40 protein-coding genes are annotated in these 57,671 nt (G+C 63.9%); 23 read left to right on the forward strand and 17 right to left on the reverse strand.

Annotation, left to right across the window (positions count from 1 at the left end; all coding sequences use genetic code 11):
* Positions 1 to 28: 28 nt before the first annotated feature.
* Positions 29 to 3,529: a winged helix-turn-helix domain-containing protein gene (locus tag KTAU_RS22265; protein ID WP_170293288.1), complete on the reverse strand. Its 3,501-nt coding sequence runs from the start codon at positions 3,527 to 3,529 to the stop codon at positions 29 to 31.
* Positions 3,530 to 3,947: 418 nt separating this feature from the next.
* Between KTAU_RS22265 and KTAU_RS13710 the strand changes: the two genes are divergently transcribed.
* From KTAU_RS13710 to KTAU_RS13720, 3 genes are all read left to right on the forward strand, one after another.
* Positions 3,948 to 4,169: a hypothetical protein gene (locus KTAU_RS13710; protein WP_151728915.1), complete on the forward strand. Its 222-nt coding sequence runs from the start codon at positions 3,948 to 3,950 to the stop codon at positions 4,167 to 4,169.
* Positions 4,170 to 4,435: 266 nt separating this feature from the next.
* Entirely contained in the window at positions 4,436 to 6,217 is a 1,782-nt protein-coding gene (locus KTAU_RS13715; RefSeq protein ID WP_151728916.1) for an amino acid adenylation domain-containing protein, read from the forward strand.
* A complete protein-coding gene (locus KTAU_RS13720) occupies positions 6,214 to 6,720 on the forward strand; it encodes a hypothetical protein (RefSeq protein WP_151728917.1) in 507 nt (168 codons plus the stop codon). Before KTAU_RS13715 ends, KTAU_RS13720 begins: the two co-directional genes overlap by 4 nt.
* 159 nt (positions 6,721 to 6,879) lie before the next feature.
* On the opposite strand, the gene KTAU_RS13725 is transcribed toward KTAU_RS13720, so the two are convergent.
* The 3 genes from KTAU_RS13725 to KTAU_RS22400 form a co-directional block, all read right to left on the reverse strand.
* On the reverse strand, positions 6,880 to 7,086 hold the full coding sequence (locus KTAU_RS13725; protein WP_223258411.1) for a helix-turn-helix domain-containing protein: 207 nt from the start codon (positions 7,084 to 7,086) through the stop codon (positions 6,880 to 6,882).
* An 89-nt stretch (positions 7,087 to 7,175) separates the two neighbouring features.
* On the reverse strand, positions 7,176 to 7,475 hold the full coding sequence (locus KTAU_RS22395) for a helix-turn-helix domain-containing protein (protein ID WP_151728918.1): 300 nt from the start codon (positions 7,473 to 7,475) through the stop codon (positions 7,176 to 7,178).
* A 411-nt stretch (positions 7,476 to 7,886) separates the two neighbouring features.
* Positions 7,887 to 8,105, reverse strand: a complete 219-nt coding sequence (locus KTAU_RS22400) for a helix-turn-helix domain-containing protein (protein WP_151728919.1) — start codon at positions 8,103 to 8,105, stop codon at positions 7,887 to 7,889.
* 297 nt (positions 8,106 to 8,402) lie between these two features.
* Between KTAU_RS22400 and KTAU_RS13740 the strand changes: the two genes are divergently transcribed.
* The 6 genes from KTAU_RS13740 to KTAU_RS13765 all read left to right on the forward strand — a co-directional run bounded on the left by KTAU_RS13740 (position 8,403) and on the right by KTAU_RS13765 (position 16,799).
* Positions 8,403 to 8,648 carry a hypothetical protein gene (locus KTAU_RS13740; protein ID WP_151728920.1) on the forward strand — a complete coding sequence of 82 codons (246 nt, stop codon included), beginning with the start codon at positions 8,403 to 8,405 and terminating at the stop codon, positions 8,646 to 8,648.
* 77 nt (positions 8,649 to 8,725) lie between these two features.
* Positions 8,726 to 9,055 carry a hypothetical protein gene (locus tag KTAU_RS13745; protein WP_151728921.1) on the forward strand — a complete coding sequence of 110 codons (330 nt, stop codon included), beginning with the start codon at positions 8,726 to 8,728 and terminating at the stop codon, positions 9,053 to 9,055.
* A 750-nt stretch (positions 9,056 to 9,805) separates the two neighbouring features.
* A complete protein-coding gene (locus tag KTAU_RS13750; protein ID WP_151728922.1) occupies positions 9,806 to 10,168 on the forward strand; it encodes a hypothetical protein in 363 nt (120 codons plus the stop codon).
* 568 nt (positions 10,169 to 10,736) lie between these two features.
* On the forward strand, positions 10,737 to 12,005 hold the full coding sequence (locus KTAU_RS13755) for a GTP-binding protein (RefSeq protein ID WP_170293289.1): 1,269 nt from the start codon (positions 10,737 to 10,739) through the stop codon (positions 12,003 to 12,005).
* 229 nt (positions 12,006 to 12,234) lie between these two features.
* Positions 12,235 to 15,246 (forward strand): GH116 family glycosyl hydrolase, encoded by a 3,012-nt coding sequence (locus KTAU_RS13760; protein WP_151728924.1) that lies wholly within the window; start codon positions 12,235 to 12,237, stop codon positions 15,244 to 15,246.
* A 95-nt stretch (positions 15,247 to 15,341) separates the two neighbouring features.
* Positions 15,342 to 16,799, forward strand: coding sequence for an alpha-L-fucosidase (locus KTAU_RS13765; protein WP_151728925.1), 1,458 nt, complete (start codon positions 15,342 to 15,344; stop codon positions 16,797 to 16,799).
* A gap of 1 nt (position 16,800) precedes the next feature.
* Here KTAU_RS13765 and KTAU_RS13770 read toward each other — a convergent pair whose 3' ends face one another.
* Together KTAU_RS13770 and KTAU_RS13775 are read right to left on the reverse strand one after the other, a co-directional pair.
* A complete protein-coding gene (locus KTAU_RS13770; RefSeq protein WP_151728926.1) occupies positions 16,801 to 18,822 on the reverse strand; it encodes a beta-galactosidase in 2,022 nt (673 codons plus the stop codon).
* Between the two features lie 38 nt (positions 18,823 to 18,860).
* Complete coding sequence (locus KTAU_RS13775; RefSeq protein WP_151728927.1) at positions 18,861 to 21,290, reverse strand: TIM-barrel domain-containing protein; 2,430 nt, start codon at positions 21,288 to 21,290, stop codon at positions 18,861 to 18,863.
* Between the two features lie 282 nt (positions 21,291 to 21,572).
* Here KTAU_RS13775 and KTAU_RS13780 point away from each other — a divergent pair, with 282 nt between their 5' ends.
* The 11 genes from KTAU_RS13780 (at position 21,573) to KTAU_RS13830 (ending at position 37,498) form a co-directional block, all read left to right on the forward strand.
* Complete coding sequence (locus KTAU_RS13780) at positions 21,573 to 22,664, forward strand: LacI family DNA-binding transcriptional regulator (RefSeq protein ID WP_151728928.1); 1,092 nt, start codon at positions 21,573 to 21,575, stop codon at positions 22,662 to 22,664.
* Positions 22,665 to 23,010: 346 nt separating this feature from the next.
* On the forward strand, positions 23,011 to 24,117 hold the full coding sequence (locus KTAU_RS13785) for an ABC transporter ATP-binding protein (protein WP_151728929.1): 1,107 nt from the start codon (positions 23,011 to 23,013) through the stop codon (positions 24,115 to 24,117).
* A gap of 150 nt (positions 24,118 to 24,267) precedes the next feature.
* On the forward strand, positions 24,268 to 25,536 hold the full coding sequence (locus KTAU_RS13790; RefSeq protein ID WP_151728930.1) for an ABC transporter ATP-binding protein: 1,269 nt from the start codon (positions 24,268 to 24,270) through the stop codon (positions 25,534 to 25,536).
* The gene (locus tag KTAU_RS13795; protein WP_151728931.1) at positions 25,533 to 26,675 is read left to right on the forward strand and encodes an ABC transporter ATP-binding protein; all 1,143 of its coding nucleotides are present in this window, start codon (positions 25,533 to 25,535) and stop codon (positions 26,673 to 26,675) included. The genes KTAU_RS13790 and KTAU_RS13795 overlap by 4 nt, the downstream gene beginning before the upstream one ends.
* A gap of 340 nt (positions 26,676 to 27,015) precedes the next feature.
* Positions 27,016 to 28,710, forward strand: a complete 1,695-nt coding sequence (locus KTAU_RS13800) for an ABC transporter substrate-binding protein (protein WP_170293290.1) — start codon at positions 27,016 to 27,018, stop codon at positions 28,708 to 28,710.
* A 394-nt stretch (positions 28,711 to 29,104) separates the two neighbouring features.
* Positions 29,105 to 30,046, forward strand: a complete 942-nt coding sequence (locus KTAU_RS13805; RefSeq protein ID WP_170293291.1) for a carbohydrate ABC transporter permease — start codon at positions 29,105 to 29,107, stop codon at positions 30,044 to 30,046.
* Between the two features lie 56 nt (positions 30,047 to 30,102).
* A complete protein-coding gene (locus KTAU_RS13810; protein WP_228026481.1) occupies positions 30,103 to 31,137 on the forward strand; it encodes a carbohydrate ABC transporter permease in 1,035 nt (344 codons plus the stop codon).
* A gap of 229 nt (positions 31,138 to 31,366) precedes the next feature.
* Positions 31,367 to 32,086, forward strand: coding sequence for a hypothetical protein (locus tag KTAU_RS13815; protein ID WP_151728935.1), 720 nt, complete (start codon positions 31,367 to 31,369; stop codon positions 32,084 to 32,086).
* Positions 32,083 to 33,768, forward strand: a complete 1,686-nt coding sequence (locus KTAU_RS13820; protein ID WP_151728936.1) for a TCP-1/cpn60 chaperonin family protein — start codon at positions 32,083 to 32,085, stop codon at positions 33,766 to 33,768. The genes KTAU_RS13815 and KTAU_RS13820 overlap by 4 nt, the downstream gene beginning before the upstream one ends.
* A gap of 190 nt (positions 33,769 to 33,958) precedes the next feature.
* Positions 33,959 to 35,770 carry a YCF48-related protein gene (locus KTAU_RS13825; RefSeq protein ID WP_228026482.1) on the forward strand — a complete coding sequence of 604 codons (1,812 nt, stop codon included), beginning with the start codon at positions 33,959 to 33,961 and terminating at the stop codon, positions 35,768 to 35,770.
* An 18-nt stretch (positions 35,771 to 35,788) separates the two neighbouring features.
* Positions 35,789 to 37,498 (forward strand): NAD(P)/FAD-dependent oxidoreductase, encoded by a 1,710-nt coding sequence (locus KTAU_RS13830; protein WP_151728938.1) that lies wholly within the window; start codon positions 35,789 to 35,791, stop codon positions 37,496 to 37,498.
* 94 nt (positions 37,499 to 37,592) lie between these two features.
* Here the strand turns inward: KTAU_RS13830 and druD are convergent, their stop codons facing one another.
* The 8 genes from druD to KTAU_RS13865 all read right to left on the reverse strand — a co-directional run bounded on the left by druD (position 37,593) and on the right by KTAU_RS13865 (position 48,437).
* On the reverse strand, positions 37,593 to 38,702 hold the full coding sequence (gene druD, locus KTAU_RS13835; RefSeq protein ID WP_151728939.1) for a Druantia-type antiviral defence protein DruD: 1,110 nt from the start codon (positions 38,700 to 38,702) through the stop codon (positions 37,593 to 37,595).
* A gap of 4 nt (positions 38,703 to 38,706) precedes the next feature.
* Positions 38,707 to 40,911, reverse strand: a complete 2,205-nt coding sequence (locus tag KTAU_RS13840; RefSeq protein ID WP_151728940.1) for a hypothetical protein — start codon at positions 40,909 to 40,911, stop codon at positions 38,707 to 38,709.
* Between the two features lie 162 nt (positions 40,912 to 41,073).
* Positions 41,074 to 43,002: a hypothetical protein gene (locus KTAU_RS13845; RefSeq protein WP_151728941.1), complete on the reverse strand. Its 1,929-nt coding sequence runs from the start codon at positions 43,000 to 43,002 to the stop codon at positions 41,074 to 41,076.
* 544 nt (positions 43,003 to 43,546) lie between these two features.
* On the reverse strand, positions 43,547 to 43,888 hold the full coding sequence (gene cutA / locus KTAU_RS13850) for a divalent-cation tolerance protein CutA (RefSeq protein WP_228026464.1): 342 nt from the start codon (positions 43,886 to 43,888) through the stop codon (positions 43,547 to 43,549).
* Between the two features lie 19 nt (positions 43,889 to 43,907).
* Entirely contained in the window at positions 43,908 to 44,048 is a 141-nt protein-coding gene (locus KTAU_RS21610) for a hypothetical protein (protein ID WP_170293292.1), read from the reverse strand.
* Between the two features lie 782 nt (positions 44,049 to 44,830).
* Positions 44,831 to 45,826 (reverse strand): DNA adenine methylase, encoded by a 996-nt coding sequence (locus KTAU_RS13855; protein WP_228026465.1) that lies wholly within the window; start codon positions 45,824 to 45,826, stop codon positions 44,831 to 44,833.
* On the reverse strand, positions 45,827 to 46,729 hold the full coding sequence (locus KTAU_RS13860; protein WP_151728943.1) for a NotI family restriction endonuclease: 903 nt from the start codon (positions 46,727 to 46,729) through the stop codon (positions 45,827 to 45,829).
* Positions 46,730 to 47,165: 436 nt separating this feature from the next.
* Entirely contained in the window at positions 47,166 to 48,437 is a 1,272-nt protein-coding gene (locus tag KTAU_RS13865; protein WP_151728944.1) for a glycoside hydrolase 5 family protein, read from the reverse strand.
* Between the two features lie 239 nt (positions 48,438 to 48,676).
* On the opposite strand from KTAU_RS13865, the gene KTAU_RS13870 reads away from it, so the two are divergent.
* The 3 genes from KTAU_RS13870 to KTAU_RS13880 all read left to right on the forward strand — a co-directional run bounded on the left by KTAU_RS13870 (position 48,677) and on the right by KTAU_RS13880 (position 54,979).
* A complete protein-coding gene (locus tag KTAU_RS13870; RefSeq protein WP_151728945.1) occupies positions 48,677 to 49,789 on the forward strand; it encodes a LacI family DNA-binding transcriptional regulator in 1,113 nt (370 codons plus the stop codon).
* A 211-nt stretch (positions 49,790 to 50,000) separates the two neighbouring features.
* The gene (locus tag KTAU_RS13875) at positions 50,001 to 53,090 is read left to right on the forward strand and encodes a beta-galactosidase (protein ID WP_151728946.1); all 3,090 of its coding nucleotides are present in this window, start codon (positions 50,001 to 50,003) and stop codon (positions 53,088 to 53,090) included.
* 515 nt (positions 53,091 to 53,605) lie between these two features.
* Complete coding sequence (locus KTAU_RS13880; RefSeq protein WP_151728947.1) at positions 53,606 to 54,979, forward strand: MFS transporter; 1,374 nt, start codon at positions 53,606 to 53,608, stop codon at positions 54,977 to 54,979.
* Positions 54,980 to 55,087: 108 nt separating this feature from the next.
* Here the strand turns inward: KTAU_RS13880 and KTAU_RS13885 are convergent, their stop codons facing one another.
* The 3 genes from KTAU_RS13885 to KTAU_RS13895 all read right to left on the reverse strand — a co-directional run bounded on the left by KTAU_RS13885 (position 55,088) and on the right by KTAU_RS13895 (position 57,648).
* The gene (locus KTAU_RS13885; RefSeq protein ID WP_151728948.1) at positions 55,088 to 55,438 is read right to left on the reverse strand and encodes a lycopene cyclase domain-containing protein; all 351 of its coding nucleotides are present in this window, start codon (positions 55,436 to 55,438) and stop codon (positions 55,088 to 55,090) included.
* Between the two features lie 6 nt (positions 55,439 to 55,444).
* On the reverse strand, positions 55,445 to 55,882 hold the full coding sequence (locus KTAU_RS13890) for a lycopene cyclase domain-containing protein (protein WP_151728949.1): 438 nt from the start codon (positions 55,880 to 55,882) through the stop codon (positions 55,445 to 55,447).
* Positions 55,883 to 56,247: 365 nt separating this feature from the next.
* Positions 56,248 to 57,648, reverse strand: a complete 1,401-nt coding sequence (locus KTAU_RS13895; protein ID WP_151728950.1) for an aldehyde dehydrogenase family protein — start codon at positions 57,646 to 57,648, stop codon at positions 56,248 to 56,250.
* Between the last annotated feature and the right edge of the window lie 23 nt (positions 57,649 to 57,671).

Here is a 57,671-nt window from a genome sequence, read left to right on the forward strand (position 1 = left end):
CTGAGAGACGGATGGCACGGCGAGCCGCTTAGAGAAGACCGTAGCGGCGGGCGGTGGCGATGGCGCGATGGCGGTTGTGGACGTTGAGTTTCTGGTAGAGGTGCTGGATGTGGGTGCGCACGGTGTTAACCGAGACGATGAGTTCCTCGGCGATCTCGGCGTTGCTGTAGCCGGCGGCCAGCAGACGCAGGATACGCAGCTCCTGGGCCGAGAGTGGCTCAGGGAGAAGGGTCTCGGCGGGGGTGATGATGGGCGGCTGCTGGCTAGACGCGACGGCGAAGTCCTGCAGGAGGCTCTCGGCATAGGCGCGCAGGGTTTGCCCACGCACGCGCGGGAGCAGCTCGCGCAGCAGGGCGGCCAGCGGCTCGCCTTCGTCCAGGAAGATGCGTCGATGCCCTTCGATCTGCCCCTGTTCGAGGGCGCTGCCGAGGAAGGTGCCGGCAAGTACCGGGTCGTGCTCCTGGGCGTAGGCCCGGGCGAGCAGGAGGCGCGCCTGCAGCAGGCCACGCCCGCGCCCGCTTTGCCACGCCTGCTCATGGATATTCTCCAGGAGGGGGATGGCCTGACGAGCCTGACCGTTGGCCAGCAGCAGACGGGCCACGAGCAGCCGGTATTGTTCTTGCACTAGGCCGTTGGGAGCCTGGTCGCCGGCGACGAGGTGGGCGCCCTGGCTCTCGATGGGGGTTGAGGCGGCGGGGGTCGCTGCGGCTAACGAGGTCGTCCCCGTGCTCCCCTCGACGGCGAGGTCCGGTCTGACCGGCATCGTCAGCAAAGGCTGCGAGCCGTCCGGGCTGGCCGCCAGCTCGTAGTGATCTTTCAGGCCAAGCAACCGCCCCAGCTCGTCAGCGCTCTCGCGGGCAGCCTCCAGGTCGCCGCGTGCAAGGTCGAGACGCGCCAGCCGGGTAAGTAGCTCGGCGCGCGGGTAGTGATTGTAGCCTGGGTGAGGGAATGTGGCGCTGGTCTGCAGCAGCAGGAGGCGAAGGCTCTCACGGGCGGCGTCGAGCTGGCCGCGCGCCTGGCTGATGAGCGCGCGCAGTCGGCGGGCGTCCAGGCTGAGCAGGGAGAAGAGAAAAGCGTCGCGCTCGTCGCTGGCACCGGCTTGCAGGGTGCTCAGGCGCTCTTCCAAAAGATCTAGCTGCTCTTCGGCTCCGGCCAGGTCGTTCCTATCGTAGAGGATCTGGGCTTGCCCCATCAAGGCCATGAGAGCGGGGGGACGCTGCGGTGGGCTGGCGCTGGCCAGGTAGCGGTAATGGTAGGCCGCGGTTTGCAGCTTGCCGGCCAGGGTGGCTAGGGAGGCGCGCAGGCTGCTGAAGCCGCTAAACCATTCTTCGCTGGGGGGAGCGAGCTGCTCGATCGCGCCGATCTGCATGAGGCTTTCGATGTCGCGGCTGATCGTCTCCGCCTCTTTGAGGTTGCCGCTCTGCAGGTAGTAGCCAAAGAGGTAGCCCAGGCAGAGCAGGCGCCAGTCGCTTTCTTCGGGGGGCAGGTATTCCAGGGCGGCCCGCGCGTAGACAGCGCTCTGGTAGGCTCGCTGGCTGGGCTGCCTGGGCGAGGTCGGCAGGTACTCCAGCGTCAGCATGCGACAGGCATAGAGCTGCCCCAGGCCGGCCCGATCGTCGCTCTGGCGCCATAGCTCTTCGGCGCGCTGCAGCAGATCATTGATGCGCGCGATGTGGGCACGCGCTGGCTGGTGCTCCGGGTCGAAGCTGGCCCGCTGGTCGCGTAGGAAGGAGTGGATGACCAGGGCACTGACCAGGCAGAGCTGGGGCCGGCTCCAGACGAGTGGCTCGGGCACGGCCTCCAGCCAGCACCGCAGGCGCTGTAAGGCGTTGTGGTCGCCCCAACTCAGGAAGCGCAGGGGGATCGTGAAGCGCTCGATGAGTTCGGCGACCCACGGGTTGACGCCGGACTGCAGCGCCAGCTCAATGGCCTCTTCGAGCTGGCCGTGATTGGCGTACCAGCGGCTGGCCTGGTAGTGGATGAGGCGCACTTCTTCGCGCGGCAGCCGACGCCGTGCCTCGTGCTGCAAGGCTTCGGCAAAGAGCGGGTAATAGCGGTAGATCCTGTGCAGCGGGTCAAGCGGCTCGATAAAGAGGTTTCTGCGCTCTAGCTCCTCCAGCAAGGCGGCGCTTCCGTGAAGGTTGTGGGGGCTGACGGCGCAGCAGAGGTCGGGCTGCAGGCGCGGCAGCCAGCAGGTGCGCAGGAGGAAGTCTTGCAGGTGCGGCGGCAGACCCTGCAGGACTTCGCTGCTGAAGTAGTCGAAGAGTGGGCGCTGGCTGCCGCGGAAGTCGCTCAGGAGGCGCTCCAGGGCGGCGGGGGCCAATGCCCTGCCGTCGCGCTCGCCGGCCAGCCTGGCGCTCTCTAAGAGGAGGGAAAGCAGGCGCAGGCCAGCCGGCCAGCCGGCAATGAGCTGGTCGATCTGCTCTAGCTGCTCGGGGGCGAGGCCATAGGGACGCAGGAAGGCGGCGCTTTCGGCCTGGGAGAGGCGAAGCTCTGGGCCGCGTAGCTCTAGCAGGGCGCCGGAGGCGCGCAGGCTGGCCAGCGGCAATGGCGGCTCTTCGCGCGTGAGCAGGACGAGGCAGAGGCCGGCGGGCAGGTGGCCGACGAGGAAGGCCAGCGCCTGGTGGATGGCCTCGGCGTTGATGAGGTGGTAGTTCTCCAGGATGAGCAGGCCGCGGGCATCATGTTGGCTGAGGAAATTGAGCAGCAAGACGAGCTGGTCGGCCAGTATCTCGCTGACGGAGCTGGGGGCGACGCCGACGGAGGCCAGTCCGGCCAGGCCAGTGGCCAGGGAGCTGGCTGGCGTTGGGGCGAGGCGCTGGCTCTCGCCCGCAGAGAGCCAGGGCGCGCAGGCGGCGACGAGGTAGCGCCAGAAATGCAGTGGCTCGTTGTCGGCGGCGTCAAGGGTGAGCCAGGCCACGGGTGGGGCGCCTTCTCCTTCGGCGAGATGGGCCAGCCACTGGCGCACCAGGCTGCTTTTGCCGCTGCCCGCCGGGGCACAGAGCAGGATCAGCCGCCGCTCGCGCCCGCGGTCGAGGAGGGTTAGCAGGTGCTCGCGACGGATGAGATCGCCAGGCAGGGCCGGCGGCCTGAGCCTGGTCTGCAGCAGCGGCCCTCTGCTATCGCGCAGTCCATGTTCGTGACGGGCCCGCATGTAGTCGCGCAGGCGGCGACAGCCAAGCTCTAGCCTGGCGGCGACTTCCTCCAGGCGCTCTAGCGTGAGGGACTCGGTTTTGCCGGCGTACTGCTTGAAGGTGCGGTGCAGGCAGTGTCGAAAGGCGTACCAGTAGATGGGACGCCCCTTACGGGTCTCGCGACGCAGGGTCAGTCGACCCCGCTGCCCTCTGAAGGTGAAGGCGCTCTGGCTCTCTAGCCAGGCTCGCCACTCCTCCGGTTGACGCGGCAGAGGGGCAAGCGCGCCGTCCGACTTGATACGTAGGACGTACTCCTCTTGTTTTGGTAACCAGACAATCTCGATCGCGGTGTGAGTTGTTGACGGTGGTGGGGTTGCAGATTCGCCGCTGTGCAAGGTGTCCTCTCCTCCCCTGAACCTGGGACGGCGCGGGCTGCTCGTCAGGCCCGGTGCAGGTCCCGGCCCAGGATGCTCCCTATAACCACAATGGCAACAAGACGTGTTCCCCTCGGCTGGCGGCGGTCTTCCTCTCCTGCTCGCTATGGCGTTGGGGTAGGCCGGGGCTTCCCGCCTCACTCCAGTATACCAAAGTTCAGGCGCGCTCTTCCAGCCGCGCTTTGGGAGAGAAAAGCGGCACGATGGAGTGGAGCCGGTGGCTGGCCCGGCCTTGTCGCCCGCTGAGCTGGCTTGTATAATACATAGCAGATAGACGGCGATGGTGGGCCTCTCTTGACAGGCTGAGTCTCGCATCGCCTCGCGTGTGGGGCGCGAGCCAGCCAGAGAGGACCGCCCGAAAAGCGAGGGAGCGAAAAAGATGGCTGGTCGGCGTCGGCTGCTACCGGTGTTGCTCGGTCTGGGCCTGGCTCTGCTGGTGTTAGCCGTCTTCCTCTATGTGGGCAGCGGCCTGGCAGAGGTCGCGCTGCTGCAGGCATGGCAGGAGCCGTTTCCCTGGCGAACGGCCTGGAGCGGGCTGCTCGTGGGCCTGACGCTGGCGCTGCTCGTCAACCTCTGGCAGCGCACTCGCTCTGATGTGTGAGCGGGGCACCGGAGGCCTGATCTCGTAGGCGCTGATCTGTGCTTACGCTACTCGTCCACTCATACTTACTTATACTTACCAGTACGATACCAGTACGATAGAAGAGCGATGAAGCCCGCTTAATGCCTTTTCGGGGCTGATGGCTTCTACTCACTGTTCCCTGGCACAGCTGGCCAGGGCGGTGCGTAGAAGCCATTTTTTTGTGGGCCGTGAGGCAAGGGCCGGGCCTGACCAGCTCGTTGATCCGCTGGAGAGGAGGCTATTGGATGATGTCATGGCGCTCTCCCGATTCTGCTGATGAAAACGAGGCTACACTGATCCGGCAGTCACCGCCGGAGAGCGGCCCAGTGCTTACAGCGCGCCTGACGGCGGCACGCGCGGCCTGTCTGCGCTATCGCTGGCAGGAGGGCCGTCTCTGGGTGAGCGGGCTGACGGCGGCTCACCCAGGGCTGCCAGCGGATCTGGCCGTCTCTACTCCAGAGGAGGGCCTGGAACTGCGTCTGCTGGTGCTGCTGCCGCAGAGCGCTCCGCCCGAGACCTGGCTGCGCGTGCGCCTGGTGGCGGCCCTGCAGCTCGTGCCGGCTGACGAGCCAGATGACTGGCTCTGGCTGGGGGCGCTGGTCGACGTGGAGACGCAGGCGGCGGTCTCGCCGTCGGTGCTGGCCTGCCTGGCTGAGCCGACCTGGCGGCGCCAGGTTGAGGATTTTTTTGCGCGTGAGCGTGGACTCCTCGCTGAGGGGACGCGGCCTGCGCTGCGCTGGCTGACGGCAGAGGAGGCCGCGCAGGTGCTGCAGCGGCTGCGGGTTGCCGCGCGCCAGGCTCGCCGCGCCGGCCAGCCATCACAGCCGCGGGGGACGCTGCAGGCTCAGACTCTCCACGAGACCCCGCTGAGCTGGCAAACCGCTGCCAGCCTGGCTGAAGAACAACGTTCTCTGCGCGCCGGGGGCCTGCTCTTGCGAGCCGATGCCTCGCTGCCTTTCGCTGAACCGGCGCGCCTGCTGCGCTTTGTGGCGCCGCGCTTTCAGCCTGTGCTGCGCCAGCTGCTCGATGAGGATGAGCAGGTGCTGGCCTTTGTGGAGCGCCCGCCTCTGCGCCAGGCCGCTGGGCTGGGCCTGCTGCGCCGCCAGGGGCGGTACCTGCCCGAGGGGCTGCTGCTGGTGAGCGACCGCCAGGTGCTCTGGCTGCGTGCTTACTTTGCTCAGGGCCGCAGCTTTACGGAAGGGGGCTATGTGGCGCGGACGCTGCCAGTAGAGCGGCTGCGTTCCTGTACGATCGAGGGCGAGACGGCCACCGTTGCGGCACGGCGGAGCGGACGGGGCGCGGAGCAAGCGCTGCTCCAGCTGGTGCTGGGCGTGACAGCAGCTCAGGGGGAGGAGAGGCTGCGTGTTGAGTTTCCTGCCTGGCCGGAGGCCGGGGAGGCTCTGCGCCGGCTGCTGGCGATTGTGGAGGCTTTTCTGCCGCTGCCTCCGGGTCAGGAGGAGCGACGCCTGCGCGTCTGGCCTGCGCTCTCGCCCTGGCAGCCAGAGCCGCGTCGTGTGGAGGAACTGGCAGATCTGGGGGGACGACTGCCTGAGCGGCTGACCCGACGCTTTGAGGAGACGCTGGAAAGCTGGCTGACGGCGCAAGGAATGGGGCGCGAGGAGGTGCTGCTGACCCTTGGGCTGCCAGCCTTGACTGAATACGGTAGTCCGCCCCGCTGGCTGGCGCTGACCCGGCGCGCCCTGCTGGTGCTGGAGGCCACTGGGAGCCGGGCCGGGCGATGGCCGACGGGTACAGAGAAGGATGAGGAGCCGCTGCGTCTGCACTGCGTTGCTCCGTGGAATCTCTCATCGCTGGAGCTGCGCTATTCGTTGCTCGGCTCTGGGCTGACGCTGTATGAGCCGCGCGCCGCTGATCAGGTGGCGCGCTATGATCTCCCCTTCGCCGGGCCGGCCCTGGCCCTGGTCTTGCCGCTCTTCAGACGCTTGCGAACCTTGCTGCGCCTGGCGCCGGGGATGCAGGCCAGGCTGACAGAGGCGGCCTGCACTGAGAAAGGAGAGGGACGATGAGGAAGCTACCATTTGAGGAGCCGCACAAGGAAGAGGGAGAACAGGCCGCGCCGGCGCTCTCGCCAACCATACGCCTGGCCCTGACGACGGCCTTGCGTCGGATAGAGCTGGCGGCCTGGCGGGCGGAGGAACGCTTGCAGCGCCAGGAGGCCCCGCTGCTGGCCTTAACGCACATGGTTGATCCTTTTACGCCTGAGCAGCGCGCTAAGCTGCTGGCTCTGCTGGGTGAGCTGCGGAGCGAGGTGGCCCGGCTGGCCCGCGCCTATCGGCTGCCCGCGAGCGAGGAGAATCTGCGGGCGGTGATGCTGGCGGAGTTCGGCCTGCTCTGGTGCGATCTGGAGGAGCTGCACCCGGCTCGTTTGCGCGACTACGGCGAGCTGAGCGCGACTGCGGCGCGCCAGCTCTGGCCAGAGATTAAGCATGTGATCGATCTGGTGAGGACCTTGAATGAGTGGGCCGCTATGAACCAGTCCCCTCCTCCGCCAGGTCAGGGACAGCCTTGAGCAAAGCGATCAGGCCCCCCGGCTTGACAGTAACTGCGCTTTGCTTTATCCTATAGGCGGTTACCTCCGAGTTTTGCATATGGCGCGCCTGGTCAGCGGATGTGAGCCGCAGGCCAGGCGCGCTGCTGTTGTCCCGTCTATCCTTGCCGTTCAGAAGAACTAGCGATCAGGAATTTCTTCGAGAAGATCCCTCATAGGAACCTGTAAGGCGCGGGCGATTTTGGCAAGTGTCGAGGCGGGAGGCATATAAGCGGGATCTTTGATCATGCGGCTAATCGTTGTCTCTGGCACCGAGGCGAGCTGTGCCAGACGCTCGGGACTCATTCTTCTCTCCCTCAAGGCTTTGTGCAGTCGATTACGATACACTTCCTGTCTCTCCTCGCCTTGCGAGCCATGACGAAAACTGGCCAAAACTCCTGCTCATCCAGACAACCTGATTGCTCTAGCTGCGTACGTCAGTTGATGCACGACTCCTGGTTGGTTTGCCTTGTCTGATCTGGCTGCTGCTGGGAGGAGAGTGCAGGCTCTGAGAATCTGGGAGCAAATGGCGATGGGTCAGGGATCTCTTCGATCAGATCGTCAATGTGCACCTGCAGCGCTTTCGCTACCTGAGCCATCGTGGCTATTGAGGGGAGATACGAGGGATCTCGTACCAGTCGCCGTACCATTGTTTCTGTGAGCTTGGTGTGCCGTGCGAGCCACGTTTGTGTGACGCCCTTCTCTTGAAGGACCTCCTTGACTCGTAAACGGTACATTCTTTACTCCTTCCTGTTCATTGCCCTTCTTGTGTAATTATTGCCCCTGGAAATGGCCCCCTTTTGAAGGCAGACAATGACCCTCTGATCCTCGATGCAGGTGGCTGATTCAAGGGGATGCGGTCGAACGGTGTGAGCTAATCGCTCTGTTTGTGCCGCTCAGAAAAATTATAGGCGTACAATCCGATCAAAAAAAGCCGTGTGTTAAGACCAATTTGAGAAGATATATTTAAGCAAATATATATAAAGACACCTATTTAATCAGGTTGATGTGATCGAATGGGGAAGGGAAGCAGGTTCGCTTTGATCTGGCGCCTTACCGAGCTGTCCGGCTTCCCTTCTTAAGATCGAGAGCGATGGGGAATAAGCTTGAGTGGAAAGGGTGACAGAGGAATAGGGGGCGTCAGGTCCTTATGCCTCCTCATCTTCGTCGGGAATGTATTCGAAAAGGTCCTCTACGTGGCACTTGAGTACCCGGGCTACCTTCAGGAGAGTGGACGCCTGTGGCTCATAGTTGGGGTCTTTGACCATTCTTCTGACTACCGAATGAGACAAGCCCGCCTTCCTTGCAACCCATCCTATTGTCTTGCCCTGATCCTTAAGAACATCTTTCACTCTTAATCTAAACATATCCTCACTCAGAAATAAGCTTCATCGATGGGATTTGCTTAGGAGTATAGCGGAAGGATAGGTTCCGTGGGGAGTATCCAGATCGAGTGACGTGAATGAGTATGCTGATCAAGTCACTTAACTGAGTGACTCTTTTGGATAATCTATATAAGTCACTTAATTACATACTGGAAATATCTAAAGATCAATGTTAATCTTTTAGAGGAAAACAGGCTCTCATGTTTTGAACGAACCTGGAGGTGAGTGATGAACCTGCCGCCGGTTGGGAGGGGAGGGAGGAAGAGGGAGCCGTACCTGGTGATCTGTTATCGTGAAGAGGGCGGGGATCTCTTCCTGCTGCCAGCGGCCTGCGAGCGCTGTGTCGTGCAGATACTCAGGCAGCTCAGTGCGGAGCCGCTCTTTGATCCTTTCACCATTGTGGTTGAGCGTGAGGGGCAAGAGATCCTGCGGATGGGAGCGCGGCGCGTCCTGCGTCCGCTGGAGGGGAGTGCGGCAGAGACAGAACCTGGAGAGGATGGTCAGTGTCTCGATGAGTCGTTATAGTGACTAAAGATGCATGAAGAACACCGATTCATTGCTATTGGCCTGCGAGTACAATGAACTTAAGAGCACCGTGAATCATGGGATACGAACTAGAGATCGTCTATCCGAGACGGAAGGGCTTCAGCCAGTCAGCGGCGCTGGTGGGAGCATATCGCTGGCCTTACCAGTTACTCGCGCACTGCCGGCGGCTGAAGCGTTTCGTGATTGAACCAGTGGAGGTGCAGATTTGGTACCGGGAAGCAGGCAAGGGCGAGCGCGATCTCCTCTATCGCTTTCGCCTCATGCCGTCCTCGCTCTCGCCGGCGGCTGTCGCGGTGGTGCGCCAGGGAGTGACAAGCAGGCGGGACGTTGCGCCCACCCACCCGTCAGCGCGGGGGGGACGTTCCCGGTTCATTGCCTTTCCTTGAGATTCTTCCTTGCTCAACTGGATGCACCTGTAGCCGGCTTGCCCTTGTGGCGGCCCGCAGGGGTGGCCCCGTCGCTGCGTCCCGGTCCTGGCTGCAGTGAACCGAGCCCGGCCAGGCCGGGGCGGGCGAGTCAGCGGTCTGCCCCGAGGCCGTTCGTGTGGGTGCGAGCGGCGTAAGGCGTAGCCAGCGACAGGCCCGGAGGGATACCGGGCGGATCGTGGTCGCGTACCGACGCTCCTTTCCTGCGAGCCATCACCCCCGGCCCGCTCGCCTCTCGCGTTTCATGCGGGCGGGCCGCTGGGGCCGCGTGGCAGCCCTGTGAATGGCTGACTGGCTCGCTGTCCAGCGCCGGCCCTGATCCCTAGCCCTGGCACCGGTGCCACGGCAGCGGGCGCAGCACAGAGCGGAGCAGGGCAACTTGCGGCAGCTCCCCGCGTGCGGGAGGAGGTGGAGTCGGGCCGGCCCGGTCCGTTGCCCGCAGCATCAGGGAAGCAGGAGGAAGAGCAGGCGAAGAAGCAGGGAGGCAGGGCGGGGGCCGGCCCGGCCCGGCGGTCAGGCATCAGGGCGTAGGGCGCCGGTGTGGTGCTCCCTGTTTCTCGGGAGTTGGGGCACCACACCAGGGCGTCAGGCGCCAGATGCCAGCCAGGTCGGCGCCGTCCCCCCTGACCAGCCCGGCTCGCCCGCCTCGTTGGGAGGCTGGCTGTCAAGAGAGAGCGCGCAAGCAAACCAGCAAGAAGGAGCAAGCAGACGATGTCAGAGCAGAGTGAGAGCGCCATGCCCGTCGGCGCCAGCGGTCAGCCGCCTTCTCAGGATGCCGCGGCCTCCTCTCTCGATCCGCGCTTCTGCGCCCGCTGTATTTGTGGCCGCCTGACGGAGCACCGCTACGGCCTGCGCATGCCCGCCCGGCTGGCCCAGGAGCTGCACGACTACGTGGCCCGCGAGTATTGCTATTTGCCGGAAAAATGGCAGTTGCGCATCGCCAGCGATCTCTGTCTGCACAAGGTGCTCGAATATGCATCGATCGCCTTCGCCGCCTGCTGTGCTCCCTGCGCGGAGCGCATCCATCAGCGCGACTACCCGCAGCTCGACGGCGAGCCGTGGTGCATTCTCTGAGTGAGGCAACGAACGAGATTGGCGCAGTTGAGCGTGACGTGACCGGACGAGTCCGGGCGCCCCGGCTCATATCAGGCGAGGTCTGGTCATACCTCGCTGCGCCTCGTGCGCACAAGCTGTGAGCGGTTCTTTTACCAGATACCTCTCTCCTGTTTCGTGTTTTGCCCTTCTTTGTAGCGCCCTCTTCTGATCCGGGCGCGGCGACAGGTACCGGGTTGGCGTCGTAACCCCCTTCACGATGCCCTCCCGGGCCTGTCGCTGTGTCCTTTCTGGAAGGCCCGGTTCTTCCCCTGGCCCGTCAATCCCCTCTCTGGCTGGCTTCCGATTGGCTGTGGGGTGGGTGGTAGTATGTGGTAGTGTGGTAGCGACGCGTAAGGCCCCGCCAGGCTTGGGAGCGCTCTCGCTTGACAGGGCGAAGGTGCCTCTGTTACCCTTTCCTGTAGAGTGCGCGCGGTGGCAGGCGATGATCTGCCGGCCAGCCTTGAACGCGCGCCTGCGCGTGGACGGGGCGAGGCTCTCTGTCCAGCGCAAGGAGTAGCTGCCGCTTGACCAACGAAAGAGGAGCGTAGTGCTGCAAACCAGGCCCAAGCTGATCATTGCCGGTGGCTTTCTGGGAGCGGGCAAGACCACCCTGCTGCTCCAGGCTGCCGCCATCCTGCGTCAGCGCGGCCTGCGCGTCGCCCTGATCACTAACGACCAGGGGCGCGAACTCGTCGACACCGCCCTGGCCGCCGCCTGGTCGGGCGAGGCCGTCGCCGAGGTTACCGCGGGCTGTTTCTGCTGCCGTTTCAGCGACCTGTTAGAGGCCATTGCCGACCTGGAGCGGCGTCTTGATCCGCACGTTATTCTGGCCGAGCCAGTTGGGAGCTGCACCGACCTGCAGGCCACCGTCATCCTCCCCCTCTTACACCTCTACCGCGAGCGTTACCGTCCAGCCTGTCTGAGCATCGTCGTCGATGGTCCGCGTCTCTCCCGCCTGATCCGACGTGGCGACCTGAGCCTGCTCAACGACGATGTCGCCTATCTCTTCGCGCGCCAGATCGAAGAGGGGGACCTGCTTCTGATCAACAAAAGCGACCTGCTCAGCGGCGACGAGCAGCTCTTTTTGCGCAACTGGCTGCGGGCCTATTGTCCCGGGGTGCCGGTCCTCTCCATGACGGCCCGCCGGCGCGAGAGCGTGGCCCTCTGGCTTGATAATCTGCTGCAGGACGTCAACGCTGCCCGTATCAGCGAGGCCGAAGCCCATCGCCTGGACGACCTCGACTATGGGCGCTATGCGCGGGCCGAAGCGCGCCTGGGCTGGCTCAACGCCCGCGGTCGCCTGCAGTCCTCTCATCCGATCGGGACCAGCAATGGCGAGGCGGGCCAGGTTCTGGCCTGGGCTGCGGCCCTGCTCGCCCAGCTTCAGGAGCGGCTGGCCCGCGCCGGGCTGGCTATCGCTCATATCAAGCTGCTCGTGGCCCCGCAGGCTCTGGCGCGCCTCCTCAGCCTCAGCGAAGAGCCGGACGGGCGCCAGGTCCCCGATCCCGCGGCGGTCAGCGAGCAGGAGCAGCTTCAGGAGCGGCTGATCAAAGCCAGTCTCTGTGGTCCCGAGCCAGCGGCCATCAGTTGGGACGCGCGCAGTGCCCATCTGCCACCGGACGAGGCCATCTGGCTGCTCAACGCGCGCGTCGACTGCCCGCCCGCCGTTCTCGAAAAGCACGTGCGCGCCGTCCTGGCGGCGGCTCCCGGTGGACTGCGGGCCGAAATTGAGCAGCTGAGCGCCTTCCAGCCGGCGCCGCCCCAGCCGCACTACCGTTTTGGGCCGGGCGCCAGCCAGCAAGGAGCCGGACCCTGAGCTGCCGCCAGGGCCAGGCCCGGCAGACAGAGAGCTGACCAACCGAACCGGCGCCCAACGGCAGCCCAACGTAACCCAACCCAATCCAACCCAACGGGGCCGTGGTCAGGCGGCGCCCGCAGGCCGAATCTAGCTGGCCGGGCGCGCGCTCCAGCGGCCACTGGTCCCAGACGTGTCACAGTCAGCCTAGTCAGCCTCACAGGAGCAAGAGGAGCAAACGGACGCAGCCATGAAAGTAGCTCGCACGCGAAGCAGGCGGGGCGTGGCCCCGCTCTCCGGCATCCCCCTGGGAGGGCTGGGCACCGGCAGCATCGAGATCCGCGCTGATGGCGCCCTGCACGAATGGCAGATCTTCAATAATCCGCCCTGGAGCGGGCGCGGCGCCCCCTGGAGTCCGCCGATCACCTCGCCCGTGCGGCCCGGCGACACCCTCTTCGCCATCCGTGCCCGACGCAGGCGCTCCCCGGCTGAGGGCCAGGCGACAGAGCCAGCGATCGTGCGTATCCTGCGCGAGCGCAGCGAGAGCGAAGCGCGCTTCACCTACACCCTGTCGTACGTCGAAAGCGTCCAGGAGATCCACTTCAGCGGCGAATTCCCCTTTGCCTGGCTGGACTATCGCGATCCGGCCCTGCCGCTTGCCGTCAGCCTCGAAGCCTGGTCCAGCTTCATTCCGGGGGATATCAAGCATTCGGCCTTGCCGGCGGCCTTCTTCACCTTCCACCTCAGCAATCCCGGTCCCACAGCCGTCGAGGTCTCTCTGCTCGGCCTCCTCCCGCAGATTTTTAGCCTGGAGGCTCTCAGCGGCGGCCACGGCCAGCCCCAGACGCGCCGCGAGCAGGCGCCCGGGCTGAGCGCCCTCGTCTTCAGCGCCGCCGGGCTGCCCGCCGACCATCCGCTGGCGCGCGGCTCGCTCGTCTTCGCCCTGCTAGAGGACGGGGCCGACCTCGTGACCGAGCTGCGCGACGTCGGCGACCTCAATGCCTGGCAGAGCTGGGCCAGCGGCGGCCAGTTTGTCCCTGATCCGGTGGGCGGCGACCCCCTGCGCGCCCTGCTCGAACGCATCGTCCGCGAAGGACTCGACCCGGCCAGCGCCTACGGGCAGCTGCCCAGCCTGCTGCGCGGCATGGTCGACAGTGCCCTCGTCCCCGACCGGCGCGAGCTGCAGGAGCGCATCGCCGCCGACCCCATCCGCTATCAAGATACGCGCTGGCGTTGGGCCTTGCTGCTCGAACTCAACCTGACGCCCGCCGAGCGCGCCCAGTACGAGCACGAGCGCCAGGCGCGGCCCGAGCTGCAGCGCGATCCCGTCCAGGCCAGCACCCGCCTGAGCGAATTAGGCGCCCTGGCGCGCCTCCTCGGCGAGCAGGCCCCGAAGCTCTTCAACGCCCGCGCCAGTCGCCGCACCCACGGCGTCATCAGCAGCCCTGTTCTGGAGCTGGACCCCTGGAGCGAGCGCGACCTGACCTTTATCCTGACCTGGTACTTTCCCAACCACCGCGGCGAGAACGTCGGCGACGACCTCGGCCACCGCTACGAAACCTGGTTCAGCGATGCCCTCGACGTCGCCCGCTACGTCGCCGAGGCGCGGCCAGCCCTCTACAGCCGTAGCCGCACCTTCCACGACCTGCAGTATGGCGCCTCCGTCCCCGACTGGCTGGCCGACGCCATCAACGCCCAGCTCACCACCCTGGTCAAATCCTCCTGGCTGGTGCGCGACGGGCGCTTCGGCATCTGGGAGGGCCTGGGCTGCTGCGGCCTGCAGACCCTCGACGTCTCGTACTACGGCTCCCACGCCGTGGCCCTCCTCTTCCCCGAACTGGAGGAGCGCCAGCTCCAGATGACCGCCGACTTCCAGCTCACGCCCAACTCGCCGCGCTACGACGACTATTTCTTAGCCTTCGCCCCCAACCGTGAGCGCGTCTGGCGCCGTATCGAGCATGAACCGGAACTAGCCCGTGATCCCCAGCGCCGCCAGGCCCTCTATCGGGAAGTGGCCGCCGAAACCGGCCTCGACGCCAGCGGACGCATCCCGCACCTCTTCCCCGGCAGCTTCGCCGTCGTCGACGCCTACCACATGGTCGACCTGATGCCCAAGTTCGCCCTGCAGGTCTGGCGTGACTACCGCTGGACGGCCAACCGCGCCGCCCTGGAACGGCTCTGGCCGGCGGTCAAGGCGGCGATGGAGCACGCCCGCCGCATCGACGAACTCAAGGTCGGCCTGCCCTACCACTACGACCACGCCCCCTCGGAGACGGCCATCTCTTCCCAGACGTACGATACCTGGGACTTCATCGGCTACTCGGCTTACGTCTCGTCGATCTGGCTGGCAGCCCTCAAGGCCACCGCCCAGATGGCCCACCTGCTCGGCGACGAAGACTACGCCCACGATCTGGAGCGCCAGTTTGCCGAGAGCCAGGCCAGCATGGAGCGCCTGCTCTGGAACGGCGAGTATTACAACCTGTGGGTCGACCCCCGCAGCGGACGGCGCAACGAGTCCTGTATGGCCGACCAGCTCAGCGGCCAGCTCTACGCCACCCTGCTCGGCCTGGGCGACATCCTGCCGCGCGAGCACATCCTGTCGGCCCTGCGCGCCATCTATCGCTACAACTTTGTGCCCGGGCGCGGCCTCGTCAACGGCATGCTCCCGCCCGGCAAGCGCGCCGACCGGCCCGATCACTGGACCCTCGGCGACCCGCGCCATCAGGCCGAGACCGTCTGGTCGGGGACCGAATACACCGTCGCCGTCCAGATGCTGCTGGAGGGCCTCGTCAGCGAAGGATTGAGCGTGATCCACGAGGTTTACACGCGCTACGAGCGCGCCGGCCAGACCTGGGACCATCAGGAGTGCGGCGGCCACTACTATCGGGCGCTGAGCATCTGGCTGGCCTGGCTGGCTCTCGGTGGCCTCAGCTACGACGCCCCACACCAGACGCTGAGCCTGCAGCCGCGCCTGCGGCCCCCCGACGGCCACTGGCGCCAGCCGCTGGTCCTACCCGGCGCCTGGGGCAGCATCGAGTACCGCGCCGGCGAAGGGCGGGTCCTGCTCCACCTGCACGAGGGGCAGCTCAGCCTGCGCCAGCTGACCCTGCCCGTCGAGGCCGCCACGCCGCGCCAGGCCCCGGGCGAACAGGCCGTCTGGCTGGCCGCTGTCCCCATCCAGGGCCGCCGCGAAGGAGCAAGCTGGCACTTCGACGAGCCGCTCCTCATCGAAGCCGGCCAGACCCTGGAGGTGCGCCTCTAGCCGACCCAGGCCCGGCACACCGGCCTGCCCCCCGTCGCCGACAGCCAGCAGGCCCAAAAACAAAAAAAGCAACAACGGAAAGGAGGAGCCTCTCCGTGCAGCCGCAAGAGCGGTATGAGCAGCAGGAAGCGCTCAGCGAGATCGAGCGCCTGGCGAGATCTGGCCCCTTTGTCCCCGACTGGCAGGCCCTGCGCGCCTACCGTGTGCCGGCCTGGTACGCCGCCGCGCGCTTCGGCATCTTCATCCATTGGGGCGTCTACGCCGTCCCGGCCTACGACAACGAATGGTACCCGCGCAACATGTACCTGCCCGACACGCCGGCCCACCGTCACCATCTGGCCACCTACGGCCCGCCGGAGCACTTCGGCTACAAAGACTTCATCCCCCACTTCCGCGCCGAGCGCTTCGACCCCGCCGCCTGGGCCGCCCTCTGCAAAGAAGCTGGGGCCCGCTTCGTCGTCCCCGTCGCCGAGCATCATGACGGCTTCGCCATGTACCGCTGCTCCTTCTCGCGCTGGAACGCCGTCGAAATGGGGCCACGGCGCGACATCCTGGGCGAACTGGCCGCCGCCGTGCGGGCTGCCGGCCTCACCTTCGGCCTCTCCTCGCACCGCGCCGAGCACTGGTGGTTCTTCAACGGCGGCAGAACCATTCCCAGCGACGTCCAGGACCCCCAGTACGCCGACCTCTACGGACCCGCGCGGCCCGACGACGAGCCGCCCGACGCCGCCTTTCTCGACGACTGGCTGGCCCGGCTCTACGAGCTGGTCGAACGCTATCGGCCTTCCCTCATCTACTTCGACTGGTGGATCTCGCGGCCCGTCTTCCGCCCCTACCTGGCCCGCTTCGCCGCCTACTACTACAACCGCGCCGCCCACTGGGGACAGGAAGTCGTCATCACCTACAAAGAAGGCGCCTTTGAGGAAGGGAGCGCCGTCGAAGACATCGAACGCGGACGCCGGCCCACACTCAGCCCACGCATCTGGCAGGCCGACACCAGCGTCGCCCGCAACTCCTGGGGCTACACCCAGGCCCAGGACTACAAGCCCTTCGGGGCCATACTGGGCGACCTCATCGACACCGTCAGCAAGAACGGCGTCTTCCTGCTCAACATCGGCCCGCGCCCCGACGGCAGCATTCCCGAGCCAGAGATTGACCTGTTGCGTCGCCTGGGGCGCTGGCTGGCCATCAACGGCGAAGCCATCTACGACAGCCAGCCCTGGCACCTCTACGGCGAAGGCCCCACCGCCAGCGTCGCCGGCGCCTTCAGCGAAGGACAGCAGGCAGCCTTTACCGAGCGAGACCTGCGCTTCACCCGCCGCGGCCAGATTCTCTACGTCCTGCTGCCCGTCTGGCCGCAGGGGGGCAGAATCAGCATCCAGGCCCTGGCCGCCGCCAGCCCCTACTACCTGCAAGAGATCGGCGCCATCCATCTGCTCGGCGGCGACCCTTCCCTGCGCTGGCAACGCGACGACCAGGGCCTGCACGTTGACCTCCCCGCCGTCCCACCGGGCGAGCGCGGCGGCGTCCTCAAGATCCTGCCCGCCGGCTAGGCTAAGAAGCGAGCGGCTCCGCCAGAATGGCCACCTCCAGGCCGGGCAGCGTCAGCGAGCCGCTCAGCGACCGCCCCGTCAGCAGCTCCTCAAAAGTGCGCCCCGGCGGCAGGGAGACCGTCGCCGGGTCCCGCCCATGATTGAGCAGGAAGAGCAAACGCTCACGGGCCGTCTGGCGCAGCGTCGCCTCCACGCCCGGCGGCGTCTCCAGCACCGGCGCGATCCCCAGCTCTCCCAGCAGCTCCCCGTAGAAACTCTCCAGAAAAGCCGGCTCCGGCTCGCAAGCCAGATAGAACGCCTGGCCACGCCCCACGTGATGACGCGTCAGAGCCGGGCGCCCCGCATAGAAATCCTCACCGTAGCGCCCCAGCACCTCCGCCCCCTCGCTATGGATCAGCGCACACAGATGGCCGCAGGCAAAGCTGCGCCCATCGTTTAACACCAGGCGATTCGTCCGTCCCGGCGGCAGCGCATCGATCTCCTCGTTCCAGATTCCCAATAGATGGCGCAGCGGCCCCGGATAGCCATCCTCAAAAGCCAGATCGCACTCATCCACCATTCCGCACAGATAGGTCGTCACCAGCGTCCCCCCGTCCTGCACGAAGGCCGCCAGGCGCTCGGCCAGTCCCTCCTTGAGCAAATAGAGCAGCGGCGCCACTAGCAAGCGATAGCGCCCCAGAACCGAATCGCTAAAGACCAGATCGACTGGCACATTGCGCCGCCAGAACGGCGCATAATGAGCGCGCAACGTCTCCAGATAGCGCTTCTCGCGCGTTGGGCCGCTGCAATCCTCCAGTGCCCACCAGTTTTCCCAATCGAAGAGCAGCCCCACCTGAGCCGGCGTCACCCCGCCCAGCGTGCGCGCGCCCAGGCGCTCCAACTCCTGGCCCAGGGCCTGCACCTCCGCAAAGACGCGCGTATCGCTGCGCCCACTGTGCTCGATCACTGCCCCATGCAGCTTCTCGATCCCGCCGCGACTGCGCCGCCACTGAAAGAACATCACCGACTCCGCCCCGTGGGCCAGCGCCTGATAGCTCTGCAGGCGCAGCTCCCCGGGCCGCTTCAACGTATTGTACGGCTGCCAGTTCTGACTACTGGGCGACTGCTCCATCAGCAAGAACGGCTGCCCATCGCGCAGACTGCGCATCAAATCATGAGCCAGCGCAATATCGAGCGGCTCATCCTCAACGGAAGGATAGCAGTCCCAGGCCACCACATCCATCTCACGCGCCCAGAGGCGATAATCGAGGTCGCGATAGAAGCGCATCAGATTGGTCGTAATCGGCACATCGCGCGAGAACTGGCGGATCGCCTCGCGCTCCAGCGTAAAGCACTCCAGCAACATCTCATTCTGGAAGCGGCGGTAATCCAGCGTGAGCGCATGAATCGAACCCTCACCATTGGCATAAGGAGGCTCAATCTGCGACCAATCCGTATACGTATGGCTCCAGAAGCGGGTCCACCAGCGGCGATTGAGTTCATCGAGGCTGCCGTAGCGCCTGCGCAACCAATCGCGAAAGGTGGCCGCGCACTGCTCGCAGTAGCAGGCCGGCGCATACTCATTCGAGACATGCCAGGCCACCAGGGCCGGATGCGCATGATAGCGCTCGGCCAGCTTCGCCGCCATCTGGGCGGCCAGGCGGCGATAGAGCGGCGACGTAGGGCAATAATTCACGCGCCAGCCGTGATGGCGGCGGCGACCCGTCGGATCGGCCCGCAGCACCTCGGGATAGCGCTGCGACAACCAGGCCGGCTGCGCCGCGCTGGGCGTCGCCAGACAGACCCGGCAGCCCGCCGCCGCCAGCTTATCCAGCACCTGATCGAGCCAGCCGAAAGTAAAGCGCTCCTCCGCCGGCTGCAGCGCCGCCCAGCTAAAGACGCCCACCGTTGCCACGCGAAAGCGGCACTCCTGCATCAAACGCAGATCCTCATCCCAGACCGCTCGTGGCCACTGCTCAGGATTGTAGTCGCCACCGTACCAGATAAAAGGAGCACGCGGATTCAGCGGTGGAAAGGCCTCCATGCTTCTCCTCCTGGGTATGATGCCAGTCAGGACGAATCTCAGAGGACCATCGTCACCTGCGTCCCTCCATCGGGTAAGGGGAACCAGCCCGCAGTCCTGGCCTGAGCCAGCGCTGGGGCCGTCTCGCCCGTCCAGCGCTCGCACTGGCGGCCATTGAGCAGCACCGTCTCAACGGGCGGCTGCCCATCCAGCCCGCTCAAGGGCAGCAGATGCAGCCCCAGCCGGCGTTTCGCCCCCGTCACCTCGATGGCCAGCGTCGTCCCCAGCCGGCGGGCCGACACCGTCGTCTCCCCGTCCAGATCGCAGAGTGTAAACGACCCGGCCCCTTCCGGCAGCAGATAGGCCTCGAAAACCACCGTCTCAAACGGCTCCTCGCGCACAAACGGCGCCGGCTCCGTCGTCGGGATCAAGGCGTTGGCGCGCACATAGAGCGGAAGCTGCTCCAGAGGCGCCTGCACCTGCAGCGTCGTCGGCCCCTGCAGCACGGTCCGGCTCCAGAAATCGACCCACGTCCCGGCGGGCAGATAGACCGGGCGCTCCCCGCCGGCGCGATAGAGAGGAGCCACCAGCAGCTCCGCGCCAAACATATACTGCAGATCCAGCGTATAAGTCGCCGGATCATCGGGAAACTCCAGCACCATCGCCCGCAGCAGCGGCAGGCTCGTCCGGGCCGCGATGCAGGCGTAAGTATAGATATAGGGCAGCAAGCGATAGCGCAGGCGGGCATACGAGCGGAAGATCTCCAGGGCCTGCGGGCCGAAGTCCCAGGGGAGGCGCGAGCTATTGCCGTGAGCGCGCGTCAGAGGAGAGAAGAAACCGAACTGGGCCCAGCGGATATACAGCTCTGGAGAAGGCTGACCGGTAAAGCCGCCGATGTCGTGGCTCCAGAAAGCGTGGCCGCACATCCCAATACTCAGCCCGCCGCGCAAGGTCGAAGCCAGAGCCGTAAAGGTAGCATTGGGGTCGCCGCTCCACTGCGCCGCATGGCGCTGGCCGCCGGCGTAGCTGGAGCGTCCCCAGACCAGGCCCGCGCGGCCCGTCTCGCGCGCCGTCACCTCGGCCACCGCATCGTTATAGAGCAAAGCGTACAGGTTATGCAGACGCTCGCCGGTAATCCCGCTATAGGCCACCACATCCGTCGGAATGCCCTCCCCGAAGTCCGTCTTAAAGACATCAACACCCAGGCGCAACTGCTCGCGCAACAGCCCCTGAAACCAGGCCACCGCCTCCGGGTGCGTCACATCCAGCATGGCCACCGGCGGATGAAAGCCCCCCCACAGATCGGCCACATACGGCTCGCCGGCAGCATTTTTTAGAAAGTAGCCGCGCGCCGCCCCCTCGGCAAAGCGCTCGCTGGCCGTTCCCAGATAGGGATGAATCCACAAACAGACCTTAAAGCCCTGGGCCTTCAACTGCCCGATCAGGCCCGCCGGATCGGGAAAGCGCTCCTCATCCCACTGCACTTCTGACCAGCGTCCGAAGCGCTGCCAATAGCAATCGAGGTGCAGCACATCGCAAGGAATCTCATGCTCGCGGATCAAGCGAGCCCGCGCCAGCACCTCGCCCTGACTATCGCGCTGGAAGCCCGACGAAATCCAGGTCCCCAAGGCCCACTTCGGCGGCAGAATCGGAAAGCCCACCAGCGAAGCATAGCGCGTAATAATCGTCTTCAGGTCCGGCCCGGCGATCACATAATAATCCAGAGCGCTATCGCGGCTAATCAGCGTAAACGTCGCCGTATTGCTGGCCACCAGATCGAAATCGACCGCGCAGGGACTATCGACAAAGATCCCATACTTGCGTGTGCTCACCACGAAAGGCACATTCTTATAGGCCCGCTCACTGAAGGCCCCGCCACAATCGCAATTCCAGGTTGTGATGCGCTGCCCGCGTTTATCGAAATCCGTAAACTTCTCGCCCAGCCCAAAGAAATGCTCATCGGGTTCCGCCGTAAAGGTATCGTGGAAAGCCACGCGCTGGCCATTGACGCGGCTCAGCCCGAAAGGAAGAATCGTCAGCTTCATGCGCACATTGGTCAGCTCGCTATAGTTCTGGGCCAGCAGCGGACGGCCAGCGGCGTCCAGGAAGCGCAGGCCGAAGGGGCGCAGGGTGGCCTCCAGACGAAGCGAGGGGGAGAGCAGAGCCAGGCCCGTCGCCTGCTCCTCGACCAGCAGCGGAGCGCCAGCCGGGGGAGGGGGCAGCTCGCGCGCCAGGCGGACGCGTGTCGGATCAGGCTCCTCCTCCAGCACGACGCGCACGATGCCATCAGCCACCAGGCTCAGAGTGATCAGGACCGTCCCACCGCTGAGCGTGCGCCCCTGGAGCCGGGCAGCGCGCTCGCGGCACTCCAGCAGCGTCGCCTCCACCACATAATCGGGGCCATCCTTATCCTCTGGCCCCCGCACCGGCAAGCGCGGCGGCTCAGTCATGTACAGGTTGTACGGAAGCAAAGGAACCGGCTCTGCCATGAGAAGACTCCTTCCATGCGTAATTGCTTTGTCCGATAGTGCCGACATCCTGTCCTCAGCCCGCCCGAGCTGTCCCCGTCTCTGCCCGCCTGAGCGGTGCTGGTCTGGGCCGGGCTGAAAGTGACAGGCGACAGAGCGGGCACCTCACCCCTTGACAGGAAGGAGGAGGATCGGGTAAGCTTGCACATAGCAACGCCGTGGGAGCGATCCCACGAGGTATTGTACACGAAACAGCAGCCAAAAGTAAACGTGGAACCGCCCTGAAGGCGCGCAGATTGGCTCATGTCGCAATTAACGATCGAGGATATCGCGCGTATTGCCGGAGTATCTCGCTCAACAGTCTCGCGAGTGCTCAATGGGCAACCGAACGTCAGACCGAGCGTCAGAGACCGCGTGCAGGAAGTCATCAACAGCTACGGCTATGCGCCGCAGGCGGCGGCGCGGCAGCTCGTCATGCGCAAGACGCGCCTGATCGGGCTAATCCTGCCGGACAACGCCCATCATCTTTTTGGCAATCCTATCTTTGCCGAGATTGCGCGCGGCATGAGTCAGGTCTGTGCTCAGCGTGGCTACACCCCGATGCTCTTCATTGGGCGGCAAGACATGGACGAGGCCACCTTTTTCAGCCTCCTGCGTGGGCGCCACTTTGACGGTGTCCTCCTCATCAGCAGCGACCGCCAGGACCGCAGCGCCGCCATGCTACGCGAGGCCGGCATGCCCTACGTGCGCGTCGGGCACGATCCCGAGGACGATCAGGACCTGCAATACGTAGACGTCGATAATGTTGCGGCGGCGCGCGTAGCCGTCGAGCACCTGATTGCCCTGGGTCATCGGCGCATCGCCATGCTCAAAGGGCTGGCCAAAGATGTCTGTACCCACGCCCGCCTCGAAGGCTACCGTCAGGCCCTGGCCGCCGCCGGCATCCCCTTCGACGAGGCCCTCGTCGGAGACGGCGATTGGACCCCTGCCAGTGGCTACGCCTGGACGCGGCGCTTTCTCGACCTGCCGGAGCCGCCGACCGCCCTCTTCTCGTCCAACGACATGATGGTCGCTGGTGTAGTGCGCGCCGTCCAGGAGCGCGGCCTCAAGGTGCCCGATGATCTGGCCATCGTCGGTTTCGACGACCTCCTGCAGACAACGATGATCTTTCCCGAGCTGACGACCATTCGTCAGCCCTGCGTGGAAATGGGCATGCGTGCCGCCGAGCTGCTCCTTGATCAGTTGGAGCATAACCGCCGCGAGCGCGCGCAGATCATCCTGCCCACCACCCTCATCATCCGCGAGTCCTGCGGTTATCGCCGCCGAACCGCGCATCTCAGCCCCCCAGCCGAGAGCGCGACCGCCGCCCTGGACGACGAGCAGCGCGCCAGCTGAGCTGTGAAGGGCGGGCAGGGCAGGACGGGGCCATCAGACCCACGCCAGCGAGAGGTGGCCGGAGAGAGCGGCCAGGGCGGGCAAGCGCCAGCCGCGCACAGAGAATACAGAATACAGAATCTCACATAGCCGGAAGGGGTTGAGCGAGAGCGCAAGGAAGCTGGAGCGAAGGAGAGCAAGCCAGGCCAGGCTAAGCGAGCGCAGCAGCAGCGTATCTGTGACCACACAACAGGCAGAACGGAAAGGAATCGCCGGGAGTCGGCCATCATGGCGGGGCAGACCATGAGCGCGGTCAGCGCCGGGCCGGGCCGGCCACCGGGCAGCTCAGGGAGGAAGGAAAACAGGCATGACCAGCCTGCGGCTTGAACACATCGTCAAGGACTACGACGGCCCCGGGGGACGCCAGCCGGCCCTGCGCGACATCTCGCTGGAAGTAGGTGACGGCGAGGCCCTGGCCATTGTCGGCCCCTCCGGCTGTGGCAAAAGCACCCTCCTCAAAGTGGTCGCCGGCCTTGAATTCCCCACCCACGGACGCATCTACTACGGCGACCTCGACATGACCGACATCAAGCCCCAGGACCGCGGCGTTGGCATGGTCTTTCAGGACTACGCCCTCTACCCTGCCATGAAGAGCAAAGGGAATCTCGCCTACTATTTCGAGCACCATGCCTACACCCACGAGCAGATGGAGGAGCGCGTCCGGCGCACTGCCGAGCTGATGGGCGTTGACTTCCAGCACCTGCTGGGCCGTTTCCCCGAGACCCTCAGCGGCGGCGAGCAGCAGCGCGTCGCCATCGCCCGCTGCATCGTGCGCGACCCCACCATCTTTCTCATGGACGAGCCAATCGTCAATCTGGACGCCAAGCGGCGCGAGCAGACGCGCATCGAGATCAAAAAGCTACTGCGCACCTTCCACGTCACCACGCTCTACGTTACCCACGACCAGCAAGAAGCCATCTTCATGGGTGATCGCCTGGCCGTCATGCGCGCGGGGCGCATTGAGCAGGTGGGCAGCTTTGACGACCTCTACTACACGCCGGTCAACCTCTTCGTGGCCACCTTCATCGGCAGCCCGCCCCTCACTGTTCTGCCAGCCGCCCTCAGCGAGGGCCGCCTGCACATCGCCGGGCAGAGCTGGCCGCTCCCCGAGGAGCTAGCCGGGCACCTGCCATCAGGCCCCCTGCGTCTGGGCGTGCGCGCCGAGCACTGGCTGCGCGACCAGCCGGACGGCCTGCCGCTGGAGATCAGCCATAGCGAGCGCATTCCCACCGAGCGCATCGCCCTCGTACACGGTCACTGGCTGGGGCAGCGCGTCATCGTCTCCCTGCCGCTGGAGGAGGCCGACGACAGCCGTGGTCTGCAGCGCCTGCGGCCCGACTGGGAGCAGCTCCTCTACTTTGCCGCCGATGACGAGCATCTCCTCTACAGTCCTGGCCCGCCCGCGCTCTTCTAGGCCCGGCGCGGCGGCCTCTGGAGGGAAGGAGCCAGCCGCCAGCGTGCCAGCCAGTGGCAGCGAGAGCCGTGGCGTGACATCAAGAGAGCAACTGGAAGAGCAGATAACGTGCAAGGAGTACATAGAGAGGAACAGCAGAAGGAGAAGCCTATGGGTCTGGCCAGCGGAGGCATCGTCATCGAGCATCTCGTCAAACGCTTTGGTGAGCGGGCCGTCGTCGATGACCTCAACCTGCACATCCAGCCGGGAGAACTCTTCGTCCTCGTCGGCCCCTCCGGCTGTGGCAAAACCACCACCCTGCGCCTGCTGGCCGGACTGGAGCCGGTCAGCGACGGGCGCATCTACTTCGGCGAGCGTCTGGTCAACGACATCCGCCCGCGTGACCGCAACGTCGCCCTGGTCTTTCAAGACTACGCTATCTTCCCGCACCTGACCGTCTTCGAGAATATCGCCTACGGCCTGCGTGCTCGCCATGCGCCCCGCGACCTGATCCGCGAGCGTGTGGCGAACGCGGCCCGTCTCTTCCGCATCGAGCACCTGCTGAGGCGCAAGCCACGTCAACTCAGTGGTGGCGAGCGGCAGCGCGTCGCCCTGGCGCGGGCACTGGTGCGCGACGCCGCCCTCTATCTCTACGATGAGCCGCTGGCCAACCTTGACGCCCAGCTTCGTCACCAGGCGCGCGAAGACATCCTGACCCTGCACCGCCAGAAAGGGCAGCCGGCGGTCTACGTCACCCACGATCAGGCCGAGGCGATGGCCCTTGGCGACCGCATTGCCGTCATGCGCGACGGCAAGCTACAGCAGGTCGGCAGCGGCCTGGACCTCTACGAGCGGCCCTGCAACCAGTTCGTCGCCTTCTTCATCGGCTCGCCGGGCATCAACCTCTTCGAGGTTGAGGTACGTCCCGACCGGGACGGGGGCCTGCGCCTGGTCCATCCGGCCTTTCGCCTGCCCGTGCCCGAAGAATTTCAGGCGCGCATTGCTCCCTACACGGGCCGGCGTCTCAACCTGGGCATCCGGCCTGAGCACCTGCAGCCACCGCGCCGCGCCGACTTCGCCGTCAGCGAAGACAGCACCATTCGCGGCCTGGTCAACGTCATCGAACCGACCGTCAGCGGCTGCACCGTCTACCTGAGTACGCTGGAGCCGACGCCGCGCGACTTCGTGGCCACCCTCAAAGCGCGCCTGCCCGGCAGCTACCTCGGGCGCGACGTGCCGCTGGCCGTCAACCTGCGCAAGATCCATCTCTTTGACCCCGAAGATGGGCAAGCTCTGCTCCACGGTCCCGTTGCCCCCGGTGACCGGCCCGTCAGGGTGACGGTCAGCCCGTCAGGAGGGCCAGCGAACGGGCAGGCGGAGCAGCCGGCGAGCGAGCGAGAGACGAGCGAAGCCAGCACACAGAGGGAAGAGCAAGCGTGAGCACACTCGAAGTACAAGATCTCGTCAAGCGCTATGACGGGCGCAGCATTGTCGACCACGTCAGCTTTCGCATCGAAGACGGCGAATTCTTCGTCCTGCTCGGGCCATCGGGCAGTGGCAAGACCACCGTCCTGCGCATCATCTGTGGCCTGGAGCAGCCCGACGAAGGGCGCGTCCTGCTAGGGGGCGAAGACATCACTCGCCTCAGCCCGCGCCAGCGCAACGTCGGCATGGTCTTTCAAGACTACGGCCTCTACCCGAGCATGGACGTCTACGGCAACATTGCCTATGGCCTGGAGAACCAGCGCCTGCCGCGGGACGAAATCCGGCGCCGCGTCCTGGAAGCCGCCGAGAAGCTGCAGCTCACCCCCTTGCTGCGCCGTGGCATCGACACCTTGAGCGGCGGCGAGCAGCAGCGCGTGGCCCTGGCCCGCATCCTGGCCCGCGACGCCAACGTCTTTCTCTACGATGAGCCGCTGGCCAACCTCGACGCGCGCCTGCGCCATCAGGCGCGACGTGACGTCCTGGCCGTGCACCGCCTGCGCGGCGTACCCAGCCTGTACGTCACCCACGACCAGAGCGAGGCCCTGGCCCTGGCCGATCGCCTGGCCATCATAGCCGCGGGACGCCTGCAACAGGTCGGCAGCCCCAACGAGCTGCTGGAACATCCCGCCAATCTCTTCGTGGCCCGCTTCCTGGGTAACCCGCCGATGAACCTGCTGGAAGGAGCAATTGTCAGCGAAGAGGGGCGCTATCTCTGCCAGCTTGGTGAGCTACGCCTCCCACTCCCTGCCGCCTGGCAAAGCGTGCTGGCTGCGCGCCAGGAGCCGCGGATCACCGTCGGCCTGCGCCCGCGCGAGATCGTGCCGCCCTGGGAGCTGGAGCAGGCCGAGACGACGGCCTCGCTCTGTCGCTGCCCGGCGCGCGCCCTGACGGTCGAAGCCCTGATCGGTGAAGTCGAGGTCACCCTGGAGCTGGCGACAGGCCAGGGACCAGCCCCGCACCTGGTGGCAGTCTGGCCGGAGCCGGAGGAGCTGACCGATCTGCCGGAAGAGGGGACGGAGCTGCAGATTGGCCTTGATCCACAGCGTCTGGTGCTATTCGATCCGCACTCCGAGCAGGCTCTGCAAACTGAGTAGAGTTATGCCGTAGCGAGCTTGACAGTTATCCTTTTGTCAGGTACACTAGCACTAGATTTATGGGAGCGATCCCAAAACTGAAACTTGAGTTGGGGCCAATATTGAGCGGAGCAACGCTTCTCCGCACACGCGGTTGAACTGATGTACAGCTAAGACAGGCGGCGTCGACGGCAGGCGAGCAGAGTACTGGAAGGACGAACGCAGGCAAACAAACAGACAGGCAGCGCGTTACGTAACGGAGGCCAGACTGACAGGGACGAGACAAAGCAAAGGGCTTCAGATGCAGGACGACAGGATGGACCCAGACCATTCAACAGCATCCAAAGAAGGAGATGACATCATGGATGACGAGACGCGCACCCTTCTAGAGCCGCTGCTCGCGTCTGAGGGGACCCTGACGCGCCGGCAGCTTCTGCGCGCCGCGGCTGCGGGGAGCGTGGCCCTGGCGGGCGGGGCCTTACTGGCCGCCTGTGGAGGGAGCAGCTCCAACACCGTGGTCAACGTCACGTTTCTGACCAATGGCTGGCCGGGCGATTCCATGCCCACCGCTGATCAGCAGAAAGGCAACATCACCCTCAAAGCCTACGCTGACGCCCTGGCCGACTGGCTCAAAAAGAATCCCGGCGTCAAGATTAAGCACACCGACACCAACATCTGGAGTCAGTCCGCAGTCACCCAGGCCATCGCTGCCGGCACGGCCCCAACCTGGTTTGAAGGCAACATCCTTGGCTCCTTCATCAACAACGTAGTGCGCAGTGCCTTTGCGCGTGGCCTGGCGGCAGACGTCACCGACCTGGTGGTCAGCACCAAGCTGGAGAGCCAGCTCACCGATATTTACCTGCCCGTCTACCGTAGCTGGAAGGTCAACGGGCGCTACTACGGCACCCCAGGCGGCTATGGAGCCGGCGACGGCATGTATTTCCGCCGTGACCTGATCCAGCAGAACGGGCTGGTTGAGCCGACGCCGGGCTGGACCTGGAGCGACTTCCGCAAACTGGCCAAAGCCCTGACCAGTGCCAGCATGAAAGGGGCGGCCCTCCAGTTCTACGTCTTCGACCAGAGCCTGCAGGCCAATGGCCTCAACTCTGGCGCCACCGGCTACGGAGCCCTGGGCCTGGAGCCGACGCCCTCCAACGCCTGGCCCTGGCGCTACAACCTCACGCCCTGGCTGAGCCAATACGAGCAGGTCGTCGAGAACTGGCGCGGCATGTACTTCACGGACAAATCGATTACCTCCTCGCTCTCGACCGGCGACAGCGACGTGGCCCAGGCCTTTGCCCGTGGCGACGTGGCCATGATGGCCAACAATACGGGCTTCTTCACGCGCCCGGTGACCGACCCGACGAGCGCCATCAACATTGCCGTCAAAGTGGGTAAGCCCTTTGAGGAGGTCGTCGGCTGGATCTCGCACCCCATCGGCTACCTCGGCTCCTTCGGAGCCACGCAGGCCGGCTCAGCCATCGGCTCCATCGATCCCCATCTGCAGCGCAACAAGCCGGCCCTGGCCAAAGCCTTCGACTTCCTGGTGCAGTTTATCATCGGCGAAGAGCTGGTCAAGCAGCGCCAGGAGATCTACAAGGTCACTCATGACCTCAAGGATGTCTTCCTGGAGGTTCCGCCGATGTCGAAGCTGCAGATCAACTATGGCATCAATGGCACGGCTGAACAGGCCTGGGGCAAGCTGACGATGCAGGCCGTCAACGCCGCCGCCGCCATCCCGCAGCTCCCCGACCCTGGCCTCTACTTCCCGGCGGAGCAGAATCCGGGTCCGACGGGCGACGCCTGGAACGATGCCAACTCTGGCCTGGCCTACACCCAGGACAGCATCCCGGCGGTGCTCATGAAGCTGCAGAACGTCCAGAACGCGCAGTTCGCCTCGCTGTCCTCCAGCGTGTCGAAGGATACCTTCATTGCCAGTGCGAAGAAGTTCTTTGCCGACCTGGACGCCTTCTGGGCCAGGTACGCCCCGCTCTACTCGGCGGAACTCTTCCACCCCTGGTATCTGCAGAAGGTTCTGCCGGCTCTGGGAGGCTGAGCCTGGCTGTCTCCTACCGAAGCAGACGTACCCTCCCCGGCCTCCTGCGCAGGGCCAGTGTCGCTGTACTGGCTGGCAGGGCTGGCGAGCCGGGCCCCGACGGACCCGCCAGCCCTGGCCAGTCCTGGCCGGCGGGCGGACTGACGGTCTGACTGCCTGGCTGTCCGTCCCTCTGCCAGTCCGCCCCGCCCTCCTGGCGCCCTGCGGTCCCCCGACGCCCTTCTGGCCAGGGAAGATACCGCCCTGGCGAAGCTGGTGCAGCGGCGGGCGCCCTTCTGGATCGGGCACGGCCCGGTCCGTATTCAGACCCAGGCGCAGCGCACAAGCCGGTCGGGTTGGTGAGGGTAATAGAAATGGAAGCAAGTGGCCCTCTATGGAAGGAAGTACGAGAGCAATGTCTGAGCCGCTCACCGAAGTAGCGGTTCCAGCGAGAGCGAGCGAAGCGGAGCAGCCGGCCCAGGCTCAGCGTCTGCGGCGACGCAGTCGGCTAGAGACCTGGCTCTTTCTGTTACCGGCGGCCCTCTTTCAGCTTGTCTGGGGCTGGTATCCGCTGCTGATGGCCTTTCTAATCAGCTTCACCGACGCCCAGCCGATGCTGCCCAGCCATTTTACCGGACTGGAGAGCTACCTTCGGGTCTGGAACGATCCCCTGGTTGGGCAAGCCTTTCGCGTCACCTTCTTCTACGGCAGCATGCTGGTAGCCCTGACTTTCATCTTCCCATTGCTGATTGCCATCTTCCTGATGGAGCTGCCGCCCCGCCTGATGCGCTGGATGATGATCCTCTGGTTCCTGCCGATCAGCGTCATCGCCAACAGCATCCTGTGGCGCTATCTCTACAATGAGCAGTACGGTCTGCTGGAGTACATTGCCACCGAGATCCTCCATCTGCCGCACCAGCCATTTCTCAACGATCCCCATCAGGTGCTCTTCTGGCTGGTCTTCCCGGCGGTGGTCGTGGCGGGGCCGGGCGTCGCCGGCCTGGCCTATATGGCGGCTCTGCAGGGCATCCCGCGCTCCTACTTTGAGGCGGCGGAGATCGAGGGGGCCGGCTTCTGGCGCAAGATCTGGACCGTCTCGCTGCCGCGCCTGCGTCCAGTGATCGCTGTCATGCTGGTTTACGGCATCATCCAGGGGTTGCAAGACTATACCTGGCCGCAGATTCTCACGGGCGGCCAGCCCGAGGGGGCCAGTCGCACGGTCATGCTCTACCTCTTCTCCTATATCCAGAACCAGCGCTACGCCGATGCAACAGCGCTCTCGATCTATCTCTTTCTGGTGATCTTTGCCATCGTGGTGCTCTTCCGCACCTTCTTCAAGGAGGACCCGGATGCCTGACCGGGCACGAACGCGCAAGTCAGTCAGGTAGCAGAAGGAGTGTGTTTGTTGTGTCTATGCTTTTCCCAAAGGTTGGCAGAAAGCAGCCCTTGCTAAGGCTGGGCTGGTGGCTGATGGTGATCCTGTTGTCCCTGGGCGTCCTGACCCACCTGGTGCCGTTCTATATCATGATCGTGACCTCGATCACGCCGGCGCAGGACACGCTATCGACGACGCCGGTGCTCTGGCCGCTCCATCCCACGCTGGCGGCCTGGAAGCTGGTGATCCAGTGGGCCGAGAACAGCGGTGCCGGGGCTTTGCTAGCCGGATCGGCAGGAGAACCGTTCTGGGTCTATTTCTGGAACTCGTTCTTCATGACCTCCGTGACCCTGCTGATCTCGCTTCCGGTGACCTCGATGGCCGCCTACGCTACCAGTAAACTGCTGCGTGGACGGCGCGCACGCTGGGCCTTCCTCTTCTTTATCGGCACCCTGATGATTCCGCTGGCGGTGCTGCTGATACCGATGCTCTTCCTGACGCTCAATTTCCCTTTCGCTCTGCCGGGGGCCTCCGTTCCCAATCTGCCGGGCACCGATCAGCCTTTTCCGACGCTCTCGCTCTATGATACGCCCTGGGCCATTATTGTGCCGGGCATCTTCAATGCCTACAACTACCTGATCTTCAAGGGCTACTTCGACACGATCCCCGACTCGGTGCTGCAGGCGGCGCGCGTCGATGGCGGCTCGGAGTTCAACATCTTCCGCCGCATTGTCTTCCCGATGAGCATCCCAGTCTATTCGGTAGTGGCCTGGATTCAGTTCTACGCGGTCTGGGATAGCTTCTTGTGGCCGCAGTTGGTGATTCAGAGCAACGATAAGGCTCCGACGGCGCTGGCCATATACACGGTCATGAACAATTTTATCAATTCGGGCGTGATGGACCGTGCCACGGCCCTGAGCCAGTCGGCGGCCATGCGCTCGGCCCTGGCGGCGGGCCTCTCGTGGAATGGCCTGATGGTGCTGGCCCTCCTGCAGACCTTTCCGATCTTTGTGATGTTCATTCTCTGCCGCGAGTATCTACTGCGCGGCGTGCGTATCCAGGGCCTGAAGTAGGCCCGCTTCCGTCTCGCCTGGGTGGCCAGCCGACTCGTCTGGGCAGGCGTTGGCGAGCTTCCGGCTGGCCGACGCTATCAACGGGTACCGCGGGACACGACGGGTAGGAGCGACAGACAGCGCGTCTGTATACCTGCCCGCCGTGCCGGTGCTGTCATGCATCTTAATGCATTTGTGGCATATTTATTGGGTTCTGTTGTGCTTTCCGGGCACAGGGAGAACAGAGACGATGCCGTTCTTTGAAGAGTTCGAGGCCGATGTCCTCCCCGAGGAGACCCTGCGCCGTCCGATCTGGGGCGCCTTCGCCCTGTTGCGCGATCAGCTGGAGCGGCTGGTGGCTCTCAACGTGGGCTGGGCCGTACAGTTGGTGCCGGCCTTAGTGGCGCTGGCCTGGCCGGCGCTCCCGCTGGCGCTGCGCCTGCCCCTGGTGCTCTACAGCGCCCTGGCCCTGATGCCAGCGACAGCCGTGCTCTTCAGCGGCGTTGCTCGCCTCAATCGTCAGGAGCCGCTGGACCTGGCGACGGTGCGCGAGGAACTGGGCCGCTTACTCCTGCCGAGTCTGCGCACGCTGGCGCCGCTGCCGGGCCTCTGTGGCCTTCTCTGTCTGCTGATCGTTGTGGTAGGTCCGCTCCAGCTCTTGCCGCTTGATGTGCTGTTGCGTCTATTACTGCTGATTCTGGGCTTCAGTGCCGTCTACTGGGGGCCGCTCTTCCTGGCGGAGCCGGGGCAGGGAGCCTGGTCGCTGCTCTGGCAGGCTCTGCGGCTGGCCTGGCGCTATCCGTTGCCGACCGCCGGCTCGCTCTTGCTGGCCCTGGCGGTGATGCTCGTAGGCTATCTCTCGGTCGCCGGCTTCTTCCTGATTGCGCCGGTGCTGGCGGCCCTTCTGCTATGGAGGCGGGCGCTGGTGCTGCTAGCGCGTCGCGGTGAGTTGAAGGTAGGCGTGCCATGACGACGATGAGGCCGCGTAATCCGCGTGACGTCACGACCGGCTATCGGCTGGCGGAGGCGCGACGGCTGATAGCGGAGCTGCGGCGGGTGGCGCAGCAGCCCTCTCTGATCCTCTTGCCGCGGGCCTTGCGCCTCCTGGTGCGAGGTATCGATCTGCTGGCCCGGCCCCTGGCCCTGACCCTGGGACCGGCGCGCACCCTGGTTCTCAACGAACGCACCCGCAGCGAGTGCGAGGTCCTGGCCGACGCCAGCACCATTGCGCGGCGCGTTATTGCCCTGCGCAGTCGCAGCGACAATCTGGGGGCGATGTTGTTGCGCAAGATGGCGCTGGAGCTACACGAGCGCTATGGCGATGGGGTAGCGCTGGCGGCGGTCATGGTGCGCTCCCTGGTACACGAGGCCTGTCGCCGGTTGGCGGCGGGAGCCAGTCCACCGGCCCTGGCGCGTGGACTGCAGCGGGCCGTCGAGGCGGCGGAGGCGGCCCTGGAGAGTCAGGCTCGTCCGTTGGGGAGCTGTGAGGAGGTGCAGGCCCTGGTTTTGGGGGCGACGGGCGATGTTGAGCTGAGCGAGGTGCTGGCGCGCATGTTTGAGGTGCTGGGGCCGTGCTCGACCATTGTCACTGAAGAACTGCCCAGGCCGGGACTCGACCACGAGTACATTCGCGGTGGCAAGTGGGATGGCTACATTCCGGCGCGTGCCCTCCTGCCGGAAGGGGAGGCTGGGCTAATCCTGCGTCAGCCCTGGATTGTCCTCGCCGATGAGGAACTGCACGAAGTTGAGCAGGTGCTGCCCATGCTGGAGCTGGTGCTGGCCGAGCCAGGCCGGCCCCCTCTGCTGGTGGTCGCGCGTGCCATTCGAGGGCCGGCCCTGACCATGCTGACGGCCAACCACGTGCGTGGCCTGGTGACGCTCGGCCTGCTGGTGCTCTCCAGCGGCGCGACCCTGGTGCACGATGATCTGGCCGATATGGCGGCCCTGACCGGTGGTACGGTGCTCTCGGAGCTGACTGGTACGCTTTGCCGTCATCTGCGGCGTGAGCACCTTGGCCGCGCGCAGCAGGCGATTCTGACGCCCACGGGGGTGACCATCGTTGGCGGCCAGGGGCATACGTGTGATATTCAGCAACGCCTGGCTGGCGTGCGCGCTCAGCTGCGCGAGGTCGCACGCGGAAGACAGAGCGAGTGGGAGTTTCTGCGCCTGCGTCTGGCGCGTCTGACGGGTGGAATTGGCATTCTCAAGATTGGGGCTATCAGCGAGCATGAGATGGAACTGAGGAAGGAGCAGGCGGAGAAGGCGCTGCGCGTCTTGGAGGCGGCCTATGAGGGTGGCCTGGTGCCTGGCGGTGGCGTGGCCCTCCTCAATTGTCTGCCGGCGCTGCAGGCGATGCGGGCCTCCTGTGCCGATGCTGACGAGCGTCAGGGGGTAGCGCTGCTGGAAGCTGCGCTGCAGGAGCCTTTTTTGCAGATTGTGCGCAATTATGGTGCTATGCATCCACCGCTGGTGTTGGAGGAGGTGCGTCGCCGGGGGGCTGACTATGGTTTTGATGCCCTGCGTGGTGAGGTGGCCTCGATGTGGGAGCGGGGCATCCTGGACTGTTGCAGCATTGTACGCGGGGCGTTGCGAGCGGCAGTCAGCCTGGCGACGATGCTGGTGACGACCGATGCGGTGGTTTTTCACGGGTGAGCTGAGAGCAGGTCTGCTGCTCCGCAAGGCCTGGGCTGTGACTCTGTGGCCGCTGAGCGGTGAGGGAGCGGGCGCGCTTGCGGCTTTCTGCGATAATGACAAGAGGCTGACGGCGCGGCGCCTGCTGAGCTGGGCGCTGAAGCTGAAGCTGTGCCGTAAGCAATGAGGAAGGAGGTGTTTGCTTTTGAGCATGACCACAGGGAGCGGATCAGAGCCAGACAAGCAGACGTGGCGTGAGCTGGTGGTGCCAGCCTTGCCGACGCCAATCTATGCTCTGGCCCCGGCTCCGGGTCGCTTGTGGGCTGGTGGTCTGGGAGGCATCGCCTGCTATCGGGCTGTACCTGGCGAGCAGGGGGAGGAGGCTGGCATCTGGGAAGCAGGGCCGGTGCTCTTGCCGCCGGCGCCGGTGACGGTCTTATGGGCCTATGGCAATCTGCTGCTGGCCGGTGGCAATGGCGGCCTGGCCTATTCGCTCACGGGCGGAGCCGGCTGGCAGCGCGCCGAGATCGAGGATGGAAGCGTCGGGGTGACGGCCCTGGCGCCCTCGCCTACGTTTGGCAGCGACAATACCGTGCTGGCCGGGACGCTGGCCAACGGCATCTTGCGCAGCAGCGATGGCGGGCGCACCTGGCGCAACGTCTCCTTTGGTCTGCACAGTCAGGAGATCACCGATCTCCTCTGGCTGGACCGGCTGGCGGTCCTGGCGGCCACCGATGAGGGGATCTATCGCTCGCGCGACGGTGGCCGCGGCTGGCGGCGGGTCCTGGAGAGCAGCGAGGGAGCGGTCGAGGTCTTGACGCGCCTGCCGGGTGGGGAAGTGCTGGCGGTACTGGAGGATGGCACCCTGCTGCAGGCTGATGCCGAAGGCGAGCGCTGGCAATCCCTGCAGGCGGCAGTGGACCTGGAAGGGGTCCATCCTCTCTCGCTCTTCACGACGGAGGCTGGCACGCTCTTGCTGGGAACGCAGCGCGGCCTGCTGCGCTCGACCGATGGCGGCAGGAGCTGGCAGACGGTCGACGGACGGATGGTGCATATCTGTCGCCAGGGCCGGGGCCAGGGCCGGCTCTATGCGGGCACTGCTGAGGGGGTGCTGGTCAGCGACGACGATGGTCACAGTTGGCGCGCTCTTCCAGCGCCGCCGCTGCATGATCTGCTGCATCTGCAGCCCCAGGGTGAGCGTCTGTGGCTGGTGGGGACACATACGGCCCCGCTGCAGGCCAGGCTGACAGAGGACGAGGCGGGCGAGACGGCGGAATGGCAGCGCCTGCAAGGGCTGACCTTGCCGCTGACGGGGTGCGCGGTGATCGACGACGAAACGCTGCTGTTGGCGGGACCCGAGGGCCTGCTACGCCTCTGGCCAGCTAGCGGTGAGCATCAGCTCTTGCTGACGGAGCCGCTGGAGGGCAATACGCTGATCACCTGGGCCGGTAGCGCTCCAAATCGTCATATCTGGGTGGCCAGCGGCGATGGCCGCCGTCTCTGGCACAGCGCCGACGATGGAGCAAGCTGGCGCCAGTTGACGCCTCCGTTTGGGGTGACGCTGCTGGCGGCCCTGCAGGCGACCCCTGAGCATCTGGTGGCGGCAACCTACGATCCGCGGCAGTATCATGTCTGCCTCTGGTATTCAACCGATGATGGGAGCAACTGGATACGCGGACTGGAGGCCGATACCAACTGGCCGCTGGTGGCCAGCTGCTCTGAGCCGCTGGCGCTGGGGATCGGCAATATCCTGCTGCTGGCGGGACCCGACGGCAACTGGCGCCGCAGTCCGGTTGGCCACGGCGGCGGCGGCATTCGCCGGGTGGTCTCTTGCGAGCGGGCCGGCCAGCGCTTGCTCTTCGTGTTGGCGGGCGGCGGCATCTTCCGCTCGGATGATCTGGGCCAGAGCTGGCAGGCTCAGCATGAGGGGCTGCCACTGGTGCGCATTGCCGATATTGCCTGTACGTCAACACGGCTGGTGGCCCTGCTCAGCGGAGGGGTGCTTTGTCTGCGTCGCCTCTAGGGAAAGGAGGCACTCACGATGACCAGGCGCTACGATGTTGTCATTATCGGCGGCGGGCCCGCGGGCAGCACGGTGGCGGCCCTGACCCGCCGCTATGCGCCGCAGTTGCGTCTACTGTTGCTTGAAAAAGAGGCTTTTCCCCGCCACCATGTGGGGGAGTCGCTGCTGGCGGGGGCCTCGCCGGTCTTGGAGGAGATGGGGGCGTATGAGCAGGTGGCCAACGCGGGCTTCCTGGAGAAACTGGGAGCGACCTTTATTTGGGGACAGAGCCGCGAGCCGTGGGGCTTCGAGTTCGATGAGCTGATCTCGCAGCTCGTGGCTCAGGGCAAGCGCCTGCCGCGGCTCTACACGCGAGCCTGGCAGGTGCGGCGCGCGGAGTATGACGAGCTGTTACTACGCCATGCCGCCAGCCTGGGGGTCGAGGTGCGCCAGCGGGCGCGTGTGACGCGCGTGCTCTGGGATCGCGAGCCGCTGGCGCCGCTGCCCGCTGAGGGCCAGGACGGGCGGGAGCCGCGGGCCATCGGCGTCGAGTTTGTCGATGAGCGTGGCCCACAGACGGTCTTCTGCGATTGGGTTCTCGATTGCAGCGGGCAGCAGGCCCTGCTTGGCCATGCCCTCAAGCTGCGCGAGTATGATGGGCAGATGAACAACTATGCCCTCTTTGCCTACTGGCAGGGAGCGAAGTGGCTCTATGAGTATACGGGCTATCCCGAGCTAACGCGCATCTGCATTATCACGACGCCGCGCGGCTGGATCTGGTATATTCCCTTGAGGCGCGATGTCATGAGCGTTGGCTTTGTGACCCATCGCCAGACGCTCAAACAGCTGCCCGCGGGGCCGGAGCAGCTCTATCTGGAGGAGCTGCAGACCTGCGCCGAGGTGCGCGATCTCCTCAAGGAGGCACACCTGACGCGCATCGCTGCCGATCAGCGGCGCCTGGTCTGTGCTATTCAGGACTGGTCATACCGCAGTCGCCAGATCAGCGGGCGCGGCTGGGCGATGGTCGGCGACGCGGCGGGCTTTGTCGATCCGATCCTCTCCTCGGGCGTGATGCTGGCCCATGAGCTGGGGCAGAAAGCGGCTTATACCCTGGTGTCGAGCTTTGCGGCTGGCAGCGATGAGGAGGTTCGCCGCTATTGGGAGTTTTATGCCCAGACCTATCGCACCTATTTGCAAGCCTACCGCGATATGGCGGCGTTTTGGTATAGCAATAACTTCTCGCTGGAAAGCTGGTTCTGGCAGGCGCGGCGCATTCTGGCGCGCAGCGGCAGCGAGCTGAACCTCTCGGATCGCCAGGCTTTTACGCGCCTGGCCTCGGGCTATGCGACGCGAGCGGAGTCGCTGAGCCTCTTTGGCAGCTATCCTTTGCATGAGGCGCAGCAGTTGGTCAATGGCCTCTTTGGAGCGCCCTACAGCCGCGAGGAGCTGGTCGCCCAGTATGCCGGGCGCCCGCTACGTCTCAAGGAGGCCGAGCTGTGCGATGGCCTCTACTACTACCAGGGAGCGGTGCGCCAGACGCGGCGTGTGCTTAATCGACAGACGGGGCGCTATCTGGACCTGCACCCTGGTGAGGAGGTGCTGCTCTCTCTCTTCGACGGTGCCCATACCCTGGCTCACCTGGAGGAGACGGCGAAGGCGCTGCAGGCCCTGCCGCAGACGGAGCGCTTGCCGTTGCGTTCGGGTCTTGAGCTGCTGGTGCAGCTAGAGATGATTGGCGTCCTGGCCTAGGGCTTTCTGACTGGGCTTGCTTCCCTGACTCTGGAAGCCGGGGCGCTGAGGTAGGTCTGGCGGGCGCTGGCGGGCGCTGGCGACTGGTCTCGACTCAGCGGTTGAGATGTTCTGCAAAGGTCAGGCCCAGGGGCCGCAGTGTCTCCTCGATGCGGGGCCTATCTTCGACGGCGATGCCCTGCCAGCGATAGCGGAGTGGGGCGCTGCGCTCGGTAGTGAGGCACTCGCTCAGGGCCAGCAACAGGCGGTACTCGCGTCGGGGCAGGCGGCTTTCGAGATGCAGGGCCAGCGTCTCGCTGCCGGCCTGGCCATACCAGCGGGCTATTGCCTGTCTGCCGGCGGCCTGATCGAGGGCGTAGCAGAGGCGGGCAATGTCCTGATTCTCTCCAGGCTGAGATTCCTGCAGAATCCGCCCCTGATTCAGCCACGCAATGCTGTAGTGGAAGCATCCAGGCTGCCAGCGGTCTGGTCTGCGCAATAGGTAGCGCCCCGCTGACAGCCTGGTGACGCGTGTCAGAGGCTGCCAGCGCTCTTCCTGGGAACCGGGGGCATGGGGCAGATAGACTTGCGCTTGAGATGGTGTGCTCTCTCGCGCTCCTTGGTCAACGGGGATAAGCTGGGCTTGCTGAAAGGCGTTCTGCAGCTCGCGCAGGCTGGGTGGCTGAGGGCCGAGCCAGCTCGTCAGGCTCTGGTAGCCGTAGGGCCAGTCCTTGTCTGTGGTGAGCGGGAGCAGGCGCAGGGTGGTGCGCAGGGTGATCTGCTTCTGGAGCGTCCCGGGTAGCGCGTGCAGAGGGAGGCCACCGGCGAGCAGATAGCGGCTGCCCAGTGGAATAAGGCGCGGGGGGGCCGGTAGCCAGTGCGACCCCGCGCGATTGATTGGGAGCAGATCGCCTTGCTCGGCGAGGCGCTCCAGAAACTGGCGATTGATCTGTTCTGTCGTCGTTGTTGTAGCGCCGTTGGAGGAGGCTGGTAACTGCCGGGCGAAGGGTAGCAGCAGGTGGCGCGTGTGATGGAGCAGCGTGCGGGTTGAGACGGCGGAGTCGCTGCTCAGGGAGTTGGCGCCTCCCCGGTACAAGGCCCAGAGGACCGCGCGTACGGCCTCGGCCTGCAGTGTCTCCGGAGCAGCCTGGACAGTTCCCAGCAGCGAGGAGGTGACAAAGTATCTGGCCTGTTCGCCCTGGAGCAGCGCGATGGTGATGGTCATGGCCTTAGTCCACCTCCTCCAGGGAAGCAGCAGCCTCTGCGCTGGGATCATAGGCCGCCTTGTTCAGGAGCTTCTCATTGTTGAAGGAGCAATCGAAGCAGCGGGCAGTCTGCTTGAGCTGATCTATGATGGCGGAAAACGCGCTGGCGCTCGTCTCGTTGCTGGCTGGGCTTACGTGCGCCTGGTTGACGGTGAGACGCCAGCGGTGCCAGTCCTCAGCGGCTATCTCGCTCCGCTCCTGATGACCATTGGGCTGCTGCCGATCGAGGCTTAGCGCGAGCTGACTGGGGTTGAGGTGGACCAGCCAACCCCGGGTGATCTTGGGTAGTGGCAGGCTGTGCAGGTCGTCATCGCAGGTCGCGGTCAGCAGCAGGTTGGGTGGCCAGCGGAAGGTCGCCAGAGAGCGGTAGGGATTGCCAGGAGGGAGCGCCTGGGGATGGAAGAGTGGCACCGGTATCGGCGTTGATGCGGGGAGAAGCTGCATGAAGATGTATTGCTGTAGAAGCGGTAGATAGACTGGGGCGCCGGGAAGGCGGTCCAGCCCTTCGAGAACGACGACGGCCAGTTGCTTGGGATGGTCAGCGGCCCACAGTACGGTATCGGCCAGGGAGCTGGCAGGGAGGAAAAGGCGCTCTGTGGCCCTGAGCTGGCCAAAGAGGTCGAGCGGCTGCGTTGCTGTCAGCGGGATGGGGACCCGGCAGAGGCGTCCGGCGCTGAGCACCAGGCTAAGGGCTTCCAGTGTGGCGAGGGCGTAAGGTCCGCTGAGCGTGGGAATGAGGCCCGCCAGGAGGGCAATGATACAGAGGCGCACAGCTTCCGGCTTGATGCCGTTTGGACAGGCCGCCTGACGGATGGTTGCCAGATGAAGCAGGGTAGAAGCATCAGTAATGAACTCGTTCGGCCCGCCCTTGGCCAGCTCTGGCCAGAGCTGCTCGGTGCTGTGATAGTGGGCGGCGCCTGTATCTATGCCAGTACCCATGTCTCTACCGGTGTCTCTACTGCTGTCTCTACCGGCGCTGGCCACCAGGAGCCAGTGATTCGCAAGCACCTGGCTCAGCGCTGCTAGCGGTTGCTGTCGTAGCTCTTCCAGACGCTGTCGGAAGTGGGCTTCGAAGGCTTGAAGCTGGGCCTTTTCTTTCTGAAGCAAAAGCTTTTGTGCTTCTATCTCTTTCTTTTTATTGATTATTTCCTCTTCATATAGTTCAAGCTCATCGGAGGCTTCTTTAAGAGATTGTTCCAGCGTATCAAGCTGCCTCTGACCCTCGGCGAGCTGCTGGCGCTGCTCAGCAAAGCGGGCCTCAAGCTCGCGAGCGATGGCCTCCTCCTGCTGGCGGCGGAAGTCGGCCATCTCCTGGCGAGTCTGTTCCTGAGCCTCCTGATAGGCTTGCTGGTGAGCTGCTTCGCGGATGGCGGCGAGCTGCTGCCGGACAGCGGGGAGCTGTTGCAGAAAGTCGCTGAACTCTTCCCAGTCCTTGATGACCTGCTCGCCAGCTTGCAATAGGGCTTGGGCACGTGTGAGGGTATCTGGCAGCAATGGCAGATTGGTGGCTGGTGACTGGGTGCTGAAGGCATGCTTCAGCGCCTTGAGCACGCGCCTCACCTGGTCCACGTCGAGATCTTTGACCAGGGGCTGCTTGTGATAGGCCGTGAGCACCTGCTTGATAATGACACCTGGAGGAGACCAGTCTAGCTGCTCGGAGACGGCTGGCTCGATTGTCAGGAGGCGCAGCTCCTCGCCGTTGTCAAGCGGGAAGATAAGAATCGCCTGCTCATCGTCGGGAAGCTCGCAGACGCCGACATGCAGTGTTTGCTCCGTAAAGCCGTCGCTGTAGGCGAGAGGACGCAGCCGCTCGCCGTCTAGCTGGATGGGCCCATAGAGCTGGCGCCCATGCTGGATATAGATGGTTTTCGTATAGCATGGCCTGATAAAAGGTTCGCTCAGTCTGGCAAGGAGCCGCTCCCGTGGGATCGTGCTCCAGTCGAGGACTTGAGCCAGTCCCTCGGGCGAAGGCCAGGGGGAACCAGCAATACGGTAATAGGCGTAGGTCGGAGAGTCTTTGAGGTCCTCGCGGCCCTGGGCCGGTTCAACGCGAAAGCTGTAGAGCAGCTCGGGTCTCCATCCACTCGGCCCACGTGGCCAGGCGACCTTACCGGCGTTGGGGAAGAAGTGTTTGCGAGCCTCCCAGACTAATGGTTCCCAGACCTTCATTTCATTATCTAAAAATGCAAGAGGTGTTATAAAAGCTAAATTTTCCTTTATATCGTCTTTCCTAATAATTCCGATCCAATAGTATCTTTCTGTATCCGACATGGCCGAGACCTTTCCATAGGGACAGGGGGAGCGTACAGAACACTGACTATGGCACTCGCTCTATGGTATCAGCTTCCCCGAGAAGAGTGCTATGAGGCGGTTCACTACCCAGGGAGGCAGATGCGAGGTCAGGAGGCGCCGCAGCGCCAGGGCCAGCGGCGGATCATCCTGGCGGGCAGTCTGCTCCAGAGAGCGCAACTGCTGCTGCAGAGCAGCCGGAAGCCCTGGCGTATGGGCAAGCTCAGCCGCTGGCAGGGTGGTGAGACAATGGCCCAGCCAGAACAACTGCGCGCGTTGGGCAGTACTGAGCCGTAGTGGTGCAGCGACCGGTCTGGGGGCAGGCTCTAGAGAGATCTCCAGGCAGCCCAGGGCCCCCCCGTCGAGGACCAAGCGGGCCTGGCTGGCCCTGGCGAGCGCTGGCCAGATCTGCTGTCGCCAGAGGTCTGTCAGCTTCTCGCCTGTGGTCACTGGGGAGAAAGCACGATCCTGGTGCCAGGGCCAGGGGGCCTCTGCAGTGCACCAGCGCCAGGAGACGCTGACCGGCAGGCCCGGCGGGGCCAGTTCCCATACCAGTGTGGCCCCCTCCTCTGCGCTCTTCAGCACCAGGCGGCCTGGCTCCGTGGCTCCCGCTGCCGCCTCTGCCGTCGGGCTGAACGCGGTGAACTCCTGCCGGGCACCACCCTGGGTCACCGCTGTGCAGCGCAAGCCTGCCAGCCATTCCGGCGGCAAGAGATCGGTCCCGGCCTCCACGGCGCAAGGATCAAGAGCGAAGGTCAGGCGACCCGACTGCCTCTCCTGCCAGAGCTGATAGCTCCCTGGCGCCAGACCGTCCAGGGCCACGTAAACCATGCTGGTCTCCGTGGGCAGCAAAAACCGTTGCTCCACAGGCGGACCCCCACCCTCGTGTCTAAGACGCAGATCCAGGGTCAGGGCGCCAGCGCGTCCAGACTGAGAGGAGAGCAAGTCGGTGGGTGGTCTGCAGCCCACAAGCACTTGCGAGCGCGATCCCAGCACGGGTGGTCTCTCCTTCGGGAGCAGCAGGGGCGGACTGAGCAGCAGCAGCGACCAGCTCGACTGCTGCCCCTTCAGTTCGCTGTAGTTCAGCCAGCGCTCAAGCCGGGCCTCAGCGTCCTTCGTGGCCAGGGTCGAAGAAGTCAGCTCCAGTTCCCATAACTGCCAGTCGGAGCAAGGTGGGCCGATCTGACGCTGCAGACCTGGCCAGTCCTCAAGCAGTCCCTGCTCAACAGTAAGCTCGCTGCGCACCAGCCAGTAGAGGCGCCTCCCACGATAGAGCCTCACGCTCTCGCCGCGGCGCAGGCGCCGGGGCAGCTTCTCATCTTCCTCCTCGTCCTCACAAAAGAGTGTTCCCTGCCAGTCGGCTGCGAGACCGGGTGTTGGGGGGACTGTCTGCAGGCGATGGCACCCATCGGCGAGCTGACAGCAAAGCTCATATGCGCTGTCCTGTGGAGGCACCGGTAGCAGGGGTGAAAATGCCAGCTCCCTGAGTGATCGCCCCCTGGTTAGCTCTGGCGAGCCAGCCAGCAGACGAGCGTCAGCCGCCGGGCCAGCGAGCTGCTGCAGCTCCTGCCACGTCTCCTCACCCAGGGCAGAGAGATCAAGAGCGAGCTGCCAGCGCTCCTTGTGGTCGTCTGTTGCCACCATCAGCAGCAGAGGAAGCCCGGCGGGGATCTCTTCCTGACCTTCGCTGCGCTCGTCGTCGTCATCGTCCTGCGTGGGACTGCCTGGTGGACTGGCCACGGGCGGGCGCGAGAAGCCTTTTATGTAGAGACAGCCGAGATCTCGTAGCTTGCGAAATGTCCCCAGCGAAAGAGAAACGCCCTTATCGCTCTGTCTACCGGGGCGAGGGGGCTGAATACCCCACTTGGCCAGCCGCGAAAGGCCCTCTGGCGTTATCTGAAAGGTGCCCTGGCTCTTGCCCGCGACAATATAGTAGTGGCTCCCGTCCTTCGTCTGAAAAAGCTTGGCCATCGGCCTTCCCCCAGGGGCCTGCTATCCTGATGCTGACTGCTTACCAGAAGGAGAGACAGGACCCCAGCCGCTGGATGTTGCTCAGCCGGGAAGAGGGTACGGCGGTCTGCTCTGGCCCTGGCGACAAAACCGACTTTGGGAGATGAGTCCCCGGTGATCACAGGCGCCTGCCTTCTCCGGCGCAGCCCCATCGATGAGAGTTACTATACTCCAAAGAAAGGATCGCAATCAAGAGAAACACTCTTCTCTTCGCTGCAAAACCCTTGCTGAAGCGCTTCCCTTTTCTACAAGGGTCGGTCAGCATGGCTGGTGCTGGTAGGCCGATGGTCCAATGATTGACTGGCTGATGAGAAGCTGGCAGGATGTGCCAATCAGTCTGATCTCATGAAGAGAGGATCAACGGGGGAGTTGTTTTTGCCGGCGATCCTTGCTTGGCTTTCCATCAAGTCACGCCATGCCGGCAAAGCGGCGGACAGGAGCGGAGCCTGTTCCCCTCCTGTCCAACTGTCTACTCAGCGCTGGCCAGCGGCCAGCCAGCGCTGTCTCACTGTGGCCTGTCGCTCGTAGGGCGAGTCGTCTCAGCCGTCAGCCAGCGCAGATAGCCCTCGCTGCCAGCGGCGAGCGGCAGAGCGATAATCTCCGGCTCCTCGTAAGAATGGGCTGCCCGGATGGCCTGCTCGACAGCGCTGTAGAGATCGGCGCGCGTCTTGGCGCTACAGAGCCATTCCTGGGCCTGCTCGATTGCTCCCTGCCACCAGTAGACGCTGTGGATAGGACCGGAGATCTGCACACAGGCGGCCAGGCGCTGCTCGACGAGCTGCTGGGCGATCCGGCGTGCGCCCTCCTCCGAATCGATCGTTGTGCGCACCTCAAGAAACTCTGCCATTGTCTGCATGATCCTTCCTTCACTCTGGGCTAGGCAACGGCTTGAAGAAATCACGGGCCAGCCACTGGATCTGTGGCTTGTGCTGCCAGGAGCGCGGCGCCCGCTGAAAGACTTCGAGCACCTCATTATAGCGTTTCTGGCTGTGTAGCGTCAGGGCCAACTCGGCCCCCTGGCGTACGTAGCGGGCGAAGAGGTCCAGCTCACCGATCAGGCGAGCGGCATCGGCCTGATAAATGATGGACTCGTTGCTGGCGCGCTCTGAGATCGAGGGTGTGGCAAGACTCAGCTCAATGGCCTGCCAGCTGCGCAGCTCGCGCGCCTGAGCAGCTGATTGGCCTTCTTAGGTGAAGGTGCTTCTCTGGCCCCGTCGCTCATCGCTGCTCTCACTTTCAGTTTACTCAGAGAGAGACCACCTTTCAAGGGTATTTCGTGCAGAAGATGGAGGAATCTGGCTGGCCCCCTGTTGGCCCCTGCCCTGTATGCTCCTGGCCCCGTTGCTGCTCCTGTGCTGGCTCCTTGCTGGCGGTTCCTGGCGTGCCAGGGGTGTGCTATGCTTAGAGCGAGGTGCGACCACCTTGTATATAAATTATGTGCTGAGCATATTAAATGTCAATATATAAGCAGGAGGTTGCACATGGTGACACTAGATGTCTGGTTGCTCTGTACGATTGCCCTGCTCTGTCTGCTGTGTGGGCTGATCATGGGTGTCTGGCTGGCGCGTCCGTCCCTCTCCTATCGAAAGCCCTAGATCGACGCAAAGCGGGGAGATAGAGCTATAGGACTGGAGAGAAGAGGAAGCTAAGGGGCCTTCTCTGCCTCCCTGGCTGAGAGGAAAGCGTATGGTAATAATGTGACTGCTTGGCTCTCAGGAGAAGCGCGCAGAGCAGGGTCTTGTCTCTCCTCCGAGAAAGCAAGCCAATGGCAGAGACAAGACCCTGCTCTCTACGATAGCCCTGATGTCTCCAACCAGCGCAGGTCACGCCCGATGAGCAGCTCCATCAGCTGCGTGTGATGGGTTGTACGCATAGGCACGGCGGCCAGAGTCAGGCTGTAGCGTCTGGCCAGTGCGCGTACCTCTGGTGTGTCGTCGTACGTGACCAGAAAATCGCCCGCGAGGCAGCTCACCAGCGCAAACAGCGCCTCGTGATCCAGCTCAGAGTAGCGGTAGAGCCGGCGCCCGGCCTTTTTGCCGGTGAGTGTGTAGGGGGGATCAATAAAGCTGACTACATCATGGCGTCCCTGATACTGGCGGAGCTGCTCCAGGCCATCGCCGTGGATGAACGCAAGGCGTGGACTCAGGCGGGCGATCTCCTCGATGCGCCGCCGCAAGGTTGCTGGATACCAGCGCGAGCGTAGGCCGCGTCCATCTTCGCCATGCTTGAGAAGACCGGCGCCGGGGGCCAGAATACCGCCGTGGCTGACGCGGTTGCGAAGCAAGGTCTGAAAGGCATGCTCGGCGAGAGAAAGGGTCTGGCGCGGGCGTGTGAGCCAGTCCTCTACTTCTGCGGGTGTCAGCTCAAAGGATTGGAGGAGCTGTAGTAGCTGGGCGCATGGCTCCTCTTGCAAGAGAGTCTGCCAGACGGCGGCCACGTCCTCGTCCAGCTCTACCATCAGGGCCTGCTCTACCAGTCCCTCAGCGACGGCGGTCAGACTGACGCTGCCGCCGCCAGCGAAGGGTTCTAGTAGCACAGTCGGACGGGCTGGTGACAAGCCGCGGCTCGCTCTGCCCTTGGCGGAGAGCCAGCGGCGTATGTAAGGGACGAGCCAGGTCTTGCCGCCCGGATAGCGAAAGGGACTGCGCTGGGGCACGCTGGCTACATTAACAGGCTCTGGGAAATCCTTTCCTTGAAGGGGGGCAGTACCGCTGGCATGGCTTGCCATTTCGCCATCGCCAAAGAGCGGAGCCATCAGAGAAAATGCTTGTTCTTTTGAACCCACTCAATCCTCCTCCCACTCAGGAAGCTCTGAAATTTGAGGAAAGCTTCTCGAGGTGTTCTCACTTCCTCGCTGAGCATCGAGTCGCGTTTGTAGTAACTGCAAAAATTCATTTTGATCACCTGGTTCCGCTGTAATAATTTTGGTCAGAGCAGCTTGGAAGCCAGTGTAAACAGTTTTTGCAAGTCTAAGATGGTATCTATTTTCCTTATCGTTATACTGGATACTGTATATCAACCATGCAATTTCGGCGCTATGGCGATCAATTTCTTCCATTTGGGGTAGTGTAGTGAAAAAGCTACTGTCAACAGCGACTGCCATCTTTTTTCTCCAGGCTGAGAGAATCGCCCCTTTATACAATAACTGTGGAGCTAAGCGTTTGCGTGAAGACGAAAGATAATCGGGTCGGGGATAAAAGCGCTGCCTTGACCAATCCATATTGGCCCGTTGCTTAGGAGCACTCATATACTCTTCAAAAGGGGCGCGGACGTTGCCAGAAATATAAACAGCCTGCACTTCCAGGGCACCGAAATCAATAATCTTGCCCAGGTCATCATATGCAATGAGGACAAAGTCGAGGTTGCCTGCTGACTTTCCGAAACGATCGTTCAGGCGGACCTCTGCAAGCGCTGTCCACTTTGTTCCAGGGGGAAAAAAGAACCTGGCAGCATCTCTGATGACTAGCCAGTTTTCTCGAAAGCGTATGGGGCAGGTAATGACAATGTTATTCCCTTCGAAAACGCTGCAGACGCCGAGAGGCTGTTCGGCTTTGTCCTTTGTACAGTTGGAAATATGGTTGTGGAAAGGGCAAAGTCTGAGCTGTCGGTGGCGCTCCGCCTCTTCGGAAAAATTTGTAGTGGGGAAGCCGAAGACTTCTGCCAGGGGATGTCGGGGTATCGATGCCATAATTTTGTGCTTCCTCCAGAACAAGGAAGAGATTCTGAACAGTAACTCTCTTCCACGCCTGTCCACACCTGTGCCACGATCATGCAGGTGAGCTGACTGGCGACGTAGCTCAACCAGCTCTATTTTCCCTGCTTTGTCAAGAGATTCCCACTATCCACTAGCTCCCTTGGAGGCCCATTCTTCTCTTGCTGCTCAGGTTGGAAGAGGCCTGGCTGACCGGGCAGGAAAGGAGGGGAGACCGTACGCTCTAGAGAGTGACAAAAAGTGACTGCCTGGACCGGGCGATCCAGGCAGTCCTGTGTCACAACAAGCAGGAAACCCAGGGCGTGAGGGTGTGAGTGTAGTAGTAGCGGTCTGTTTAGCGGCTCCAGTCAGTCACGCCCTCGCTCGGCTCCTGTTTCCTTTCCATTGTTCGCGCTCTCCCGCGTTCGCCAGGCTAGGCACGAGCCCGGGGGCCACGCGCAGGCCGCTCGGATTTAGCCCGCATCTGGGCCTCATGTTGGGCGATCACCGTGGCCGTACTGCTCGGATACGTCACGCGGAAACCGTCGTAGTTGGGATAGAGCGTGCCATCATCCTGCAGGCCCGTCAGAATCCAGAACTGATCACCGTTGCCGTTCAACTGATAGACCTGGTCGGTCCACTGGCGATAGATATCATCGCGCGTTGCCAGGTCCAGCCAGCCATACTCTTCCAGAACCACCGGCTTGCCCAGTGCATGACCATCGCGAATATGATCGGCGATCCACTGTAATGACCAGGCGTTGTCTTTGCCCCAGTAGTCCGGGTACAGGTGTAACGTCCCGTAGTCAACCGTGGGCAGAGCGACCAGGCGCTTCCAGTCCACGCCCTGACTGCCGTTATAGGCCCAGTCGGAGTTGTCTGGCTCGTTGTACCAGCCTTCGTCACCGACCGCCACCAGATGGAGGCCATCCATACTCTTGATGAAGGCGCTCATTTCATGAACCCAGGCCGTCAGGGTCTGGCCGCTGGGGTCCGACTGACAGCGCGGCTCGTTAGCCAGCTCCCAGGTCATGATGGTCGGATCGAGATAGAGCGGTTTGCCTGTGTAACGGTTCACGCGGTGAATGAAGTGACGCACATAGGCTTTGTAGGCAGCCTTGATCTGGGGATTGGTGTAGAAGTCGTCATGACCGCTGGCCCCAAACCAGGCCACGTACTGGTCCATGCCGCCGAAGTCGTCCCAGTTGTTGACCAGAGGGACCACCAGCTTGATACCAAGCTGGCCCGCACGCCAGACCGTGTAGTCGAAACGCTCGTAGCCGTCTTCAGGATAGACGCCCGGCTCAGGCTGCATGACAAAGCCATTGTGCGGCTGCCCGTCGAGAAAACCCCAGATACGTAAGACCGGCAGGCCCATAGCGACGACATCCTTGAGGACGTCGTCAATCATAAAGTGAGATTGATAATGCATATAATAGTTGTTGGTGCCAGCGAAATAGAAAGGCTGGCCGTCTAGAATGAAGAAAGGCCCGCGCCGGCTCACGAAACTGTTGCGTTGCTGCCGCAGGCTGGCCGCCGTGAAACGAGGGGATGATGCCGCATCGGCACTGGGGCGCGCAAAAGCCGTTCCCGCACCCAAGCCCGTACCCGCCGCCCAGAAGCTCAGACCAGCGGCGGCTATAGCTCCCAGAAAAGCTCTCCTGCTCGCTTGTGGTCGCGGGGTCTCAGCATGTGCATCCTGCATATGCTCTGCTCCTTCCTGGATGAGTGGCTGCGCTCCAGATGGTTCAATGAACAATGCAAATTTTTCAATGAACCGTTACACGGAAGAATGGTACCATCTTACCGACCAATCTGTCAATAGGTGCTCCTTCTAATGGTTGAGCATTGTTCTGCTGGCTGCGAGCCGGCCTTAAGATTGACAGAGATCAATGTTAATGTTATCTTTTTCGTGAACGTTTCGCAGCCTTGGAGGAATCGGCGTTGGCAAACACTGTCACCTTGAGAGACATCGCGAGGGAGGCGGGAGTCTCAGTCGGCACCGTTTCGCGAGTCCTCAACAATCACGGTAACGTTACCGAAGAGACGCGCCAGCGCGTGCTACGCGCGGCCTCGCGACTCGGCTACTTTGGCGGGGTGAGGCAGGGAGTAGGAGACGAAGAGCGACCACCTGTTGAAGGGCGCATTGTCAGAGAGATCGGCTTTCTCTTCTGCTCCTTTCTGCCCAAGACCACTGTTCCCACCAATCCATTCTGGTCGCACATCCTGCACGGTGTCGAGAGCGAGGCGCGGCGGGCCAATGTCAAAGTGACCTATCGCGCCATTAGCGAGATCCAGGAGGACCCCGATCGCCTGCTGACCACTATCTATGACATGCGTCTCGGGGGCATCTTGCTGGTCGGTCCGGCGGAGGCCGTCACCGTGCGGACCATCCAGCAGGCAGGCACGCCGCTGGTCCTCGTAGACAATTACGTCCCCCAGACCGATGCCGTCTTGGGGAATAACCTGGATGGCGCGCGCCAGGCCGTTGAATATCTGATCAGTCTGGGCCATCGCCGCATCGCCTTCATGGGTGGTCCTTTTGTGGAGAAGACAGGCCAGGAAGCAGAGCAGCATGGGCAGCGACCGCCGAGAAATCGCGTCTACACGATTGAGCGCCGTGCTCAGGGGTATCGTCTGGCCCTGCTGGAGGCTGGCCTGCCCATTGTGCCGGAACTGTACGAGGATGGTGGCTTGTCGATGGAAGGGGGCTATCTGGCCTGCAAGCGGCTGCTGGAGCGCGGCGAGCAGTTCAGCGCGATTTTCTGCGCCAACGATGAGATGGCTGTAGGAGCCATGAAGGCCCTGCGCGAGGCCGGGCTACGTCTGCCCGAAGATATCTCTTTAGTGGGCTTCGATGACATCGATATGGTAGAGCACCTGACGCCAGCTCTGACGACGGTGCGCGTCAATAAGGAGGCTCTTGGCGCCGTGGCCTTGCGGCGGCTGCTTGCCTTGATCAGTCATCCCGACCCCGTGCACGTGGTCTCTATGCTAGATGTAGAGCTGGTGAAACGCGAGTCAGCTTGTGCTCCTCCTGCCTCTGCTCGCCACTGAACCTGGCTCGCTTCCAGCAGGCTGGGAAGGAAGCGCTGTGGCTCGTCCCTGAGCAGGGATGCTGCCCGCCACCCCTCTTCTGGCCGATGCGGATTGTCTGGGTCGCTGCATCCTGATCCTGGCTGGTTTGACGTGTCGGCTGATCCAGTCTTTGCGCCCTTTGCCGGGGCGGAAGCGCGTTGTTTGTCTGGATGCTTTTGTGTGAGGAACGATGGTCTCATTGATTCGCTCAGATCGCGTGCTGGTCTTCGCTGATCCGGCCTATCCGCGAGCTTGCGATCAGGCTCTGCTGCGCAAGCTACTGCCTGGCCCTTTTGAGGTCAGCGATGCGGCCCACCTGGCCCAGGCTCTGGAGAACGCTCCGCGTCTCCTGGTCTCATTTCACGGTCCCTATTTCCCAAAGGCCGCCTGGAATGCTCTGCTGCGCTTTCTGGAGCGCGGGGGCAACCTGGCTATCTTCGGAGGTGTGCCCTTTGCCCGACCTGTGACCGCTGCTGGTGAGGTGGAACCGGAACAGGATGTCTATGCGCGCCAGCTCTGCCTGGGGCCGTTCTTTCAGGTCGATCTGGCGGCGAGCGGTGCCCAACCTGGTTCGCTCCGTCTGGTCGCTGCCCCAGAAGCGCACTTCCTGCGTGATTGTGCGCTTCCCCTGGCTGTCGAGCGCCCAGGACGCTTCTGGGCCTGTTATCCACGTTTGACGCAGACGTCCGACTACCCTGAAGAGATTGGCTCAGCGGGACCGTTCGATACGCTGCTGCGGCCACTGCTCTTCGCTGTCGCGGCAACGCCCTATGGCGAGGAACGGCTGGCGACGCCGGCTTTTGTGCTTGATCAGCTGGGAGGGCGCTTTCAGGGCGGACGCTGGCTGCTCTCGCTGTGGGAGCCTGAGTCTGCAGAGGACTGGCTGGCCCTGGCTGAACCTGTTCAGCGTCTGCTGACCCTGGCACTGGAAGATCCGCTCTGCTGCGCCGTTCGCCCAGTGCTAGCCTGCTATCGACCTGAAGAGGCGCCAGCGCTGGTGGTGACGCTGCCTGAGCGGCTGGATCTGGAGCTGCGTATCACGGTAACGCAGGCCGATGATGGCCAGGTTCTGCGTCGCTGGGATTTCGCTGCTCCGGCCTCACCGGTGCATTCCGAGCGCTATCTGCAAATGGCGCTGCCGCCCAAAGCCGGTCTGTATCGCGTGCACACCGAGTATCGGCCCGCGGGCGGTCAGTGGCTGAGCCAGGAGACAGGCTTCTGGATCTGGGATGAGACCCTGATTGCGGCGACACGTGGGAAGCGCCTGGTGGCTGGGCGCGACTATTTTTATCAGGGCGAGCGCCTCTTTCTGGTCTGTGGCACAACCTATATGGACAGCCGCGTGCAGCGTAAGTACTGGCGCCTGCCCAATCCGGCCCGCTGGGAGCGCGAGATGGCCGAGATGAAGGCTGCCGGAATCAATCTGCTGCGCACTGGCCTCTGGACTGCCTGGCGCGAGGTAATGCCAGTGGCCGGGGTGCCGACGGAGTCTTTTCTGCGCGCGCTCGATGCCTTCGTGCTGACAGCCTGCCGCCACGAGCTGCAGGTCATCTTTACCTTCTTTGCCTTCTTTCCCCCTCTCTTCGATGGCCTGAACCCCTGGCTTGATCCGCGCTCGCTGGAGGCGCAGGAGCGCTTTCTCTCGCTGCTGGCCCGCCGCTATGCGCAGGTGGAGTTGCTATCGTGGGACTTGATCAATGAGCCGAGCTTTGGCGATCCGGCTCGTGCCTTCGCTCAGCGTCCGCTGCCCAGTTATGATCGCTACGAGCAGCAAGCTTTTGTTCAGTGGCTCAAGGAGCGCTACACGCTGGAGCAGTTGCAGCTGCGCTGGCGCGAGACGCCGGCAGAGCTATCTTCCTGGGAGCAGCTGCGCCTGCCGCGCGAGGCCGACTATTCGACCTCGGTGCGCGATACGACAGCGCGCGCCATGCTGAAGGTGGCCGACTATACGCGTTTTTCGCAGGAGATGTTTGTGACCTGGGCGCGGCGCATGTATCGCGCCATTCGGGCCGCTGGTAGTCAGACCTTGATCGGCGTGGGCCAGGATGAGGCGGGCGCTCGCATCGCTCCGCAGTTCTATGCCACTGCTGTCGATTATACGACGACGCATCCCTGGTGGAATGTTGATGATCTGCTCTGGGACATGCTGCTCGACAAGACGCCAGAGCGGCCCAATCTGATCCAGGAGACGGGTGTGATGCTGGTGCGCGACGTCGATGGCCGTCCCTGGCGCACGGAGCAGGCCAATGCCTGGCTGCTGGAGCGCAAGCTGATCATGGGCCTGATGGCCAATGGGGCCGGCCTGATCCAGTGGCTCTGGCATACCAATGCCTACATGACCAGCGAGAACGAGAATAGCATCGGCCTGGTGCGCGCCGATGGCAGCGCCAAGCCGGAGCTGCTGGTGATGCGCGAGTTCTGCCGCCTTGCAGAGGCACTGGCGGATCAGCTGCAGGAGACGCCAGTGCCCCCGCCGGTCTGGCTGGTGATCCCCTATAGCCAGTGGTTTGCGCGTCCGGACCTGGGTGCTCTGCCAACGCGCCAGGCGGTGCGCGCTTTAGCCTATGAGCTGGGCGTGATCCCGCAGCTCATTGGGGAGCAGCGTCTGGCCGCCGAGCTGGAGAGGACAGGGTATCAACCCCAGGTGGTCATCCTGCCTGCTCTGCAGCTTTGCGAGCCGGCGGCCTGGTTCGCTCTGCTTGATTATGTCCAGCGCGGCGGGACGGCCCTGGTGAGCGGCGTCGTTGGGCGCGATATGCACAATCTGCCCTTCGATCCACATCTGAACTATGATGCCGGGCAGTCTGGGCCAGAACCGGTGGCTCTCTATGAGGAATTGCGGCTCGAGGATGGCAGCCGCTATCAGTTGAGCTTTACACAAGAAAAGACAGGTTACGTGCGCAAGGCTCACAACGAGCTACGGGAACTGCAGCTGGGAGCCGGGCGCCTGCTCTGGGTGGGGCTACCTCTGGAGCTGGCCAGCGAACTGGAGCCATTGGCGCGCCTCTATCAGCGGGTGCTGGGGAAAACGCCGTTGGAGCCGCGGCCCGAGGGATGGCGCCGGCCCTGGCTGCTGGTGCGCCGTCCCCTGAAGGAGGGGATGCTCGTGCTGGTGGCCTCCGAGGCTGGCAGTGAGCAGCGTCTCTCACTAGAGGAAGAGGGCCTGACGCTGGCGGTGGCTCCGCAGCGCGCGGGGGCTGTGCTGTGGCGTCCGGGGGAGCCACCGCGGCTTTTTGGTGGCTTGCGAGCTGTTGAGGCAGACTGGCCAGCTCGCGGGTGAAGGAAGACAGCGGGGAAGGGCGCTCTATCCGGGCATCTGCTTCCCCGCTGGCATCAAGCTATGGCTCTGGACAGAGTCCAACTGTGCAGTTATACTATAACTAATTGCATACCTTCGGAAAGGCATGCCCCTCAGACAGCGAGAGCGGTAGCAGTTCACTCATGCAGCTTGCCCAAATCGGTAAGAAGAGGCAAGACCGGACGTAGGTCCCTTGGCAGGACTGATCTGCTCTTCTCTGCAGGGGGAAGCTGGCCAGCCTCGTTGCTGTCCATACATGCTGAAAGAGGCATTGCAAGCGACAAAAGAATGAGAAGAAGCAAGCCGTTGCCTCGTCGGGCCAGCAACGCTGCCGCCTGCCCTGTCGTTTGGTGCCGCGAAGGTGAGGCCACTGCTCTGGAGAGCGCACGGGGGCGCTGCAGGTGCGTCCTCGCTTGTCGGACTGTGCTCTGCAGCTTGAGTATTCCTCGATGCAGGAACGTCGCAATTGATCCTGACTTCGCTTCAAGGAGGAATGCATGGCAACGGTCTCAGAGACGAGTCCCGTCACTGTACGCCGTATGGTCCCCATTCTGGCGGCCAGCACCGTCGGAACGGCCATTGAGTGGTACGATTTCTTCCTCTACGGTTTCCTCTCGGCGACGGTTTTCCCCAGGTTCTTCTTCCCGGAGCTGAACCCGGTTGCCGGGACGATCGCTTCCTTTACGACCAATTTTGTCGGATTCTTTGCGCGTCCACTGGGTGGGGCCTTCTTCGGCTGGTTTGGCGATCGCGTGGGGCGGAAGTCAACGCTGATTGCGACCCTGTTGCTGATGGGGATCGCCACGGCGCTGATGGGCCTCTTGCCTGGCTATGACCAGATCGGTCTGGCGGCCCCGCTGGTGCTCTCGGTGCTGCGCTTCCTGCAGGGGGCAGGCGTTGGTGGCGAGTGGGGCGGCTCGGTCCTGCTCTCGATGGAGTATGGCGACAATCGCCGTCGCGGCTTCTGGATGAGCTGGCCACAGACTGGCGTACCGCTAGGGTTGGCGCTGGCGGCCATTGCCGTCCTGAGCTTTCAGGCCATTTTCCCTGGTGAGGCCTTCTTATCGATCGGCTGGCGCATTCCTTTCCTGCTGAGTTTGCTGCTGATCCTGGTCGGCCTTTACATCCGCCTGCGCATTCTGGAGACACCAGCTTTTCGCCGTGTCAAGGAGACGGGGCGCATCGCCCATGTGCCGCTGGTGGAGGTTTTCCGCCATTACTGGCGCGAGATCATCCTCTCGGCTCTGGTGCGCTCGGCTGAGCAGGCGCCGTTCTACCTGTTCACAACCTTCATCCTCTCCTATGGCTCCAAGACGCTCAAAGTTGACTCCAACGTCCTCTATGCTGGCCTGATTATCTCAGCAGTCTGCAGCCTGATCCTGATGCCGACCTGGAGCCATCTCTCGGATCGCTTCGGGCGCAAGCGCTGGTACATGATTGGCTGCGTCTTGATGGCCCTCTACGCTTTTCCGTACTTCCTGCTGCTGGAGACGCGCCAGCCGGTGGTGGTCCTGCTGGCGATGATCCTCTCGATCAGCTTCTGCCATGACTGGCTCTACGGTCCGCAGGCGGCCTTGATTTCAGAGCGCTTTGGAACGCGGCTGCGCTACAGCGGGGCTTCGCTGGGCTACCAGCTTGCCTCGATTACGGCGGGTGGCCCGGCCCCGATCCTGGCGACCTGGCTGCTGGCCAATACGCATACATGGCTGGGGAACGGGACGCCGTCCTATACGCTGATTGCCGTCTTCATTATCTTCATGGCCGTGGTCTCCTTCATCTCAACGGCGCTGATCGGGCGCGAACTGGCCGGTCAGGCCGCCGTGGAGGATGTGGGAGGTGAGGAAGCCAGGCTAGCGACTCAGGTACAGTAAGTCCGGCCTGACCAGGCTGGCTCAGCTCCCTCATGGAGAGGGAGCTACGGAGAGGCGAGTACCACCGCAGCCCTATCTGCGGAGCAGGCCGCCTCTCCTCTTGTGAGATCAGCTGGAAGGTGGCCCGGGTGGCGAGCAAGAGCAAGAGGAAATGGTGGGGGATGGGAGCAGCAAGACGTAGCCCTGTGCAATCATGGCCGCCGTCAGGAAGTAGAACAGGGCTTCCTCCAGGGGGACATTGCCGAGGGTGAGGCCCAGGATCAGCGTGGGCTGGAAGAACCAGATATGTTGAGCGATGGCCAGGCTATCGGCCAGGGTCAGGTAGCTGCCGACCAGCAGCACCGCCCAGGGCCAGCGTCGACGCCAGACCCAGAGCTTGCGCCAGCCAGCAAGCCATTGCAGGCCCAGAATAGGCAAGGCCCAGGCCAGCAGGAAAAGCAGATAGGTAGCGTGCGCCATATTCGCTCAGACCCCTTTCCTGGTGGTAATCTCTTCCTCTGGGAGAGGAGGCGCGGGAGCGCGACCAGAGCGCAGGAGGGCGTAGAGCAGCAAGGTAGTCAGCAGGGTTTCCAGCAGAGCGAAGAGATATTCTTCGAGGGGAATGAGCCAGAGACGCAGGCCCCAAGTCTGGGCAAGAGACCAGTTCCAGATGCCACGCGCAACGGCGGCGTGATCCCAGGGAGCCATAGCAAGCAGGACGATCGCAGCGAGCAGGGCAGTCGTCAGCCAGTAACGACGGCAGAGCAGGCGCCGGCCCAACAGCAGTATCAGCGAACCGATGGGCACAAGCAGGAAGAGGGCCAGAAAGCCAGCGTAGGTCATTGCCGATTTCTCCCGAAGATGCAAGAGATGCATCATCACAATAGTAGAGGCACGCCAGGGGCGAGGGAGGTCTCTCGCCAAGCCTCTCTTCTGAGAAAGACGCGTGCCGTGCGCTTTTCTGGCCCCAGGAGGGACGGGCTGGTGAAGCCAGGCGCTGGCCTCAACAGGCCCCGGTGCAGTCCCTGCCTTGCTCTCTCTGCTCGCTCCTGCTGGCTATGGTTCGCTGCTGGCGGGTAGCTGTGCGAGCGCGGCGGACAGCTCGCGTCTCCGAACGCCTGCCGTCGTCGAAGGGCGAGCTGCCCACCTCCTCACGCAGCGGGGGGTAGGGGCAGGGGCACACACTGCCGCGCAGGCGCCGTGTGCACGCCAGAGCAGCAGCACGCGCGACCCCGCTGCGTCAAGAGGCGCCCGCCTGACCCGAGCTGGCTGAGGAGCGCTGGCTCAACTCAAGGTCCCAGCATCACCAGACGCTCGACCGTCATCTCACGGATGGCATAGGCAGGGCCTTCCTTGCCGAAGCCGCTATCTTTCATGCCCCCGTAGGGCATGCCATCGGCGCGCGTACTGGAGGTGCCATTGATGATCACTCCGCCCACTTCCAGGCGGCGTGCCAGCTCCAGAGCTGTCGCCAGCGAGGAAGTATAGACCCCGGCCTGCAAGCCATAGCGGCTGGCGTTGGCCGCCTCGATCGCCTCATCCAACCGTTCGAAGCGCATAATGCTAACCACAGGTGCGAAGATCTCTTCACGCGTAATGCGCATTGGTGGCGCGACCTCATGCAGTAGTGTCGGCTGAAAGAGCGTTCCTGTGCAGGTGCCGCCGACCAGTACGCGTGCCCCCGAGCGTAGGGCTTCCTCCACCAAGGCGCAGGCTCGCGCTGCCGCGCTCTCGCTGATCAGTGGCCCGACCTCTGTCGCCGGATCGGCGGGGTCGCCGCTCTTCAGGGCTGCCACCTGCGCGCTCAGACGCTCCACAAACTCGCGCTCCACTGAGGTATGGACAAAGAGCGACTGGACTGACGTACAGACCTGGCCAGCTTTGCGATAGCCGGCGTGGACCACATCGCGGGCCGCTCGCTCCAGGTCAGCATCGGTGCAGATGATGGTTGCCGAGACGCTGCCCAGCTCCAGCGAGACCGGACGCAGGCCCGTCTCGCGCTTGACGATCGCTCCCACCTCGGTTGAGCCGGTGAAGGTGGTAAAGCCGATACGCGGATCGCGCAGGAGTCGCAGACCGACCTCGGAGCCAGAGCCATAGAGGACCTGCAGACGGCCCGCGGGCAGCCCGGCCTCGTCGAGGATCTGGGCCAGTAGGGCGGCTGTCAGCGGAGTCAACTCCGCTGGCTTGAGGATGACCGCGTTGCCGGCGGCCAGGGCCGGCCCGATCTTGTGACAGACCGTATTGAGCGGGGCGTTGAAGGGCGTAATGGCCAGGACAATGCCCACTGGCACACGGATGGTCAAGGCCAGACGCTGCTCGAAGCCGGGGCTGGCGTCCAGGGGCACCACTTCGCCGCCCAGGCGGAGGGCCTCCTGCGCACAGAGGGTCAGCGTGACCACGGCGCGGGCAAATTCCTGCTCGACATCCTTACGCGAGAAGCCAGTTTCGCGGCGCATGGTCTCCAGCACTGCTGTCCGGCGCTCTTCAAGCAGAGTGACCGCCCGCTGCAGGACCGCTGCCCGCTCGCGCGCCGGCCACGGCCTCCGCCTGGCCCGCTCTGCTGCCTGCAGCGCCTGCTCGATCTCGCGCTCGCCGGCCCGCGGCAGCTCGCCGATAACCTCGCCACTCCACTTATCGCGCACAATAACCGCCCTGGCGGCTGCCGATGACGGACTCATCGTGCTCATCCTTCCCTCTTTTCCTTCCTTAT

It is taken from the genome of Thermogemmatispora aurantia, from assembly GCF_008974285.1.
Taxonomy (GTDB): Bacteria; Chloroflexota; Ktedonobacteria; order Ktedonobacterales; family Ktedonobacteraceae; genus Thermogemmatispora; species Thermogemmatispora aurantia.

Bases quoted from the DNA above. Each gene is read 5' to 3' on its own strand.
- KTAU_RS13805 (WP_170293291.1), top strand. From the start codon at position 29,105: ATGTCTGAGCCGCTCACCGAAGTAGCGGTTCCAGCGAGAGCGAGCGAA.
- KTAU_RS13880 (WP_151728947.1), top strand. From the start codon at position 53,606: ATGGCAACGGTCTCAGAGACGAGTCCCGTCACTGTACGCCGTATGGTC.
- KTAU_RS13865 (WP_151728944.1), bottom strand. From the start codon at position 48,437: ATGCAGGATGCACATGCTGAGACCCCGCGACCACAAGCGAGCAGGAGA.
- KTAU_RS13710 (WP_151728915.1), top strand. From the start codon at position 3,948: ATGGCTGGTCGGCGTCGGCTGCTACCGGTGTTGCTCGGTCTGGGCCTG.
- KTAU_RS13785 (WP_151728929.1), top strand. From the start codon at position 23,011: ATGACCAGCCTGCGGCTTGAACACATCGTCAAGGACTACGACGGCCCC.
- KTAU_RS13860 (WP_151728943.1), bottom strand. From the start codon at position 46,729: ATGGCATCGATACCCCGACATCCCCTGGCAGAAGTCTTCGGCTTCCCC.
- KTAU_RS13770 (WP_151728926.1), bottom strand. From the start codon at position 18,822: ATGGAGGCCTTTCCACCGCTGAATCCGCGTGCTCCTTTTATCTGGTAC.
- KTAU_RS13780 (WP_151728928.1), top strand. From the start codon at position 21,573: ATGTCGCAATTAACGATCGAGGATATCGCGCGTATTGCCGGAGTATCT.
- KTAU_RS13800 (WP_170293290.1), top strand. From the start codon at position 27,016: ATGGATGACGAGACGCGCACCCTTCTAGAGCCGCTGCTCGCGTCTGAG.
- KTAU_RS13775 (WP_151728927.1), bottom strand. From the start codon at position 21,290: ATGGCAGAGCCGGTTCCTTTGCTTCCGTACAACCTGTACATGACTGAG.
- KTAU_RS13885 (WP_151728948.1), bottom strand. From the start codon at position 55,438: ATGGCGCACGCTACCTATCTGCTTTTCCTGCTGGCCTGGGCCTTGCCT.
- KTAU_RS13830 (WP_151728938.1), top strand. From the start codon at position 35,789: ATGACCAGGCGCTACGATGTTGTCATTATCGGCGGCGGGCCCGCGGGC.
- KTAU_RS13790 (WP_151728930.1), top strand. From the start codon at position 24,268: ATGGGTCTGGCCAGCGGAGGCATCGTCATCGAGCATCTCGTCAAACGC.
- KTAU_RS13815 (WP_151728935.1), top strand. From the start codon at position 31,367: ATGCCGTTCTTTGAAGAGTTCGAGGCCGATGTCCTCCCCGAGGAGACC.
- KTAU_RS22400 (WP_151728919.1), bottom strand. From the start codon at position 8,105: ATGTTTAGATTAAGAGTGAAAGATGTTCTTAAGGATCAGGGCAAGACA.
- cutA (WP_228026464.1), bottom strand. From the start codon at position 43,888: ATGGCAGAGTTTCTTGAGGTGCGCACAACGATCGATTCGGAGGAGGGC.
- KTAU_RS13760 (WP_151728924.1), top strand. From the start codon at position 12,235: ATGAAAGTAGCTCGCACGCGAAGCAGGCGGGGCGTGGCCCCGCTCTCC.
- KTAU_RS13845 (WP_151728941.1), bottom strand. From the start codon at position 43,002: ATGGCCAAGCTTTTTCAGACGAAGGACGGGAGCCACTACTATATTGTC.
- KTAU_RS13750 (WP_151728922.1), top strand. From the start codon at position 9,806: ATGTCAGAGCAGAGTGAGAGCGCCATGCCCGTCGGCGCCAGCGGTCAG.
- KTAU_RS13820 (WP_151728936.1), top strand. From the start codon at position 32,083: ATGACGACGATGAGGCCGCGTAATCCGCGTGACGTCACGACCGGCTAT.
- KTAU_RS13895 (WP_151728950.1), bottom strand. From the start codon at position 57,648: ATGAGCACGATGAGTCCGTCATCGGCAGCCGCCAGGGCGGTTATTGTG.
- KTAU_RS13715 (WP_151728916.1), top strand. From the start codon at position 4,436: ATGATGTCATGGCGCTCTCCCGATTCTGCTGATGAAAACGAGGCTACA.
- KTAU_RS13840 (WP_151728940.1), bottom strand. From the start codon at position 40,911: ATGAAGGTCTGGGAACCATTAGTCTGGGAGGCTCGCAAACACTTCTTC.
- druD (WP_151728939.1), bottom strand. From the start codon at position 38,702: ATGACCATCACCATCGCGCTGCTCCAGGGCGAACAGGCCAGATACTTT.
- KTAU_RS13720 (WP_151728917.1), top strand. From the start codon at position 6,214: ATGAGGAAGCTACCATTTGAGGAGCCGCACAAGGAAGAGGGAGAACAG.
- KTAU_RS22395 (WP_151728918.1), bottom strand. From the start codon at position 7,475: ATGTACCGTTTACGAGTCAAGGAGGTCCTTCAAGAGAAGGGCGTCACA.
- KTAU_RS13745 (WP_151728921.1), top strand. From the start codon at position 8,726: ATGGGATACGAACTAGAGATCGTCTATCCGAGACGGAAGGGCTTCAGC.
- KTAU_RS13810 (WP_228026481.1), top strand. From the start codon at position 30,103: ATGCTTTTCCCAAAGGTTGGCAGAAAGCAGCCCTTGCTAAGGCTGGGC.
- KTAU_RS13825 (WP_228026482.1), top strand. From the start codon at position 33,959: ATGACCACAGGGAGCGGATCAGAGCCAGACAAGCAGACGTGGCGTGAG.
- KTAU_RS13875 (WP_151728946.1), top strand. From the start codon at position 50,001: ATGGTCTCATTGATTCGCTCAGATCGCGTGCTGGTCTTCGCTGATCCG.